At 59.5% G+C, this 57,671-nt stretch carries 54 protein-coding genes, 2 tRNA genes and 1 other RNA gene (2 of these 57 running past the window's edge); 21 read left to right on the top strand and 36 right to left on the bottom strand.

From position 1 onward, the window contains the following. Window positions 1-1,310, top strand: the 3' portion of a protein-coding gene (gene sucB / locus FB472_RS13840; RefSeq protein ID WP_141991375.1) for a 2-oxoglutarate dehydrogenase, E2 component, dihydrolipoamide succinyltransferase. The gene continues 172 nt to the left of window position 1, outside the view; the window shows 1,310 of its 1,482 coding nt (coding positions 173-1,482); its start codon lies beyond the left edge, outside the window; it ends in the stop codon at window positions 1,308-1,310. An 11-nt stretch (window positions 1,311-1,321) separates the two neighbouring features. On the opposite strand, the gene FB472_RS13835 is transcribed toward sucB, so the two are convergent. Continuing rightward, the gene (locus FB472_RS13835) at window positions 1,322-2,734 is read right to left on the bottom strand and encodes a protein kinase (RefSeq protein ID WP_141991374.1); all 1,413 of its coding nucleotides are present in this window, start codon (window positions 2,732-2,734) and stop codon (window positions 1,322-1,324) included. 241 nt (window positions 2,735-2,975) lie between these two features. On the opposite strand from FB472_RS13835, the gene FB472_RS13830 reads away from it, so the two are divergent. Beyond that, a complete protein-coding gene (locus tag FB472_RS13830) occupies window positions 2,976-3,692 on the top strand; it encodes a DUF4191 domain-containing protein (protein WP_141991373.1) in 717 nt (238 codons plus the stop codon). A gap of 102 nt (window positions 3,693-3,794) precedes the next feature. Here the strand turns inward: FB472_RS13830 and FB472_RS13825 are convergent, their stop codons facing one another. Continuing rightward, complete coding sequence (locus tag FB472_RS13825) at window positions 3,795-4,199, bottom strand: RDD family protein (protein ID WP_141991372.1); 405 nt, start codon at window positions 4,197-4,199, stop codon at window positions 3,795-3,797. Window positions 4,200-4,335: 136 nt separating this feature from the next. On the opposite strand from FB472_RS13825, the gene glnA reads away from it, so the two are divergent. Next, entirely contained in the window at window positions 4,336-5,772 is a 1,437-nt protein-coding gene (gene glnA, locus FB472_RS13820) for a type I glutamate--ammonia ligase (RefSeq protein ID WP_141991371.1), read from the top strand. A gap of 117 nt (window positions 5,773-5,889) precedes the next feature. On the opposite strand, the gene FB472_RS13815 is transcribed toward glnA, so the two are convergent. Together FB472_RS13815 and FB472_RS13810 are read right to left on the bottom strand one after the other, a co-directional pair. Next, a complete protein-coding gene (locus FB472_RS13815; protein ID WP_141991370.1) occupies window positions 5,890-8,820 on the bottom strand; it encodes a bifunctional [glutamine synthetase] adenylyltransferase/[glutamine synthetase]-adenylyl-L-tyrosine phosphorylase in 2,931 nt (976 codons plus the stop codon). A 16-nt stretch (window positions 8,821-8,836) separates the two neighbouring features. Beyond that, window positions 8,837-10,174, bottom strand: coding sequence for a glutamine synthetase family protein (locus tag FB472_RS13810; protein ID WP_141991603.1), 1,338 nt, complete (start codon window positions 10,172-10,174; stop codon window positions 8,837-8,839). Window positions 10,175-10,325: 151 nt separating this feature from the next. Here FB472_RS13810 and panB point away from each other — a divergent pair, with 151 nt between their 5' ends. Then, complete coding sequence (gene panB / locus FB472_RS13805) at window positions 10,326-11,162, top strand: 3-methyl-2-oxobutanoate hydroxymethyltransferase (RefSeq protein ID WP_021809739.1); 837 nt, start codon at window positions 10,326-10,328, stop codon at window positions 11,160-11,162. 70 nt (window positions 11,163-11,232) lie between these two features. Next, the gene (gene gdhA, locus FB472_RS13800) at window positions 11,233-12,582 is read left to right on the top strand and encodes an NADP-specific glutamate dehydrogenase (protein WP_141991369.1); all 1,350 of its coding nucleotides are present in this window, start codon (window positions 11,233-11,235) and stop codon (window positions 12,580-12,582) included. Here gdhA and FB472_RS13795 read toward each other — a convergent pair. After that, window positions 12,579-12,758 carry a methionine aminopeptidase gene (locus FB472_RS13795; RefSeq protein WP_141991368.1) on the bottom strand — a complete coding sequence of 60 codons (180 nt, stop codon included), beginning with the start codon at window positions 12,756-12,758 and terminating at the stop codon, window positions 12,579-12,581. The genes gdhA and FB472_RS13795 overlap by 4 nt on opposite strands. Before the next feature lie 48 nt (window positions 12,759-12,806). Here FB472_RS13795 and map point away from each other — a divergent pair, with 48 nt between their 5' ends. Genes map through FB472_RS13780 form a run of 3 tightly spaced genes read left to right on the top strand, consistent with a single transcriptional unit; the run spans window position 12,807 to window position 15,151 of the window. Then, window positions 12,807-13,673, top strand: coding sequence for a type I methionyl aminopeptidase (gene map, locus FB472_RS13790; RefSeq protein WP_141991367.1), 867 nt, complete (start codon window positions 12,807-12,809; stop codon window positions 13,671-13,673). Between the two features lie 19 nt (window positions 13,674-13,692). Beyond that, window positions 13,693-14,439 (top strand): polyphosphate--glucose phosphotransferase, encoded by a 747-nt coding sequence (gene ppgK, locus FB472_RS13785; RefSeq protein ID WP_141991366.1) that lies wholly within the window; start codon window positions 13,693-13,695, stop codon window positions 14,437-14,439. Between the two features lies 1 nt (window position 14,440). Beyond that, window positions 14,441-15,151, top strand: coding sequence for a VIT1/CCC1 transporter family protein (locus tag FB472_RS13780; protein ID WP_141991365.1), 711 nt, complete (start codon window positions 14,441-14,443; stop codon window positions 15,149-15,151). A gap of 29 nt (window positions 15,152-15,180) precedes the next feature. On the opposite strand, the gene rnpB is transcribed toward FB472_RS13780, so the two are convergent. The 8 genes from rnpB to FB472_RS13740 form a co-directional block, all read right to left on the bottom strand. Then, window positions 15,181-15,552: RNase P RNA component class A (rnpB, locus tag FB472_RS13775), an RNA gene on the bottom strand. A 75-nt stretch (window positions 15,553-15,627) separates the two neighbouring features. Beyond that, entirely contained in the window at window positions 15,628-16,368 is a 741-nt protein-coding gene (locus FB472_RS13770) for a zinc ribbon domain-containing protein (protein WP_141991364.1), read from the bottom strand. Between the two features lie 30 nt (window positions 16,369-16,398). Then, the gene (locus tag FB472_RS13765; RefSeq protein ID WP_141991363.1) at window positions 16,399-17,217 is read right to left on the bottom strand and encodes a Nif3-like dinuclear metal center hexameric protein; all 819 of its coding nucleotides are present in this window, start codon (window positions 17,215-17,217) and stop codon (window positions 16,399-16,401) included. Between the two features lie 9 nt (window positions 17,218-17,226). Then, the gene (locus FB472_RS13760; RefSeq protein WP_141991362.1) at window positions 17,227-21,273 is read right to left on the bottom strand and encodes a purine-cytosine permease family protein; all 4,047 of its coding nucleotides are present in this window, start codon (window positions 21,271-21,273) and stop codon (window positions 17,227-17,229) included. Window positions 21,274-21,282: 9 nt separating this feature from the next. After that, window positions 21,283-22,200, bottom strand: coding sequence for a DMT family transporter (locus FB472_RS13755; protein ID WP_170192104.1), 918 nt, complete (start codon window positions 22,198-22,200; stop codon window positions 21,283-21,285). Window positions 22,201-22,299: 99 nt separating this feature from the next. Then, window positions 22,300-22,953, bottom strand: a complete 654-nt coding sequence (locus FB472_RS13750; protein ID WP_141991360.1) for an LON peptidase substrate-binding domain-containing protein — start codon at window positions 22,951-22,953, stop codon at window positions 22,300-22,302. Between the two features lie 44 nt (window positions 22,954-22,997). Next, window positions 22,998-23,073, bottom strand: a tRNA-Val gene (locus FB472_RS13745). Window positions 23,074-23,147: 74 nt separating this feature from the next. Continuing rightward, on the bottom strand, window positions 23,148-23,624 hold the full coding sequence (locus FB472_RS13740; RefSeq protein WP_141991359.1) for a redoxin domain-containing protein: 477 nt from the start codon (window positions 23,622-23,624) through the stop codon (window positions 23,148-23,150). Window positions 23,625-23,802: 178 nt separating this feature from the next. Here FB472_RS13740 and aceE point away from each other — a divergent pair, with 178 nt between their 5' ends. The 6 genes from aceE to FB472_RS13710 all read left to right on the top strand — a co-directional run bounded on the left by aceE (window position 23,803) and on the right by FB472_RS13710 (window position 31,415). Beyond that, a complete protein-coding gene (aceE, locus tag FB472_RS13735) occupies window positions 23,803-26,529 on the top strand; it encodes a pyruvate dehydrogenase (acetyl-transferring), homodimeric type (protein WP_141991358.1) in 2,727 nt (908 codons plus the stop codon). 50 nt (window positions 26,530-26,579) lie between these two features. Next, window positions 26,580-27,728 (top strand): PucR family transcriptional regulator, encoded by a 1,149-nt coding sequence (locus FB472_RS13730; protein ID WP_246078245.1) that lies wholly within the window; start codon window positions 26,580-26,582, stop codon window positions 27,726-27,728. 96 nt (window positions 27,729-27,824) lie between these two features. Continuing rightward, a complete protein-coding gene (locus FB472_RS13725) occupies window positions 27,825-28,745 on the top strand; it encodes an ACP S-malonyltransferase (RefSeq protein ID WP_141991356.1) in 921 nt (306 codons plus the stop codon). Beyond that, complete coding sequence (locus FB472_RS13720) at window positions 28,742-29,746, top strand: beta-ketoacyl-ACP synthase III (protein WP_141991355.1); 1,005 nt, start codon at window positions 28,742-28,744, stop codon at window positions 29,744-29,746. The genes FB472_RS13725 and FB472_RS13720 overlap by 4 nt, the downstream gene beginning before the upstream one ends. 67 nt (window positions 29,747-29,813) lie before the next feature. After that, window positions 29,814-30,062, top strand: a complete 249-nt coding sequence (locus FB472_RS13715; RefSeq protein ID WP_021809756.1) for an acyl carrier protein — start codon at window positions 29,814-29,816, stop codon at window positions 30,060-30,062. A 117-nt stretch (window positions 30,063-30,179) separates the two neighbouring features. Continuing rightward, complete coding sequence (locus FB472_RS13710; RefSeq protein WP_141991354.1) at window positions 30,180-31,415, top strand: beta-ketoacyl-[acyl-carrier-protein] synthase family protein; 1,236 nt, start codon at window positions 30,180-30,182, stop codon at window positions 31,413-31,415. A gap of 138 nt (window positions 31,416-31,553) precedes the next feature. Here the strand turns inward: FB472_RS13710 and FB472_RS13705 are convergent, their stop codons facing one another. The 3 genes from FB472_RS13705 to FB472_RS13700 form a co-directional block, all read right to left on the bottom strand. After that, on the bottom strand, window positions 31,554-32,291 hold the full coding sequence (locus FB472_RS13705) for an SDR family oxidoreductase (protein ID WP_141991353.1): 738 nt from the start codon (window positions 32,289-32,291) through the stop codon (window positions 31,554-31,556). A gap of 239 nt (window positions 32,292-32,530) precedes the next feature. Continuing rightward, window positions 32,531-32,692 carry a hypothetical protein gene (locus FB472_RS14110; protein WP_170192103.1) on the bottom strand — a complete coding sequence of 54 codons (162 nt, stop codon included), beginning with the start codon at window positions 32,690-32,692 and terminating at the stop codon, window positions 32,531-32,533. Next, on the bottom strand, window positions 32,689-33,192 hold the full coding sequence (locus FB472_RS13700; protein WP_141991352.1) for a DUF3145 domain-containing protein: 504 nt from the start codon (window positions 33,190-33,192) through the stop codon (window positions 32,689-32,691). The genes FB472_RS14110 and FB472_RS13700 overlap by 4 nt, the downstream gene beginning before the upstream one ends. A 197-nt stretch (window positions 33,193-33,389) precedes the next feature. Here FB472_RS13700 and FB472_RS13695 point away from each other — a divergent pair, with 197 nt between their 5' ends. After that, window positions 33,390-34,844: a phytoene desaturase family protein gene (locus FB472_RS13695; protein WP_141991351.1), complete on the top strand. Its 1,455-nt coding sequence runs from the start codon at window positions 33,390-33,392 to the stop codon at window positions 34,842-34,844. A gap of 74 nt (window positions 34,845-34,918) precedes the next feature. Here the strand turns inward: FB472_RS13695 and FB472_RS13690 are convergent, their stop codons facing one another. Next, window positions 34,919-35,122 (bottom strand): hypothetical protein, encoded by a 204-nt coding sequence (locus FB472_RS13690; protein WP_141991350.1) that lies wholly within the window; start codon window positions 35,120-35,122, stop codon window positions 34,919-34,921. A 14-nt stretch (window positions 35,123-35,136) separates the two neighbouring features. Next, window positions 35,137-36,066, bottom strand: coding sequence for a glutaminase (locus FB472_RS13685; RefSeq protein WP_141991349.1), 930 nt, complete (start codon window positions 36,064-36,066; stop codon window positions 35,137-35,139). Window positions 36,067-36,186: 120 nt separating this feature from the next. Between FB472_RS13685 and FB472_RS13680 the strand changes: the two genes are divergently transcribed. Both FB472_RS13680 and FB472_RS14105 read left to right on the top strand, forming a co-directional pair. Next, window positions 36,187-36,837, top strand: a complete 651-nt coding sequence (locus FB472_RS13680; protein ID WP_141991348.1) for a PadR family transcriptional regulator — start codon at window positions 36,187-36,189, stop codon at window positions 36,835-36,837. 42 nt (window positions 36,838-36,879) lie between these two features. Further along, on the top strand, window positions 36,880-37,053 hold the full coding sequence (locus FB472_RS14105) for a hypothetical protein (protein ID WP_170192102.1): 174 nt from the start codon (window positions 36,880-36,882) through the stop codon (window positions 37,051-37,053). Here FB472_RS14105 and FB472_RS13675 read toward each other — a convergent pair. From FB472_RS13675 to aceA, 3 genes are all read right to left on the bottom strand, one after another. Beyond that, window positions 37,035-38,711, bottom strand: coding sequence for a bifunctional 3'-5' exonuclease/DNA polymerase (locus FB472_RS13675; RefSeq protein ID WP_141991347.1), 1,677 nt, complete (start codon window positions 38,709-38,711; stop codon window positions 37,035-37,037). The genes FB472_RS14105 and FB472_RS13675 overlap by 19 nt on opposite strands. 52 nt (window positions 38,712-38,763) lie before the next feature. Beyond that, the gene (aceB, locus tag FB472_RS13670; RefSeq protein ID WP_246078244.1) at window positions 38,764-40,383 is read right to left on the bottom strand and encodes a malate synthase A; all 1,620 of its coding nucleotides are present in this window, start codon (window positions 40,381-40,383) and stop codon (window positions 38,764-38,766) included. Window positions 40,384-40,467: 84 nt separating this feature from the next. Then, window positions 40,468-41,769 carry an isocitrate lyase gene (gene aceA, locus FB472_RS13665; RefSeq protein ID WP_141991346.1) on the bottom strand — a complete coding sequence of 434 codons (1,302 nt, stop codon included), beginning with the start codon at window positions 41,767-41,769 and terminating at the stop codon, window positions 40,468-40,470. Window positions 41,770-41,916: 147 nt separating this feature from the next. Here aceA and FB472_RS13660 point away from each other — a divergent pair, with 147 nt between their 5' ends. Continuing rightward, window positions 41,917-43,386 (top strand): helix-turn-helix transcriptional regulator, encoded by a 1,470-nt coding sequence (locus FB472_RS13660; protein ID WP_141991345.1) that lies wholly within the window; start codon window positions 41,917-41,919, stop codon window positions 43,384-43,386. Between the two features lie 112 nt (window positions 43,387-43,498). Here the strand turns inward: FB472_RS13660 and FB472_RS13655 are convergent, their stop codons facing one another. Together FB472_RS13655 and FB472_RS13650 are read right to left on the bottom strand one after the other, a co-directional pair. Beyond that, on the bottom strand, window positions 43,499-44,266 hold the full coding sequence (locus FB472_RS13655; RefSeq protein ID WP_246078243.1) for a DUF1684 domain-containing protein: 768 nt from the start codon (window positions 44,264-44,266) through the stop codon (window positions 43,499-43,501). Window positions 44,267-44,320: 54 nt separating this feature from the next. Further along, the gene (locus tag FB472_RS13650; protein ID WP_141991344.1) at window positions 44,321-45,679 is read right to left on the bottom strand and encodes a CoA transferase; all 1,359 of its coding nucleotides are present in this window, start codon (window positions 45,677-45,679) and stop codon (window positions 44,321-44,323) included. 34 nt (window positions 45,680-45,713) lie between these two features. On the opposite strand from FB472_RS13650, the gene FB472_RS13645 reads away from it, so the two are divergent. Continuing rightward, complete coding sequence (locus FB472_RS13645) at window positions 45,714-45,902, top strand: PLDc N-terminal domain-containing protein (RefSeq protein ID WP_021809771.1); 189 nt, start codon at window positions 45,714-45,716, stop codon at window positions 45,900-45,902. A 28-nt stretch (window positions 45,903-45,930) separates the two neighbouring features. On the opposite strand, the gene FB472_RS13640 is transcribed toward FB472_RS13645, so the two are convergent. The 4 genes from FB472_RS13640 to FB472_RS13625 form a co-directional block, all read right to left on the bottom strand. Further along, window positions 45,931-46,110, bottom strand: a complete 180-nt coding sequence (locus tag FB472_RS13640) for a hypothetical protein (RefSeq protein WP_141991343.1) — start codon at window positions 46,108-46,110, stop codon at window positions 45,931-45,933. Window positions 46,111-46,556: 446 nt separating this feature from the next. Continuing rightward, window positions 46,557-47,651 carry a type I restriction endonuclease gene (locus FB472_RS13635; RefSeq protein ID WP_141991342.1) on the bottom strand — a complete coding sequence of 365 codons (1,095 nt, stop codon included), beginning with the start codon at window positions 47,649-47,651 and terminating at the stop codon, window positions 46,557-46,559. Window positions 47,652-47,814: 163 nt separating this feature from the next. Then, window positions 47,815-47,888, bottom strand: a tRNA-Ile gene (locus tag FB472_RS13630). 118 nt (window positions 47,889-48,006) lie between these two features. Beyond that, window positions 48,007-48,252, bottom strand: coding sequence for a hypothetical protein (locus FB472_RS13625; protein WP_141991341.1), 246 nt, complete (start codon window positions 48,250-48,252; stop codon window positions 48,007-48,009). A 61-nt stretch (window positions 48,253-48,313) separates the two neighbouring features. Here FB472_RS13625 and FB472_RS13620 point away from each other — a divergent pair, with 61 nt between their 5' ends. Beyond that, the gene (locus FB472_RS13620; protein WP_035897143.1) at window positions 48,314-48,856 is read left to right on the top strand and encodes a Dps family protein; all 543 of its coding nucleotides are present in this window, start codon (window positions 48,314-48,316) and stop codon (window positions 48,854-48,856) included. A gap of 49 nt (window positions 48,857-48,905) precedes the next feature. Here the strand turns inward: FB472_RS13620 and FB472_RS13615 are convergent, their stop codons facing one another. Further along, on the bottom strand, window positions 48,906-50,153 hold the full coding sequence (locus FB472_RS13615; protein ID WP_141991340.1) for a glycosyltransferase: 1,248 nt from the start codon (window positions 50,151-50,153) through the stop codon (window positions 48,906-48,908). A gap of 85 nt (window positions 50,154-50,238) precedes the next feature. Beyond that, a complete protein-coding gene (locus FB472_RS13610) occupies window positions 50,239-51,180 on the bottom strand; it encodes a DMT family protein (protein ID WP_141991339.1) in 942 nt (313 codons plus the stop codon). Between the two features lie 40 nt (window positions 51,181-51,220). Between FB472_RS13610 and def the strand changes: the two genes are divergently transcribed. After that, window positions 51,221-51,784 (top strand): peptide deformylase, encoded by a 564-nt coding sequence (gene def / locus FB472_RS13605; RefSeq protein ID WP_141991338.1) that lies wholly within the window; start codon window positions 51,221-51,223, stop codon window positions 51,782-51,784. A 26-nt stretch (window positions 51,785-51,810) separates the two neighbouring features. On the opposite strand, the gene FB472_RS13600 is transcribed toward def, so the two are convergent. The 7 genes from FB472_RS13600 to FB472_RS13570 all read right to left on the bottom strand — a co-directional run. Beyond that, window positions 51,811-52,116, bottom strand: a complete 306-nt coding sequence (locus FB472_RS13600) for an AzlD domain-containing protein (protein ID WP_141991337.1) — start codon at window positions 52,114-52,116, stop codon at window positions 51,811-51,813. Next, a complete protein-coding gene (locus tag FB472_RS13595; RefSeq protein ID WP_246078242.1) occupies window positions 52,113-52,856 on the bottom strand; it encodes an AzlC family ABC transporter permease in 744 nt (247 codons plus the stop codon). Before FB472_RS13595 ends, FB472_RS13600 begins: the two co-directional genes overlap by 4 nt. Next, window positions 52,853-53,518 carry a response regulator transcription factor gene (locus tag FB472_RS13590; RefSeq protein ID WP_141991336.1) on the bottom strand — a complete coding sequence of 222 codons (666 nt, stop codon included), beginning with the start codon at window positions 53,516-53,518 and terminating at the stop codon, window positions 52,853-52,855. Before FB472_RS13590 ends, FB472_RS13595 begins: the two co-directional genes overlap by 4 nt. Next, a complete protein-coding gene (locus FB472_RS13585) occupies window positions 53,515-54,756 on the bottom strand; it encodes a sensor histidine kinase (protein ID WP_215730454.1) in 1,242 nt (413 codons plus the stop codon). Before FB472_RS13585 ends, FB472_RS13590 begins: the two co-directional genes overlap by 4 nt. Window positions 54,757-55,202: 446 nt before the next feature. Continuing rightward, on the bottom strand, window positions 55,203-56,465 hold the full coding sequence (locus FB472_RS13580) for a type II toxin-antitoxin system HipA family toxin (protein WP_141991599.1): 1,263 nt from the start codon (window positions 56,463-56,465) through the stop codon (window positions 55,203-55,205). Then, window positions 56,455-56,793, bottom strand: coding sequence for a helix-turn-helix transcriptional regulator (locus FB472_RS13575; RefSeq protein WP_141991335.1), 339 nt, complete (start codon window positions 56,791-56,793; stop codon window positions 56,455-56,457). Before FB472_RS13575 ends, FB472_RS13580 begins: the two co-directional genes overlap by 11 nt. A gap of 560 nt (window positions 56,794-57,353) precedes the next feature. After that, window positions 57,354-57,671, bottom strand: the 3' end of a protein-coding gene (locus FB472_RS13570) for a BspA family leucine-rich repeat surface protein (RefSeq protein ID WP_170192101.1). It continues 1,944 nt past the right edge of the window; 318 of the gene's 2,262 nt are visible here — the last part of the coding sequence; the start codon falls outside the window, past its right edge — the gene reads right to left on this strand; its stop codon occupies window positions 57,354-57,356.

The following is a 57,671-nucleotide window of genomic DNA, read 5'->3' as shown; positions in this document are numbered from 1 at the left end:
AGATTTTGGTTGCCGAAGATGAGACAGTTGAGGTCGGCACTGCACTGGTAAAGATCGGTGACGGATCGGGTGGTTCGGATGCCGCCCCCGCTGCCGAGCACGAGCCTGCGGCTGCGGAAGCTGCGTCTGAAGCTGCTGCGCCTGAAGCTGCTGCAACTGAAGTTGCTGCGCCCGCGGCTGAAGAAAAAGCTGCACCGGCTGCCGAAAAGATTGACGAGCCATCCACCGAAGCTCCCGCCCCCGAGCCAGCAGGGGCCGAAACTGCACCTGCACCGGCACCTACACCGGCACTTGCGAAGGATGCCCCCGCCGAAGCACCGGAGTCCGCTGCGCCCACCGCACAAGCGGATGAATCAGGTACCAGCGATCCTTCAGATTCTGACCACTCGGATTCGGACGACTCACAAGCTGGCTACCTCACGCCTCTCGTTCGCAAGCTCGCCAATGAGCGCGGTGTCGACCTGAGCACAATCACCGGTACCGGTGTTGGCGGTCGCATTCGCAAGCAGGATGTTCTTGAGGCCAGTGAGAAGTCAGCGCCAGCGGAAGCGTCCGGCGCTGCTGCTGCCGCACCCGCCGCTCGCGAGATCTCAGCGCTCCGAGGAACGACAGTTCCGATGTCGCGCCTGCGCAAGGTGATTGCCGAACGCGCTGTAATTTCGATGCAGTCTTCGGCGCAGCTCACATCTGTAGTAGAGGTCGATGTCACTGCCGTTGCCAACTACCGCAAATCGGTGAAAGACGAGTTCCTCGAGAAGACCGGAACGAAGCTTTCTTTCCTGCCGTTCTTTGCCCTTGCTGCAGCCGAAGCACTTACGTCGATTCCGATTATCAACGCGACAATCGAAGACAACTCGATTGTGTACCCGGCGCAGGAAAATATCAGCATTGCTGTCGACACCGAGCGAGGACTTCTTACGCCCGTGATCCGCGATGCCGCCTCGCTTGACCTTGCAGGTCTCGCGAAGGAGATTGCGGATCTGGCGCAACGAACCCGCGATAACAAGCTCACTCCTGACGAGCTTTCCGGTGGTACGTTCACGCTGACTAACACGGGTTCACGTGGCGCGCTGTTCGATACCCCGATAGTTTTCCTCCCGCAGTCAGCCATTTTGGGCACAGGAATAGTCACGAAGAAACCCGTTGTCATCAGCGATGCGAATGGTGACTCAATCGGAATCCGTTCAATGGTGTACCTGGCCTTGAGTTACGACCACCGCATTGTGGATGGTGCTGACGCGGCTCGATTCCTTGTTGATGTCAAGAATCGTCTCGAAGGTGGCAACTTCGCCGACAAGTTGGGCATCTAGCTCCGCCCCAATCAATCAGGCAGCGTATAGCTCCTCATTCGCCAACCGGCCTCGCCCTTCACCAAAAGAACCGTGGCCGGTTTGTCGTTGGCCGAACTGGTGAGCGAAAAGATGACGGAGTCGCCCAACTCTTGCGTGACCAGCACCTCGTCAAAACGCAACAGGACCTCATTATTGAGCTCACCACCAGAGATGATGTGACCAATCAACTCTGAGTCAGCCATGAACGCGGGGGAATCAGCCTGGGCTACATCACGGAGACAACCCTCTGAAAGGTCACGGAAGCAGCGCTCTCGTGTGAACAACAATTCACCGAGAGCGAGTTGCGGGTCCGCGTTAACCGGTGATGCGGTTGGCACGACGGCACTGTGCGATGTCGAAGACAGCAATTCGGGAGGTTCGATAGCGTCCGGCGGTGCCACCCCAGCAACAAGCAGTGCGGTCACGAGTGCCGCTGTCGCGATACCGGCCAGTAGCCACATTCGTGGCCGAACCGGCGCAACCCATCGGCGCGCCCAGGTTCGAAGGTGCGACAAACGCAATCGCAACGCCACAAGACCTCGAACAAGTTCGTTCTGGAGCCACGAAGGGATACCAAAAACACTGATTCTGTCGCTCGGCGCACCGACCGCTTCTGTCGCGGCACTCCCCAGCAAAGTGGAGACCCGACGAGGCTGCGGATCATCCTGTGAAGCACTCGAATCCGCGCCAACAACGCGAACGGGCTCGGGTGCGCCAAGGGCAAAGAGTCGCTCCTCGAGAGCAGCCGCCCACTGGGGATCGTTGGTTAGGAGGGTCGATGTCATCCACGCGATCCCGTCTTCAAGCTTTTGTTGGCCAGAGGAATCAGACCGCACAACCGAAAGTACGATTGCGCACAGGTGAGTAAGTGAAGCAATATCAGAGCGGACTGCGGAGTTGTGCGACAGCTCTGCCGGGGTGGACTGCGGCACGAAGCGAGCTGCTTGGGAGAGACCGATAAGTACGGGGCTCCCAGATTCACGAAAAAGAACCGAATCGACGCTGACACCACCATGAACAATTCCGGCGCGATGCAGGCGAGCAAGGGTTTCCACCAGCGGCACAAGAATCGTTATTGCCTCCCCCGCCGTGAAGTGGCCCCGTGATTTCAGGAGCTTGCTGAGCGATGTTCCCGGAATCCACTCACACACAGCGACCAGTCTGTTGCCGCTGACACTCGCAAGGTCATACACCGCTGGCAGGTGCGGGCTAGAAATACTCGTCATCGCTTCGCACTCTGCGAGAATGCTCGAGGACGGGACTCCATTGAGGTAGCACTTGAGGACGACAAGCTCAGCAGGGGATTCGGTTGGCAAGGCAGGCTGGGCGAGGACAGTCACCGCGCGAGCTGTCTCTGCAATTGTGCGCACGATCCGATACCCTGCGAGGCTTTGATTAGTCACACGTCAATCCTGCCCATCGCTCTCATCGCGGAGGATGAAAAGGAGCACCTTGTGCACAGGTTGTGGTCCAAGACCGACTGTGGAGAAGTGTTCTCCTCGGGGTGGAACGCGATCGATTGTGGAGCCGTGGAGCTCTGCCGCGATACCCACACGATGACAAAAAAGGCCCTCACTCAGCTCAAGCAGGCTACTCGCAGAGCCAACGACGCAATTACCTTCAGACAGGCCCTATCCTAGAAGCATGGCACGCAGAGAAAAGAAGACAAAGGCTCCAAAAGAACCCGGTCGCATGAAGCAGATGTACCAGGTCTTCCAGATGACGAGACGGTACGACAACCTTGCAACTTGGTTTTTCCTACTCGCGTTTCTCCTCCCCATTCTCATCGCCCTTGCGCTGGCATTCCTGCTGTCCGCCGGTAACGTTCTAGGTTTTGTGCTCTACATCGTTTCCGGTGTCATGGCGGGCCTGCTCGCGTTTCTCATTGTGCTTGGTCGCCGCGCAGAGCGGGCTGCCTACTCCCAGATAGCCGGACAACCCGGTGCCGTCGGTGCCGTCTTAAAGAGCTCGCTGCGCCGTGGGTGGACTGCAAGTGAGATGCCCATAGCAGTCAGCCCTAAAACTCAGGATGCGGTCTATCGCGCGGTCGGCAAAGGAGGGGTCGCATTGATTGGAGAAGGCCCCCGAAGCCGAACCCAGCGGATGCTCGAAGACGAGCGTCGCAAGCTCGTGCGCTTCTTGCCGAATGTTCCCGTGCACTTCATCTATGTGGGGCCAGATGCCGAATCGGTCGCGCTCCACAAATTGGCACCCACTCTCGGCCGACTCAAAAAAGTCCTCCGAAAGCCAGAGATTCTGGCAATTTCTAACCGTCTCACGTCACTCGATAAGAACGGGCTCCCCATTCCCAAGGGAATCGACCCAATGAAGGCACGAGCTCAGCGCTCACAGCGGGCATAGTGCTCACAGCGGGCATAGTGCTCACAGCGGGCATAGTGCTCACAGCTCGGCACTCAGCACTCAGCACTCAGCACTCAGCACTCAGAGCCCACCGCAAATTTCCTACCTACGAACGAGCAGAGTTCCAGCAACTCTGTCGTGCATGCCGCGTTGATCGGCATCCCAGATTACAGCCGGGATTACAATCGCCACCAGTAGGGTGCGCACAATCGGACGCCACAGACCGAGAAGACCCCCGGTAAGCGGGACCACTCGCATCCCCGTGATGAGATGCCCGAAGCTGCCATTCGCGGTGATGAGCAATACGATTTGTGCTGCGACGAACACCCCAAGAGTGGCGAGAGAATCGTAATCGAAAAATGCGACCGAGACGATCACCGCAAACCCCCAGTCGATTGCGAGAGCAACGATACGGCGACCGAGTCGTGCGATAGAACGTGGGCCGTCCGGGGGGAGCCCGATGCGCCTGCCCGGCCAATCGTCGTTGGAGTTTTGTTGCTGGTTCACTTGCTCAGCCTAACGAATCACGGGCACGTAACATGCCCGAAACAATGCGGAGATGCTCGCGAAATCCGAGTTCTGTAGTCTAAGAGGCGGTTGAAATTTCAACCGATCGCCAATGAAGCCCCGGGAGTTCCACTCAATGTCTCATCCGAAGTTCGCCAATTCGTCTGAGGTTCTTGCATTTATCAAGGACACAGACGTGAAGTTTCTCGACATCCGGTTCACCGATCTGCCGGGCATCCAGCAGCACTTCAACATTCCTGCAGCCGCAGTCGATGAAGACTTCTTCAGCGTCGGCCAGCTCTTTGACGGTTCATCAATCCGCGGGTTCCAGTCCATTCACGAATCCGACCTCCAGCTAATCCCCGACGTCAGCACCGCGTACGTTGACCCGTTCCGTGTCGAGCGCACACTGATCATCATTTTCGATATTTACAACCCCCGCAATGGTGAGATCTATGCCCGCGACCCGCGCCAAGTCGCCAAGAAGGCTGAGAAGTACCTCACGTCGACCGGAATCGCCGACACCGCGTTCTTCGCTTCCGAGGCAGAGTTCTACATCTTTGATGACGTGCGCTACGAAGTAAAAGCCAACAAGAGCTTCTACGAAGTTGACTCGAGCGAAGGCGCCTGGAACAGCGCACGCACCGAAGAAGGCGGAAACCTCGCAAACAAAACGCCATTCAAGGGCGGCTACTTCCCCGTCTCCCCCGTCGACCAGCACGCAGACCTTCGCGATGACATCGTCGTAAAGCTCATCGATGTCGGACTCGACGTCGAGCGCAGCCACCACGAGGTTGGTACCGCCGGACAAGGAGAAATCAACTACAAGTTCGACACCCTCGTTCACGCCGGAGACGACATCCTCAAGTTCAAGTACATCGTGAAGAACACGGCGAACGAATGGGGCAAGACCGCGACGTTCATGCCGAAGCCGCTCTTTGGCGATAACGGCTCAGGAATGCACACCCACCAGTCGCTCTGGAACGACGGCACACCGTTGTTCTACGACGAGAAAGGCTACGGAGGGCTCAGCGACACCGCGCGCTGGTACATCGGTGGACTGCTCAAGCACGCGCCAGCCGTGCTCGCTTTCACGAACCCGACCGTCAACTCGTACCGTCGCTTGATCCCCGGGTTCGAAGCACCCGTAAACCTCGTGTACTCGGCAGGAAACCGTTCAGCGTCAATTCGAATTCCGATCACGGGAACGAACCCTAAGGCAAAGCGCATCGAGTTCCGCGCACCCGACGCTTCGGGTAACCCGTACCTCGCGTTCGCGGCGCAGTTGATGGCGGGTCTCGACGGCATCAAGAACAAGATTGAGCCACACGAGCCCGTTGATAAGGACCTTTACGAGCTGCCTCCCGAGGAAGCTCGCCTGATTCCCCAGGTTCCGGCGTCGCTCGAAGAAGCACTTGTCGCTCTTGAGGCTGACCACGAATTCCTCATGGAGGGCAACGTCTTCACGAAGGATCTCATCGAGACCTGGATTGATTACAAGCGCACGAACGAGCTTCTTCCGTTCGCGCAGCGCCCGCACCCGTATGAGTACGAACTGTACTTCGGCGTCTAAGCAGTAGCTAGCGCTGGTTGGGGCTGCATCCTTGAGGGGATGCGGCCCCAACGGCGTTAACGTGACGGTGCGTAATCATCGCCTCACGCACGGCGGCGATAGAGCGACAGACCACTGTTATGAGCGCACCGGATTCACAACCCCGTAGAACCGGCGCTCGAACACCCGTCGCGACCGACGTGTCGCACGCAGGTAATCTTCCTCAAGCTTGCTCGCAGATCGTGGCGGGTATTCCAACATGCGCGAGATTCCTTCAAGCTGTAGTCGGTCAGTCGGCAGCACGTCAGATGTTTTCGAGGTCCACAGCGTAATCGCAGAGCGCGCACGCGAAGCCAAAATCCAGGCCTCACGCAAGCGTGCGGCCTCGGAGGCGGTCACAAGTTTCTCCGCGACCGCAGCGTCAAGAGCATCCAGCGTCGACGTGGTTCTCAACCCGGGCACCCGCGCACCATGCTGAAGTTGCAGCAGCTGAACAAACCACTCGACATCACTGAGCGACCCGCGTCCGAGCTTGAGGTGTCGCGATGGGTCAGCCGCCTGGGGAAGCCGCTCCGACTCAACCCGAGCTTTGATCCGTTTTACCTCGCGCACATCCTGGGGCGAAATCTCTTGCGGGTACCTCACCCGATTAGCCAACGCTTCAAAGTCACTCAGCAGCGCCTGGTCACCTGCTACACCACGGGCACGCAAAAGCGCCTGAGCTTCCCACGTGAGCGACCAACGTTCGTAGTAGGCCTCATAGGAGTCCAAAGAACGCACGATTGCACCATTCTTGCCCTCTGGTCTCAGATCGAGATCGAGATCCAGCGGAAGCTTCACATCTTCCGTGACGCGCTTCAGGCCCTTGGCGATGGCGTCAGCACGCTTGGCCGCATCTTCGCTTTCGGCGTCGATAGCCCGGTAAACGTACATGACGTCGGTATCGGATCCGAAACCTGACTCGGCGCCGCCGTAACGACCCATAGCGATGACACCGAACTCGATCCCATCCGGTTCAGGGCGGAGCACTGCCAGGGCGCCCTCTAGCATCACTGTCGTCACAGCGCTGAGTCCGCGACCCAATTCCTGAAACGACATGACACCGAGGATCGAACCAAGTGCCAAGCGCAACACTTCGCGGCGCCGTGCCGTGCGAAGCGCTACAGCCGCGGCATCCTCATCTCCGCGGTGACGGGAAACTATTGCGCGTGCCTCCTCGCGGAGCACGTCTGCTGACCGTGGGCGTAGTTCCTTCTCTGATTCCAGCCAGGCTGCGGCGTCCGGAATTCGTTCAAAGAGCGCACCAACGTATTTCGACGCGGACAAGACATGGGTGAGTCGCTCGGCGGCACCCGAGGAGTCTCGCAGCATCCGTAGGAACCAGTACGACTCACCCAGCGCTTCGCTGAGGCGTCGAAACGCGAGCAGCCCATAGTCGGGGTCGGCTCCGTCAGCAAACCACTGCAGCATGACAGGCAGGAGCGTCTTTTGGATCGTTGCACGGCGGCTGACTCCGCCGGTGAGCGCTGCAATGTGTGACAGCGCGCCTTTCGGGTCGAGAAACCCGATGGCGGCAAGTCGCGCCGATGCCTGCTCACTCGATAGCGCGAGCCCCTCTTCGGGAAGCGCGGCAACCGCCGACAGCAGTGGGCGATAGAACAATCGCTCGTGCAAGCGCCGAACGGCAATTTTGGTTCGCTGCCACTGCTCGGTGAGATCGTTGGCGCTCGTGGCGACACCGGTGGCTCTAGCAAGCACACGCAGTTCGTCAGAATCGCGCGGCATCAGATGGGTGCGTCTTAGTCGCGACAGCTGGATGCGGTGCTCCAACAAACGCAAGAAACGGTAATCGCGGGCAAACTCTCGCGCCTCAGTGCGGCCAATGTATCCCTGCTCGGCCAACGCAATGAGTGCGTGGAGGCTCGATGTCTGCCGCACTTGATCGTCACTCTGACCGTGCACTAGTTGCAGCAGTTGCACCGTGAATTCGATGTCTCGCAGTCCGCCGGGGCCAAGCTTGAGTTGCACGTCGCGTTCTTCTGGCGGGATATTTTCGGTGACACGCTCGCGCATCCGCTGAACGGACGCGACAAAATTTTCGCGGGAAGCGCTCGACCACACCATCGGCGCAACCGCGGCAACGTATCGGGTACCCAAATCGTGGTCACCCGCGATTGGCCGGGCCTTGAGCAGCGCCTGAAACTCCCAGCTGTCGGCCCAACGTTCGTAATAGGCAATGTGCGATTCAAGAGTGCGCACGAGAGCGCCATCTTTGCCCTCGGGGCGGAGGTTGGCATCGACCTCCCACAGGCCCGGTTCGAGCGTGAGGTCATTGATCCCGTGCATGGTGTGAATAGCGAGACTCGTCGCGATATCGACCGCACGGTCAGCACCAATGCCATCGGGCTCGGTCACGAAGATGACGTCAACGTCAGAAACATAGTTGAGCTCGCGAGCACCCGCCTTGCCCATTCCGATGATAGCCACGCGGGTTGCCGCAATGTCAGCGGCCGGAAACTTGACTGTGCGTCGCGCGATACTCAGAGACGCTTCGAGCGCAGCGCCGGCAAGATCTGCCAGTGCCATTGTCACGCGATCCACTGCGCCGAGGGGATCGTCTTGGGCGAGATCCCAGCCAGTGAGGTTGGCCAGTTCTCGGCGGTAACGGATGCGGAGGGCCACCCACGCGTCTTCACCGTTCTTTCCCTCAACGGCTGCGGCGAGAACCGCGACGTACTCCTGCGGCGTGAGTGGTCTAGGAATAGCCACCAACAGGGCTTCTAATTGATTTGGATGTCGAACAAAGAAATCTCCGAGCCCCGCTGAGGCCCCCAATACCTGCACCAGCCGGACCGCCGCCTCAGCACTTTCGAGAAGGGGCTCAAGCTGGTCACCCGCCGTTTCCGACAGCGAAAGGAGCAGCCGCAATGCTTGATCTGGGTCTGCTGCCTGCGCAAAAAGTTTCGGAACTTCGGGGCGATCGAGAGCGACGAGGCGTTCGCGCGCTTCGCCGAGTTCGACGAAACCCAGTTTGGCAAGTTCGGTCAGTGTGTATGGAGACCTAGACATAAGACGACCGAAACCTCTAAAGGATCTCTAGACTGCTCTCCAGCTCGTAGGGGGTGACCTGGGCGCGGTACGCCTTCCACTCGCGACGCTTATTGAGCAGTACATAGTTGAAAACCTGTTCGCCGAGCGTTTCCGCCACCAGTTCTGAACTCTCCATGATGCTCAGCGCGTGGTTGAGGTTAGAGGGCAACTGTTCATAGCCGAGCGCGCGACGTTCGTGCTCTGAGAGATCGCCAACGGCGTCTTCTGCTTCGAGAGGAAGCTCATAACCCTCTTCGATGCCCTTGAGGCCTGCAGAGAGGAGCAGGGAGTACGCGAGGTAGGGGTTCGCAGCCGAGTCGAGTGCACGATACTCAATGCGCGCGCTCTGGCCTTTGCCCGGCTTATAGAGAGGAACGCGGATGAGCGCCGAACGGTTATTGTGGCCCCACGTGACAAAGCTGGGGGCTTCGTCTCCACCCCAGAGGCGCTTGTAGGAGTTCACGAATTGGTTGGTGACGGCGGTAATTTCGGGGGCATGCTTGAGGATGCCTGCCATGAACTGGCGGCCAATCTTCGAGAGCTGGTAGTGACCGCTGGCATCGTAGAACGCGTTGGAGTCGCCCTCGAAGAGTGACATATGGGTGTGCATTCCTGATCCCGGCTGGCCCGACATTGGCTTCGGCATAAATGTGGCGTACACGCCCTGCTCGATAGCAACCTCTTTGATCACGGTGCGGAACGTCATGATGTTGTCCGCGGTAGTGAGTGCATCGGCGTAGCGCAGATCGATCTCGTTCTGACCAGGCCCGGATTCGTGATGGCTGAATTCTACCGAGATGCCGAGGTCTTCGAGCATCCGAACCGAACGGCGGCGAAAATCGTGTGCAGTGCCGCCGGGAACGTTGTCAAAAAAACCCGCAGAGTCCACCGGCTGGGGGCTACCATTCTTGAGCTTGCTGGACTTGAGCAGGTAAAACTCAATTTCGGGGTGGGTATAGAAGGTAAATCCGCGGTCGGCTGCCTTTGCCAGCGCGCGCTTGAGCACGTTCCGAGGGTCAGACGCTGCTGGTTGTCCATCCGGGGTCGTGATGTCGCAGAACATGCGCGCAGTGGGGTCGATTTCTCCGCGCCACGGCAAAATCTGAAAAGTTGTGGGGTCTGGATGCGCGAGCATGTCCGCTTCGTAGGCGCGGGTAAAGCCTTCAATAGCTGAGCCGTCGAACCCGAGCCCTTCAGCGAAAGCACCCTCAATTTCTGCAGGAGCCACAGCAACACTCTTCAGCGTGCCGACGACGTCGGTAAACCACAATCGCACGAACTTAATTCCACGTTCTTCGATCGTGCGGAGAACAAAGTCGCGCTGCTTGTCCATTGACATTGAGTCCCTCGATCCGTGCCGTGTCGCGGATGTGCGACGTCGATTGTGCCCCTCTTAGGCTACTTGCTCTGACGCCGCAATGCAGCGCAATCGCCGCCACGATCATCCAATCATTCGCTTCGACTGTGTCGTTAGACTGGCCACTATGACTGACCCTGCCGCCGCTGCCACGCAAGCAAACCCCAAACGCGTCCGCACCCGCCATTTTCAGACTGCGAAAGAGACCGGAATCAAGATCGTTGGCCTCACCAGTTATGACCAGTTGACTGCCGGTATTTTTGACGAATCGGGGATCGATTTTCTGCTCGTCGGAGATTCCGCAGGCAACAACGTGTACGGCTACGACACCACATTGCCCGTCACGATCGACGACCTCATTCCCCTTACCCGCGCGGTTGCCGGTGCTGTGACCCGTGCATTCGTCGTAGCCGATCTGCCGTTCGGCTCCTATGAGACCGGCCCCGATGAGGCGCTCCACACCGCTTTTCGCTTCATGAAGGAGACCGGTGCCCACGCGGTGAAATTAGAGGGAGGGGTTCGCAGTGCCGAGCAAATCCGTCGAATCGTGGATGCCGGAATTCCGCTCATGGCACACATTGGTTACACCCCTCAAAGTGAGCACGGTTTGGGCGGCCACGTAATCCAGGGCCGCGGTGAACAACTCGAACAGTTGCTTGCCGATGCTCATGCTGTCGAGGAGGCCGGTGCTTTCGCTGTTGTTCTCGAGATGGTTCCGGCGGATGCCGCAGCCAAGGTCACTGAGGCGCTGCGCATCCCGACCATTGGTGTTGGCGCTGGCCCCCATGTTGACGGCCAACTGCTGGTGTGGACCGATTGGGCCGGATTCACCAAAGGTCGGATTCCCAAATTCGTCAAACAGTATGCCGATCTTCGATCTACCCTCGCTGGTGCCGTGAAAGCGTACCGGGCTGATGTCGAAGACGGTTCCTACCCCACCGAAGCGCACTCTTATCACGAGTAGCTGTGTCGCAAAATAGCGCCAGCACTGCCAACATCACCACCACTGCCACCACCACTGTCGAAAGCGTTGTATGTCTGCACCTCTCTCCCCTGCAATCCGCCGCGTCCACGAAGAAGCACTTGCCCGCAACGCTGGTGAACCCGAATTTCACCAAGCACTCTCCGAGGTGCTGGAATCGATAGTGCCCGTTCTCGAGCGGCATCCGGAGTTCGTGGAGGCTGGCATCCTCGATCGGTTGGTGGAACCGGAACGCCAAATCATGTTTCGCGTTCCTTGGCACGATGACGAAGGAGCCGTGCGAGTGAACCGCGGTTTTCGCGTTCAGTTCAATTCGGCGCTAGGCCCGTACAAGGGTGGGCTCCGCTTTCACCCCAGCGTCAATCTCGGCATCGTAAAGTTCCTTGGATTTGAGCAGATCTTCAAGAATGCGCTCACCGGCCAGGGCATCGGGGGCGCAAAGGGTGGGTCAGATTTCGACCCGCACGGCAAGTCCGATACTGAGGTGATGCGTTTCGCGCAGAGCTTCATGAGTGAGCTTTATCGACATTTGGGTGAACACACCGACGTTCCGGCGGGCGACATTGGCGTCGGAGCTCGGGAGATCGGATTTCTTTTCGGACAGTACCGCCGTCTCACCAACCGACACGAGTCGGGGATGTTCACCGGCAAAGGGATCCAGTGGGGTGGGGCAGAAGTGCGCACGGAAGCCACAGGCTATGGCACCGTGTTCTTTGCCGAGGAGATGCTGGCTGTTCGCGGCGATAGCGTAGACGGAAAGCGGGCTGTTGTTTCCGGTTCCGGAAATGTCGCGATTTATGCTATCGAGAAACTTCAACAACTGGGAGCCACCCCCGTTACCGCATCCGACTCAGGCGGCTATGTCGTCGATGAAGCGGGGATCGACCTCGAGCTGCTCAAACAGCTCAAAGAAGTTGACCGTGCCCGCATCTCGAGCTATGCCGAGCGACGCAGCAGCGCCCGCTATGTGACGGGTGGTTCCGTGTGGGATGTCGCAGCAGAGTTGGCGCTGCCCTGTGCAACGCAGAATGAACTCAATGCTGACGACGCGCGCACCCTATTGAAGAACGGTCTTCAATTGGTCGCAGAGGGTGCAAACATGCCCTGCACCCCAGAAGCCGTGGAGATGTTTCAAGCCGCCGACGTGCTGTTTGCTCCGGGCAAAGCCGCCAACGCTGGCGGAGTGGCAACGTCGGCGCTCGAGATGAGCCAAAATGCCTCCCGCCAGCGCTGGGACTTCGACTCAAGCGAAGACAAACTTCGCGAAATCATGCGCGGAGTGCACACGTCGGCGTTTGACGCCGCAGAGCTGTATGGGCATCCGGGTGACTACGTCGTTGGCGCAAATGCGGCTGGTTTCAAACGCGTTGCCGATGCAATGCTCGCGCAGGGTGTTATCTAGCCGCGATCTGCTTCGCTCGCGTCGTCGTTCGCCCAGGCGCGGGCCCGCTCGGCCGCAATTTGTGGTGCGTGCTCAGCCTGCTCCCGCGTGTCGAATGGGCCGTCGCGGTCGACCCCGAGAGATTGAGGACCTTCTTCGACTTCACCGGTCTTGTGATTAAACCACCATTGCGTCATAGTCTTATCCCTTCGTCGGCCTCAAGGCTACGCCGTTAGACTGGTGAGATGCCTCGGAATACTTCTGGTCACCTCGTTCCTGGAGTGATCCCCCCAGCGTTAGCAGTTCCCCCGTCGATCACCCGGCCGGAGTATGTGGGAAAGGCTGCCCCACGCCCGTTCACCGGGTCTGACGTCTATGACGACGAGGCAGTGGGCCGCATCCGCGAGTCCGGCACGATTGCTGCCGGGGCGATCGAGGCGGTCGGGGCCGCTATCGAACCGGGTGTCACAACAGCGCAGCTCGATCAGATTGCCCATGAGTACATGGTGGCGCGCGGCGCCTACCCGTCAACACTTGGCTATCGAGGGTTTCCCAAGTCATGCTGCACAAGCATCAATGAGGTGATCTGTCACGGGATTCCCGACAACACTGTGCTCGAAGACGGCGACATTATCAATATCGACATCACGGCATACAAAAACGGTATGCATGGCGATCTCAACAAGACGTTCCTTGTGGGGACAGTCTCGGAGGATGCTCGGCTTCTCGTTGAACGCACACAAGAAGCCCTCAACCGCGGTATCAAGGCCGTTGCGCCGGGCCGCCAAGTCAATGTGATTGGCCGCGCTATCGAGTCCTACGCAAAACGTTTTGGGTACGGCGTTGTCAGGGACTTCACGGGGCATGGCGTTGGTTCAGCTTTCCACTCCGGTCTCATCATTCCCCACTACGACGCTGCACCGCAGTTCGATGATGTGATTGAGGTTGGCATGGTTTTCACCATCGAGCCGATGCTCACTCTGGGCACCTACGAATGGGATCTGTGGGCCGATGACTGGACAGTCACCACCCGCGATAGAAGTCTGACAGCGCAATTCGAGCACACGATGGTTGTCACCGAGCGTGGCACAGAGATTCTGACGCTTCCCTAATCTGCGAAAGAGGCACATCATGACCCACGCTTTAGGTATCGACATTGGCGGCACCGGAATCAAAGGTGCCATCGTTGACACTGCCACGGGCGAGCTGGTAGGCGATCGAAAAAAGATTGCTACCCCCGCATCTGGTAAGCCTGATGAAATCGTCGACGTTGTCGTCAACCTCATCGGGCAACTCGGCGGCATCCCGAAGGACATGCCCGTTGGGGTCTGCTTTCCGGCAGTTGTTCGCAACGGCACAACCATGTCGGCGGCAAACATTGCTGACGAGTGGATCGGGCTAGAGGCTGAGAAGCTCTTCGAGAAGGCGCTGGGCTGCGACATCCACTTTGTCAATGATGCGGATGCCGCTGGCGTAGCTGAAGTTCGCTATGGCGCAGCCAAGGGTGTTCGCGGTTTGGTGCTCCTCACCACCCTCGGCACCGGAATCGGAAGCGCCCTGATCTACAACGGAGTTCTCGTGCCCAACTCGGAGCTCGGGCACCTGCTTATCGGCGGTCGTGAAGCCGAGAAGGGTGCGTCGTTCGCGGCGAAAGAGCGCCGGAGATTGAGTTGGTCAGCGTGGGCTAAGCGGCTTCAGCGGTTTTATTCGCATCTGGAACGTCTGTTCTCCCCCGACTTGATCCTTGTGGGTGGCGGCGTTTCTAAAAGTCACGACAAGTTCTTGCCGCTGTTGAACCTCAATGCCCCCATCATTCCCGCGGAGCTCCGCAACAATGCGGGTATCCTTGGGGCTGCCGCTCTCGCCGTAAAGGAATAACATGAGCTTCCATTCCAATGAACCGCACACTGGAGACCTAGCGGGGCGTCTCAATTGGTTGCGTGCGGGGGTATTGGGCGCCAATGACGGCATTGTTTCTGTTGCGGCGATCGTCGTTGGAGTTGCGGGCGCAACGACCGCTATCGCACCTATTCTCACCGCCGGTGTTGCCGGGCTTGTCGGCGGGGCAATCTCGATGGCACTGGGGGAGTATGTTTCCGTTAGTAGCCAGAGTGATAGCCAGCGAGCTCTCATTGAGAAGGAACGTCGCGAACTGGCCGAGATGCCGGACGAGGAACTGGCCGAGCTAACCGCAATCTACGAGTCAAAGGGCATCACTGAAGCCACCGCCCGGCAGGTTGCTGAAGAACTCAGCAAACATGACGCACTTGCCGCTCACCTCGAGGCGGAACTCGGCATTACCGAACACGATGTGGTGAGCCCCTGGCAGGCCGCCGGAGCGTCGGCTCTCGCTTTCACCATTGGTGGGGTGCTGCCCCTGGCCGCGATCCTCCTTGCCCCAGAACCCGTGCGCGTTCTCGCAACATTTGTTGCCGTACTTACTGCACTGATCATCACAGGAACGCTCTCCGCGCGGGTTGGCGGTAACAGCTGGGTTCGCCCAACTCTGCGCATCGTCGTAGGCGGGGCGATCGCCTTAGCCACAACTTTTCTCATCGGAACGCTGCTCGGCACCAGCGGCATCGTATAATTGGCTCATCCGGCAACACGCAAGTCGAGGGAATGGGCCGGCTAGTACGCCGGGTTCTGTTCACACGGGGCCGAAGCCACGTGCTGGACGGTCATCTATCTACGATGTACGTTGCCGCACACCTCTAGCGATCTACCCGAAGACTTGGCGAGCAGCCTTAGCGTCTTCTGTCTGATCTTGCTCCGGACGAGGTTTACCTAGCCGACTGAGTCACCCCAGACGCTGGTGGTCTCTTACACCACCGTTTCACCCTTACCCCAGATCGAAATCTGTGGCGGTCTGCTTTCTGTTGCACTGTTCTCGCGGGTTGCCCCGGGTGGGTGTTACCCACCATCCTGCTCTCTGGAGCCCGGACGTTCCTCGGTATCCTTTACGGATAACGCGACCGTCTTGCCGACCCATTCAGGTGCCAAGCTTAGCGTCAGTGAGGCGAGCAGCGCACCAGAGCGGAAGCGCCGATCGACGGCACTGAGTACCTAGAGACCGGACTCATCCGTGCGCACCAGAATTGCTTCACTGCTGGCGCACATGATCACGGTATCCGGTGCGGCGGCTCGAATCTCTTGCATTTCATTTTCGAGCAACTTGACTCCGGATGACAACGACACGCCACCGCGCAGCAGCGACGCGCCCGTGCCATACCGCGCACGCTGGCGCTCATAGAGGGCAAGAAGGTCTTCAGGAAGAGTGGCCTGAAGCGCCGTGCGTCCGGTTCGCACCGTGCCAAGTTCTGCTTCGATCTCGCGGAGGGCCTCATCGCGACTCGCCTCAACTTCTGAGGCTTGAGTGCTCAGGTTCCCGCTCTGCTCGATGAGGTTGTCTACAACCTTTTGCTGGGTCTCTAGCCGCTCCATCACCGCTAATTCAATGTCTTCGAGATTGCTCAAGCGCGTGCGGAGAGCGGCCAGCTCGTGCTCAAAAGCTGCAGCTTCCTTGGCTGACGATGTTGAATCTAATCGCGCGGTGTCGCGAGCGATGCGCGCATCGACAACCTTCACGTCAGAATCGACACGACTGAGTTCAAGCTCGATATCTTCCTTGATTCCGCGCTCTTCCAGCACTGTCAGCTGAAGTTTTTCGCGGTGCTGTTGCAGTTCTGTAAGGGCCCCATGCTGAGGGAGCTTCTTAGCGCGATGCTCAAGCTGCGAAATCTTCGTGTCAAACGCTTGCAGGTCTAGTAGTGAAGCCTGATCGGCGGGGGTGGCGGTCAAAGCCATAGTGATACTTCTTTCTGTATACCGGTGCGCTTACTGCACAACCGCAAAATCCCAAGGATCGGTGCGCAAATCGCTCACCGTAATCGTTACGTCTGGCAGCAGTGCGCGCAGTTCGTCGGCCGCCGCATCAAGCCACAACCATTCACTCGCCCAGTGGGAAACATCGATGAGCGCCGGACCGCGCCCGAGGCGAGCGTTCTCCCGCGCCTCAGACGCGGGATGGTGGCGCAGATCACTCGTGATGTACACATCAGCGCCAAGAACCGCCGGGTCGGTCAAGTAGGCGTCACCCGCTCCCCCGCACAGCGCCACCGACTGCACAAGCTGGTCATACTCTCCCGCCACACGGATGCCGGTGGCCGTCGCCGGAAGAAGCTCACCAATGAGGCGCGCCAGCCTGCCGAGCGAAATCGCCTCGGGCAGCATTCCTGTACGACCGATCCCGCGTTCGGGCGTCTCGCCAACAACGATGGGGGCCACGTTCGTGAGCCCCAGCTTCGCGGCGAATCGGCCCGAAGTGCCGGTCTCGACGACGTCTGCGTTGGTATGGGCCGCCAAAAGAGCGCATTCTGCGCGCACCAACCTGGTCAAGACCGCACCCTTGTAGCGGTCACTCGCAATTGACGTAACACCGCGCAGTAACAGTGGGTGGTGGGTGATGAGCATGTCGGCGCGGTTATCGATTGCTTCGTCCACGGTCTCAAGCACAGCGTCGACTGCGAGTGAAATTCGGGAGACAGGAGCGTCAGTATCCCCGGCAACCAGACCCACCGCATCCCACGATTCGGCACCCGAAGCTGGCCACAGTTTCTCGCTTGCTGCGATTACATCAGAAACAGTAGTAGACACGCCTTTATTCTAGGCGCGGCGGACAGCGCGGTCAGAGCTGCCAGCCTCTTGACGTCGGATCGCCGGAATACCGGCAACGATCGGGGTGAGTATTCCCAAAACAAGTGCCACGAGTACGCCCAGGTCGGTGGCGGCCAACTCAGAGCTGAGGTTGATACCCAGGGCCGCGAAACCATACCCCTGCCAAGAAAGCCAGCCGATTGTTGCCGTCGTTAGCGCAAACCCGATTGCCGAGATCAGTACGAAGGCGCTGAGGTTGACCCACCGAACATCCGCATAGATTCCGCCACGGGCGGTTAGTGCTGCTCCGTCGAGTCGACGGCTACGGATCATGGTTTCTGCTGCAAAGATTCCGGCCCATGCTGCGGTGGGGACCGCAAGTGTCGTAGCGACATCGCGGAAGAGTTCGTTGATGCCACCATCGACACCGAACGCGAAAAGGATAGCCAACGCGCCCAAGAGCACACCGACAACCACAATCGACCACTGGCGGGGAAGGCGAACTCCCACCGCCTGAAGTGCGAATCCCCCCGAGTACAGGCTCAGCGTGATGCCCGAGAGCAAGCTCAGTGCGGCAGCCAGCAGCAGCAGGATGGGGTACCACCCGGGCAACAGCAGCAACAGGGTGTCGAGAGGCGACGCCAAAAATCCTCGCGCGATTGCGGAATCGGATGCCGCCAGCAGGGCGCCATAGGCGATTAATACGAACGCGGGCACCGTTGCACCGAAGCTCGCCAGCAGTGCCGAGGCCGCTCCGCTCGATGAGGGACGCTGATAGCGAGCGATGTCCGCACCGCTGTACGCCCACACCAGCCCTAAGAAACTGAAGACAAGAACTGCACCCGTGATGGTCAGAAGCCATGAGCCGTCAGGGGTGGTGAGCGCCTGAGCAACATCGATGTACTGCGCGGTGAACGCAATAAGCCCAACCACGAGCACACCGGAAATGATGCTCAGGATGAGTTGGATGCGGGCAAAGAGTGGGTAGCCAGCGAAAGCAATCACAAGCGTTACAAGGAACGCTGTGGCAAGGGCAATGAGCAGAAGCTGACGATCGCCAAGCCCACCGTTGAGATCGGACCCGATGAGGATGATTGCCACCGATGACGCCAACACCCACAACAGCACAGCGCCCCAGAAGAGTCGAGCAACCAGCGCAACGAGTGCGGGGATGATGTTGCCAACGAGCCCGAATGCGGAGCGCGAAATCACCATCGTGGGCTGCCCACTTCGCTTGCCGGCAAGCGTGGTCAAGCCGAGCGGGATGAACGAGAGTGCGACACCAGCGAGAATGGCGACGACTGACTGGCGCAAGCTCATGCCAACAGAAAAGACCACAGCGCCGAGACCGATGCTCACAATTGAGGAGTTTGCTGCAAACCACAGCCAGAACAGGCGTGCCGCATGACCAATCCGATGATCGACAGGGGTGGGTTCGAGGCCGCTCTCTTCGAGACTAAATACCCGTTGCGCGGTGGGCGCCGCATCATGAAGCCCCAGAGGTTGTTGGCTGACGCGCGCAGTCGACGACGGCATCGGTGGGGGTACGGCCGATGCGTCAGCGGCGACGGGTGGGGCTGCGAGCGGTGCCGCTGCGACGGGTGCCGCCGCGCCAGCACCTGCCGCAAACGGGATGGGGTTGCTGTCGGGCGCCAGTTGCGAGGACAGGAGGTCTGGGGAGAAGGTCAGACGATCGCTCGGATCGACTGCGTCATCCGAGTCTGCTTCGAGAATTGCTTCAGTGATCGGAATGGAGCCGGTCTGCACTTCAGAGAATGGGTCGAGGGGTTGGGCCCGATCCTCTTCTTGCTCAAAGATGAACGCCTCAAGGGGATTGACTTCCTCTACTTCGGCTGGCTCCGCTGAGTCGTCACGGTCATCGTTTTTGAGCAGGTCGTCAAAGCCCGGTGGCGCGGTCGGAATGTACCGCGGTGTCTCCGAGGAAGTGAAGCTGAATGGTGCTGCTACCGGTGCGGTATCGGCACTTGCCGTTGTGGGCAGAACGGCGCCCTCTGCTTGCGGATCATCGTCAGTTGGTTCGTAGGAGGTGGTCGCCGAGCCGAGATCGAATGCGAACGGAGAGTCACGATGAGAGTCGCTATCGGAATGGGTGGCGGAATCGCTGGCAGGCGCTGCCGAATCTGAGCTGGTAGACGTTGATGAGTTGGCTTCAGTCGCTTCCGACGTGGGCGCGCTGAGCCCAAAGTCACCCAAGGACATCATCTCGTCAAGGTTTGAGCGAGGTGAAGTTGGACCGGCAGTCGGCTCGACCAAGGGCGGCGGCATGAATGAGATTTCGTCGTAGTCTCCATCTTCATCAGCCGGCAACTCTGGCGAACTCACACTATGGTCGACCGGTAAGTCAGCGCCTGAGGCCCACAGCGGAGTGACATCCACCGTATCGCCGTCGACCTTTACCGGTTCCGGGATCTCATCGTCTGCGCTACCAGCGTCAGAGGTTGCGGCGGCAGAGATCGCAGCTTCAGCCGCGTCTGGTTCAGCCGCGTCCGGTTCAGCCGCGTCCGGTTCATCCGCGTCTGGTCCAGCCGCATCTGGTTCGGGAACGGTGAGGCGCGGCGGTTCTGCGGGGACTGCGTGAGCGGCCACAGGAATTTCATCCGAGAAATCGTCGCTGGGAGCCCACGACTCACTGGGTGGTGGCACATCCCAGGCCGGCAGCTGACCCGCGGGCGGTGGCGGCAGCGGTGCCGGCGAAGCTGCCGGTGCCTCCGCGCGGCCCTCCGGCGAGGCCTGTTGGGTGGGGGTAGGCGCTGTGGCAGCGGTGTCGCCCGGCCCATCATCAACGATCCTAGGATTGCTGCCGTCACCAACGGGGTCCCCGGGCGGAGCCGCCTTAGACCGAAGTGTCGTCTCCCATTCACGGTATTCGCGGGCTTCTTCCTCCCGGAGTCGAAGCTGGGCCTCAAGAACCTCGATCAGACTCAGCGTGCCCGTCGATTGATTTTCAGGATCATCGGCCCAGGTGAGCAGTTCCTCGTCGGCCATCGAACGTCGAACCGGAGGTATAGGAATCTCATCGTCGGCTGAGGACTCTGTCGGAGCAGCCGAGTCTTCACTGAGCGCGGCCGATTCGCTGGGCTCATCGGATTCGTTGGGGGCACTAAATTCACTCGGCGCACTGGATTCGCTGGGCTCATCCAACGATGGCAACGAGGGCGCTGAGTCCGACGGAGACGTGTCTGCAGATTGCTCTGTTTCAGACGGACGCGGCACGGGGGTATCAGTGGCGAACAAGGAGTCAAACGAAAAACCGTTGGTGGTGGCGGGCTCCCGCGCATCGGCGGAATCGTCAGAATCGTCAGAATCGGCAGGCTGGACGGGCTGCTCAGTCTCATCGTCAGAATCATCAGAATCGGCAGAATCGGCAGAATCGGCGGAATCGTCAACATAGGCGTCGGCTACGCGGTCTTCAGCGGCCGGAGGGCGGCGGGAAATACGGGAAGCGAAGAAATCTGGCGTCGTGTAATCTACGGGAATTTGGTAGGGATCATCGATTGCTGACCCGGCAGATTTGGGCGTGAAGCCACTGGCTTCGGTTACATCCTCGTCAGAGTCTGCAGCCGTCTGATCTTCGGGGCCACTGCCAGGCGCATCCATCTGGGGTACGGCTTGATTGGGATCAGGTGCGGGCGCCATAGCCCAGGCGGGTATTCCCAGCTCACGGTCGGCCGAGACATCCGATCGCTGGTATTCGTCATCCGCATCGATGGGCACAAAATCAAAGGTGTCCGACGGCTGCGATGGTGGTGGCAGGTCGGCGAGCGGCCGTGGAAAGTCGGCAGGCGGTGGCGGCAAATCAGCCGGTGGTGGCGGTGCAGAAGCACTCGGCATGTTGAGTGCAGCATCCAGGTCAAAACCCGCGCCGCTCGGTGCTTCGCTTAGATCGGTAGGTACCGTTTCGCCGGTCTCTTCCGCGGAATCTGCAGAACCAGAAGGCGATGATGCCGGTCGAGGAAGTGGAAGCTCGAACTCACGCTCTGAAGACGTTTCATCGTTTGCGCCGTCAGCGTCGTCAGCGTCGTCGTGGAATGCCATGCACAGATACTAAGTCGAGAGCTGTTGATTACGGGGATGACGAGCCGTACTCAACACAGATACCGCAAGAAATATGAGAGCAAGACCCGCCCACGAGAGCGGTGCCAGCAGTTCTCCAACAATAATCACGGCGAGCAGCGTAGCGACCACCGGTTCTAAAAGAGCAATGGTCGTGGCTGTGGAGCTGCTGGTAGCACGCAGTCCAATTCCGAACAAAATATAGGCGATAAACATCGGGCCGATGATCAAATAGCTGGCAGTGCCGATGCTCACCCCTGATTGCACCAGCGGCCCACCAAATATGGCAAGGACGGGCAATAAGCCGAGCGCGCCGACTCCGAAAATTGCACCCATCGTCGCGCCCGAAGTGTGGCCTGCGCGGATGACCCTGGTCGAACAGTAGGTGTAGAGCGCATAGGAGACTCCGGCCAACAATCCGAGCATTACGCCAGCCACTAATGATTCGCCACCGCCACCGTTGCGAGCGTTGCCGCCGCCGATCGTGAGCAGTACAATTCCCGCGAGCGCTAAGGAAGTGGTAATTTTCCAGAGCATGCTCAGTCGTCTGCGCTCGATAACTCGCTCGAGCAGAGCAGCGAAGACCGGCCCAGTGCCTAAGGAAACAACGTTGCCCACAGCGATGCCAGCGAGATCCATCGAACTGTAGAACGCGAGTGGGTACACGAATACCCCCACTGCTCCCAGCAGTAGCCACGGTCTCAGGGCGCGTTCCCGGAGGGCCGCTCGCGACTGATGAAACCTGGCGAAGAACAGCAGGATACCGCCGCCAACCATCGTCACCGCCCCGATAGCGAGTGGGCTGACGTTCTCGGGAAAAAAGCTTGCCGCGGTTCCTGTGGTGCCCCACAAGGCGGCGGCCCCAACGATCGCAAAGGGTGCGACCCTGCTGCTTGGGCTTGTCGACACCCCGCCAGCATATCGCTGTCCCCACTGCGTATTTGCGCAAGTGTGGGTTACAGCCAAGGGGCGTAGAAGCCGCGCAAGAGCGTCTAAGGCTGAGCGCGACTATAGAGGTTCAGGGTCGTCGCCAGCATCATCCATGTCGTCAGTCGCCCACGGCGATGAGAGAGAAAGCTCGACACCGAGCGTGTGCTCGATGAGTCTCTCTAGGAGCTCGCTCATCGTCGTCGAACTCAGCAATGACACTTGATCGAGGGGCCCAAGCGGGGCAATGGCGGCGAGCTGCCAGACGCGAGCGACCGCCTCCTTCGAGAGTTCGGTATCCGGTGACCAGTTCAGTTCGGAAAATTCGCTGGCCCGGGCGAGAGTGCGCCGTACGAGCTTCTCTGCCTGCTCCCAAAGAGACAGCAGCGCATCATCCCACTCAAGGTCAGGCAGCTCGTGCACCGTTGCCTGCGGAAAAGGATCTTCGTCGAGCCACTCAGAGATTGCCACTCGACGTTCACCCACGGCTACCACCCCGACGAAACCTTCGGCCGCCTCAAGCTGCGTGATGGTCGCGACGGTTCCGATGGAGAAGCGCATTTCACCACCGCCCACTTCTTGGCCGCGCTCGATCAACACCACACCGAACTCGGAGGGCTCATCCTGCAGCACCTGCGAGAGCATCACAATGTAGCGCTCCTCGAAGATACGAAGGCTCAGCGGCATATGAGGAAACAGCACAGAACCCAGCGGGAACATCGGCATCGAGGTCATTTGCCAAGACTAACTATGGTGCCCCGAAGAGCGCTGTGAGGCGGTGGTGGGCCCTACCGGGATCGAACCGATGACATCCACGGTGTAAACGTGGCGCTCTACCAGCTGAGCTAAAGGCCCGCAGCGTCGCAAAGCGAAGCAGCGCTCGATAATGGTACAGGTTTTTCTGCCCGCCGCTCACACCGTTGCCTGACTCACGACCACTCGGCAACTTCCATCACCGAAATAGCGTCCTCATACGCGGCAAACTCTCGAACGCCGTCGAGAGGAGCCTCAATGATGCACCGGATCACACTCGAACGATCGATCAGGAAACTTGTGCGCGAGGCGAACCCTCTGTCTTCGCGCAGCACGCCGAAGCTCTGCGCCACCGCACCGTGTGGCCAAAAATCCGAGAGAAAAGAGAACTCGTATCCACCGGTATCCGCCCATGCTCGCAGAGTCGCCGTCGAGTCGACCGAAACTACGATGACGGTGAGTCCGGCATCCACGAAACGCTTTCTCTCTCGCTGCAATGCCTCAACCTCACTCGTGCACGTCACCGAAAAGGCGAGAGGAAGAAAGACAAGCATCACCGGTTCCTTCTCTAGCAGCGCACCCAATTGCACCCGCTGCCCATGCTGATTTTTTAGCTCAAAGTGGGGTGCTCGATCCCCAACCGCAATAGTCATCTCAGTAGACCTTTCCTGTGGGGACGCATGCCCGTGGTTTCGCGCGCAATGAGTCTCGGTTCGAATCTTGCCGCATCCGACAACTAGAATCGATGGGCGTAGTCGATCCCATCACATCCGCAACCCGGTCGTGAGTCGACTCGCGCCATTCTGTTCTCTACACGAAAGAGGTCAAACGGTGACGGTAAACGACCAGGACCCATACTCGGTAACCAACACCGATCAAGACCCCGAAGAAACAGCCGAGTGGAACGAATCGCTCGACTCCCTCGTAGCAGCTCTTGGCCCCCAGCGCGGCCGCGAGATTATGCTCAGCCTGCTGAAGCGTTCGAAGGATTTGCACCTCGGTGTACCAATGGTTCCCACCACGGACTACATCAACACGATCGCCAAAGAAGACGAACCCGACTTCCCTGGCGACGAAAAACTTGAACGTCGCTACCGCGCATGGATCCGCTGGAACGCGGCGATCACCGTTCACCGCGCACAACGCCCCGGGATTGGTGTCGGCGGTCACATCTCCACCTACGCATCATCCGCCGCCCTCTACGAGGTAGGACACAACCACTTCTTCCGTGGCGCAGACCACGAAACCGGTGGAGACCAAATCTTCTACCAGGGGCACGCCTCCCCCGGAATGTATGCACGCGCGTATCTCGAAGGTCGATTGAGCGAAGATCAGCTCAAGGGATTCCGCCAAGAAAAGTCTCAGGCGCCCCATGGCCTCTCCAGCTACCCTCACCCGCGTCTGATGCCCGAATTCTGGCAATTCCCCACCGTATCGATGGGCCTCGGTCCTATCAACGCGATTTATCAGGCACAAAACAATATGTACCTGAGCAACCGTGGCATCCGCGATGTCTCAGAAAAGCAAGTTTGGGCTTTTCTCGGCGATGGTGAGATGGATGAGGTCGAAAGCCGCGGTGCCCTCCAGTGGGCAGCCAATGAGAAGCTCGACAACCTCAACTTTATTGTCAATTGCAACCTTCAGCGCCTTGATGGCCCGGTTCGTGGCAACGGCAAGATCATTCAAGAACTCGAAAGCTTCTTCCGTGGCGCCGGCTGGAACGTCATCAAAGTTGTGTGGGGCCGTGAGTGGGATGACCTACTTGCCAACGATCACGAGGGCGCTCTCCGCGACCTCATGAACCGCACCCCCGACGGCGACTACCAAACCTATAAGGCAGAATCGGGCGCCTACGTTCGCGAAAACTTCTTTGGCCGCGACCCTCGCACCCTCCAAATGGTTGACCACCTTTCAGACGATCAAGTCTGGAACCTCAAGCGCGGTGGCCACGATTACCGCAAGGTTTACGCCGCATTTAAGGCCGCCAGCGAGCACAAGGGTCAGCCAACGGTCATCCTCGCCAAAACGGTTAAAGGTTACGGCCTTGGCCCCAGCTTCGAGGGACGCAACGCGACCCACCAGATGAAGAAGCTCACCCTCGACAACCTGAAAAAGTTCCGCGACGAAATGCACATCCCGATCACGGATGCCGCCCTCGACGCAGATCCGTATCAGCCACCGTTCTACCACCCCGGTGAAGACGACGAAGCTATTCAGTACATGCAGGAGCGTCGCCGCGAGCTGGGCGGCTATGTGCCCGAACGTCGCACCAAGTACACCCAGTTCGAGCTTCCGGAAGCTAAAACGTACGACATCGTCAAGAGGGGTTCTGGCAAACAAGAGATTGCCACCACGATGGCGTTCGCCCGCCTTCTCAAAGACCTGCTTCGCGACAAGTCCATCGGCAACCGCATCGTCCCCATCATTCCGGATGAGGCACGCACCTTTGGAATGGACGCCTACTTCCCGAGTGCGAAAATTTACAACCCCGCCGGGCAGCATTACACCTCGGTAGACCGCGAACAATTGCTGGCCTACAAAGAGAGCGAGCAGGGGCAGATCCTTCACGTCGGCATCAACGAAGCGGGTGCCTTTGCGGCATTCACTGCGGCCGGTACCTCCTATGCAACCAACAGCGAGCCGCTCATTCCGGTCTACGTGTTCTATTCCATGTTCGGATTCCAGCGCACCGGTGACGCGATGTGGGCCGCCGGCGACCAGATGGCGCGCGGCTTCGTCATGGGCGCAACGGCGGGGCGCACCACGTTGACGGGTGAAGGGCTGCAGCACGCCGACGGACACTCGTTGCTGCTGGCATCCACGAATCCGGCTGTTATTAGCTATGACGCGGCCTACGGTTACGAGCTCGGCCACATTGTGCGAGCGGGTATCGAACGGATGTACGGCGGTAAGCACGAAGATCCCAACGTCATGTACTACCTGACCCTGTACAACGAGCCTCTAGTACAGCCCGCTGAACCGGAGAACTTTGATGTTGATGGTGCCCTGAGGGGTATCTACCATTTGTCTGGGCCGACCATTACTGGCCCGAAGGCGCAGCTGATGGCCTCTGGTGTTGCGGTTCCGTGGGCCCTCGAAGCTCAGCAGTTGCTGGCATCCGATTGGGGTGTCGCTGCCGACGTTTGGTCGGTTACCTCGTGGACGGAGTTGCGACGCGACGGTCTCGCGGCCGACGAACACAACTTCCTGAACCCCAACGATGAAGCTCACGTTCCCTACGTGACGACGAAACTTGCGAATGCCAAGGGGCCGTTTGTGGCGGTGACCGACTTCATGCATGCGGTCCCCGATCAAATTCGCGCTTTCGTTCCCGGCGACTTCGCGACCCTCGGAGCTGACGACTTCGGTTTCTCTGACACGCGAGCCGCGGCACGTCGCTTCTTCAAGATCGACAGCCACTCGCTGGTCGTTCGAACCCTTGAGTCGCTCGTGAAGCGCGGCGAAATGGACCCGGCTGTTCCGGCTCAAGCAATTGAGAAGTACAGCCTTCATGACGTCAATGAGGGCACGACCGGCTCTGCCGGCGGCGAAAGCTAGGCGAAACCATTCCCCCGGTACAGAAAACCAAGGCACAGACGCTCGCCTGGTTGCGTGTCATTTCGGGCGAACTTGCCACAGCGACCCTGAAGCAGCTTGAGGACACGCTGCCCTGGTATGGCGAAATGCCGCCGGGGCGGCGTTCCGCTGTCGGGCTGGTGGCGCAGGCGGGTATTACCAGCTTCATCAGCTGGTTTGAAGATCCCACGACAACACCGTGGATTGCAGCGGACGTGTTCGGGGCTGCTCCGCGGGAGCTGCTGCGGTCTGTCTCACTTCAGCAGACCCTACAACTGATCCGCATCACGGTAGAAGTGGTGGAAGCACGCGTCAAGGCCGACGACGATGTCTTGCGGGAAGCAATTCTGTTGTACTCGCGCGAAATTGCTTTCGCCTCGGCCGATGTGTACGCGCGGGCTGCCGAAGCACGCGGACTGTGGGATGCCCGTCTTGAGGCTCTCGTCGTCGACTCCATTCTCAGTGGCGAGTACGATAACGAACTGCCCAGTCGCATAGCCGCGCTGGGGTGGAACGGTCATGGCGAGGTCTGCGTCTTGGTGGGCACTGCGCCGCGCATGCTCGATGTTGACCAACTGCGCCGTACAGCCCGGCATCTCGACGCCGATGTGCTGATTGGCGTGCAGGGCAGCCGTCTTGTTTTGGTGATTGGTCGCGCGGCACCCCGCTCAGAAAAAGCGGAGGGCACCGAGCCCCTGCCATTCATCACCATCGCTGAACAGCTTGAGCCAGGATTCGGCAGCGGGCAACTGGTTTTAGGTCCCGAAGTTGCCAGTCTCGTGGAGGCATCAAAGAGTGCAAAAGCAGCTCTCGCTGGGTTCGCTGTTGCGCGGTCGTGGCGGAATGCCCCGCGACCGACGCTGGCCAATGACTTGTTGCCCGAGCGCGCGTTCGCGGGTGATCCGCTGGCCCGCTCAACGCTCATCAACAAGATCTATAAGCCCTTGCAGGCGCACTCAACCGACTTGCTCACCACCCTGTGGTGCTATCTCGACAACGGCCGCTCCCTTGAGGCCACCGCTCGCGAGCTTTTCGTGCACCCCAACACGGTGCGATACCGCCTCAAACGTGTCAGCGAAGTAATCGGCTGGGATGCGACCGGTGCTCGCGAGGCGTTGATCTTGCAGGCAGCACTCATTGTGGGGTCGATTTCAGATCCCGAATCGGGGCGTTCGAAGTAGCATCATCCAATTTTTTGGCGGATACTCACAACGATCCCGCGGCGGTTTAGTGGGGTCATCCAAGCGGTTTCGAGAAAAGATTGGCAGACTAGCTAAGTGATTGTTGTAGTAGCGCCTGGTCAGGGCTCCCAGACCCCCGGCTTTCTTGCACCGTGGCTCGACGACCCCTCGCTGCGTGATCGGCTCGCTGCGATCTCTGAGGTTGCGGGGATTGACCTTGTCGCCCACGGCACAACGTCAGACGCGGACACGATCCGCGACACAGCGGTCGCTCAGCCACTCATCGTGGCGGCTGGGCTTCTCACTCTCACCGCACTGCTGGCCGATGGACGCCGCGGACATATCGGTGCCGTCGCTGGACACTCCGTCGGTGAGATTACCGCAGCGGCGGCGGCAAGCATCCTTTCGGAGGATGACGCAATTCGCTTCGTGGTCGAGCGGGGCACATCCATGGCTGCAGCGGCCGATCTTGAGGCTACGGGGATGTCTGCCGTGATCGGCGGCGACGAAACAGCGCTGCTTGAGCGACTCGCTGAGCTCGGATTGCAGCCCGCAAACTTTAATGGTGGCGGCCAGATTGTTGTGGCCGGCGCACTCGATGCTCTCGCCAAGCTGGCCAAAGATCCCCTCAAGGGAACCCGCATTGTGCCCCTTCAGGTTGCTGGTGCGTTCCACACCCGGTACATGCAGCCTGCTGTAGCTCACCTCGAGTCGGTTGCCGCGGCGCTTCAGAAAAACGATCCGACACTGCCGATTTACACGAACCGCGATGGCTCGCTCATCGCCAGTGGAGAACACTATGTCGACCTCATGGTTGGTCAGGTTTCGTCACCGGTGCGCTGGGATCTCACCATGGGATCGTTAGCGGACGCCGGTGTCACCGGAATTATTGAGCTTGCCCCAGCAGGAGCTTTAGTTGGTCTCGCAAAGCGTGGACTCCGAGGCATCCCAGCCGTTGCGGTCAAGACACCCGATGACTTACCCGCAGCATTTGACCTGATGGAGGCCAACGCATGACCGCTCCCACCCTCACCCAGTCGACCGGGTCGCAGTTCACCAAGATCTACAGCTATGGGGCCGCACGCGGTGACCTCATTATTGACAACAATCAACTCGTTGCGGCGATCGACTCGAGCGATGAGTGGATTCAGCAGCGCACCGGCATGATCACTCGTCATCGGGCTTCGCCCGGCATCCTTGCGGTCGATCTGGCTACCGATGCCGCGCGTGAGGCAATCGAGAAATCGGGTGTCGACCCTGCTGAGATTGGCGTCGTGATTGTCGCGACCATCAGCAACGTGCAGCAGTCTCCCTCTATTGCCGCGGTGGTAGCGGATCGGGTCGGCGCAAACCCGGCGGCGGCCTACGACATGAATGCTGCGTGCGCGGGCTTCAGCTATGCCGTCACTCAGGCGGATGCACTTGTTCGCGCGGGTGCAGCCACCTTTGCCTTGGTCATCGGCGCTGAAAAGCTTTCGGATGTGGTCGACCCGACAGATCGTTCAATATCGTTCCTGCTCGGCGACGGTGCAGGCGCGGTCGTGATCGGGCCGAGTGACACCCCCGGCATTTCTGCTCCCGTGTGGGGGTCGGATGGCTCGCGCGCCGCTGCCGTCGGCATGAACTCCACGCTCCTTGACTATCGGGCCGGCGATGCTGCTTGGCCGACACTCCGACAAGAGGGTCAAGCTGTTTTCCGCTGGGCTGTCTGGGACATGGCCAAGGTCGCAAAAGAAGCTCTGGATGTTGCTGGCGTCACCGCCGAAGATCTTGCCGCCTTCATCCCCCATCAAGCCAACATGCGCATCATTGACGAGTTTGCGAAGCAGTTGAAGCTTCCCGAATCGGTCGTAATTGCTCGCGATATCGCTGACACCGGTAACACATCGGCGGCATCGATTCCTTTGGCTACTCATCGTTTACTGAAAGAACATCCCGAGCTCAGCGGTGGTTTAGCGTTGCAGATCGGCTTTGGCGCCGGACTTGTTTTCGGCGCGCAGGTAATCGTTCTGCCCTAGTAACACCGTGAACCGCGACCACTGGCCTACACTGGCAACGGTCAATTTACATCCCAAGGAGAAAAAAATGGCACTGTCCACCGAAGAAGTCATGGCCGGACTGGCTGAGCTCATCAACGACGAGACGGGCATTGCGACCGACACTGTCGAGATGGACAAGTCGTTCACCGATGACCTCGACATCGACTCGATTTCGATGATGACGATTGTTGTTAACGCTGAAGAGAAGTTCGACGTGAAGATCCCCGACGAAGAGGTAAAGAATCTCAAGACCGTCGGCGATGCTGTGAGCTTCATCACGAGCGCTCAGGGCTAGTTCGAGCTATCCGCGGGCGGCCAATCGTCGCAACTCTAGACGATTGGCCTCCGCGCTGCCCCGTGCACGAGCGGCTCTGTGTTTGCCGCCTGAGCCGTAGATTCGAAGGAATGTGACATGACCAAAAAGATCGTAGTAACTGGGATTGGTGCCACAACGCCGCTGGGTGGGACCGCGACAGAGTCGTGGAAGGCTCTCCTTGCCGGTGAATCTGGCGCTAAGACTCTTGAACACGATTGGGTTGCCGAGCATTCTCTTCCCGTGACCTTCGCGGCACAGGCGAAGGTTCGCCCAGAAGAGGTTCTCGAACGCATTGAATACAAGCGACTCGACCCTTCAAGCCAGTTTGCACTCATCTCGGCTCGCGAAGCCTGGGCAGATGCTGGTGCACCCGATGTTGATCCTGTTCGAATCGGTGTCGATTACTCCACCGGAATCGGTGGGCTGTGGACACTTCTTGACGCGTGGGACACCCTGCGCGAAAAAGGCCCGCGGCGAGTTTTGCCGATGACGATTCCGATGCTGATGCCCAATGCTGCTGGTGCTGCGATCAGTATGGCGATCCCCTCCCGTGCTTTCGCTCGTACCGATGTTTCTGCCTGCGCGTCGAGCACCGAGGCGATTGCCAATGCTTACGCCCACCTTCAAGCCGGACTTGCCGATGTCGTGATCGCCGGTGGTACTGAAGCCGTCGTGCATCCGCTGCCGATCGCCGCGTTCGCCTCAATGCAGGCGTTATCGAAGCGTAATGACGACCCTGCGGCCGCGTCGCGCCCCTATGATATCTCTCGTGACGGTTTCGTTCTCGGCGAGGGTGCGGCAACACTCGTGCTCGAAACGGAAGAGCACGCACTTGCGCGTGGCGCCAAAATCTACGCAGAGCTGGCTGGTGGAGCCGTCACGAGTGACTCGTTCCACATCACGGCACCCGACCCGGAGGGGACCGCTGCCGCTCGCGCTGTTCGTGATGCTCTGGAGGTCGCAGGAGCAACGACCGACCAGGTGACCCACATCAACGCCCATGCCACGAGCACGCCTGTCGGCGACATCGCCGAATACAAGGCTCTCCTTCGCATTTTTGGTGATCACCTGCCCAACATTCCCGTCTCTGCAACTAAGGCGGCTACAGGCCACCTCTTGGGCGGCACAGGGGCACTTGAGGCAATCTTCACGGTGCTGGCGCTCCACCACCGCACCGCTCCACCCACGATTAACCTCACCGAACAAGACCCAGCCATACCTTTGGATGTCGTCACGTCGCCTCGTGATCTTGGCTCTGGCCCTCAGCTGGCAATTAGCAACTCTTTCGGCTTCGGCGGACACAACGCTGTCGCCGCATTCCGCTCGGTTTAACCACAGCATCCTCCGAAGGTTGCGCGTATTCAGCAATTGGCTGCCGCAGCTTTAACAAAACATTGGCCGCCACGATCAATGATCGGGCGGGCAATGCTTCGCCGCGTGCGTGTAGCGCACACGTTAGAGAGTCACCGGCTAGCCAACTGCGCCTTCGCCTGCCAAGGTCCCTCCATCAATGATGAATTCTGAACCCGTAGAGAAGCTTGCGTCGTCACTGGCAAGGAACAGCACCATTTTGGTGACTTCTTCCGGCTCACCTATCCGATTGATTGGCGTTCCTGGACTGTCAAGGCCCAGTCCGTCGGTCATTGGGGTGCGGATGCCACCGGGGTGCACTGAGTTCACCCGGACACCCTGTGAGCCCAGCTCCATCGCGACCGACTTAGTGATCCCGCGGAGACCAAACTTCGAGGCGGTGTAGCCGTGTAGGGCGGCATAGCCCTGCATACCTGCGGTAGATGAGATATTCACGATCGACGAAGTCTCGTTCTTAACGAGCTCCGGAGCCGCGGCCTTGATACCGAGGAATGCACCAGTGAGGTTGATGCCGATAATAAGCGACCAGTCTTTTTCGGTGTAGCTGTCGAGCGTGCCAAAGTTGACGATTCCCGCGTTATTGATGAGCACGTTGAGGCCACCGAACGTGTCGACGGCGAGCTTCACTGCGCTATTCCAGTCATCCTCTTTCGTGACATCAAGGTGAGTGTAGACGGCGTTGTCACCGAGTTCGTCGGCAAGAGCCTGACCTTCGGTGTCAAGAACGTCAGAAATAACGACCTTGCCACCCTCGGCAACGATTCCGCGGCAGTGTGTTTCTCCCATACCGCGGGCTCCGCCACTGATAAGAACTACTTTTCCGTCAAATCTAGACATTGTGTTCCTTCCGATTCTGAGACAGTTTTGGCGGGAAGGAAAAGTCCGAAAAACCGAACGCTTCCCGCCACAACTCCACGCTACGCCGGGAGTTCCCTGAATGCGACCGGCAAAAGAGGCTCGGAGGCAACTAGCAGCGCAGAGCGCTCTCGGGCAGGAGCGCCGAGCAGGGACTTTGAGCTCGAAACAGTGTCAGTAACCGTCGAGAGGTCACCATCCGTCGAAAGATCCGTAGCCGTCTAGAGGATCGAACGGCATCCGTCGTGTTGAGTGCACTCGCCATCGAAGTTCGAGCCCAGGGGGTCAAGGACAACATCGATCCAGTCCTCCCACTCGAGGAGCGGAATGTGGGTATCGACTGTGGAGCGCGGAATGCAGGTATCGGCTGAAATCACGGTCATCCCACCTTGTGTAGCCACACAACGGCCGAGTCTTGGCCGGCATGACGGAACGACTCAAGTTCGTCGTCCCACGCCTGGCCTAGAGCTAATCGCAGTTCGCGGTGGAGTTCGAATGCGTCAGATCCCGCAAGCTCCATGGCATAGCGAACACGATCCTCGGGGATCACCATATTGCCGACCGTGTCAGTCTGCGCAAAAAAGATTCCGAGGTCGGGGGTGTGCATCCAACGACCTCCATCGCTGCCCGCACTCGGGTCTTCTGTTACTTCGAATCGGAGATGCTCCCACCCGCGGAGCGATGAGGCGAGCTGTGCACCGGAACCCTGCGGGCCCTCCCAATAGAATTCAGCCCGCTGAGAACCTTTGAGGACCGGTTGATCGTCCCACGAGAAGTTCACGGCACGTTCGAGGGCGCGACCAGCTGCCCACTCGATGTGTGGGCAGAGCGCGCGAGGCGCAGAGTGCACATAGAGCACTCCGCGAGCGTTGGGTGCAGTCACGATATCTCCGTTCCGTTTGGGTGCGACTTCCCCATCGACCCATGAACGGTGCCTGTGACAACACTGAAGTTATTAAATTGTGCGACTGAGCGCCTGAGGTCATTATCGCTGAAGAGTCTGCGAAAATACAAGCACACGATCATATTTGTGCACTCGTGTCGAAAAGCGTGCACTGCGGTCAAACAGGAAGGCTCGACGTGTCGGATACGGATGTTGTCATCGTTGGGTCTGGACCAAACGCGCTTGCGGCCGGAGTCACGATGGCACGGGCCGGGTTGTCTGTGCAGGTCATCGAACGCAATGACACGATCGGAGGGGGCGCGCGCACTGCAGAGCTCACCCTTGCTGGTTTCCGGCATGACATCTGCTCGGCCGTTCATCCGATGGCACTTGCGTCTGCTTTCTTTCAAGAGTTTCAGCTCACCAGCAGACTCGAGTTCATCGTCCCGGAAATCTCCTATGCGCACCCACTCGATAACGGCGAGGCGGGAATCGCTTACCGAGACCTCAACCGCACGGCCGACGCACTTGGACGCGATGGTGCGGCCTGGCGCCGCCTGATGAAACCTCTCGTCGACCGCATCGATGCTGTTACCGACTTCACAAGCAACCAACTACTTCGAATTCCGCGCGATCCGATCGCCGCAGCCGCCTTCGGGGTGCGCGTTCTCGAACAGGGTTCCCCAGCCTGGAACCTACGTTTTCGGGAACGTAGTGCCCCCGCAATGCTCGCAGGGCTTAACGCGCACTCGGTCGGAGAGATGCCGCGCCTTTCGACGGCCGGCGCAGGGCTAATACTGGGGGCACAGGCGCATGCGCGCGGGTGGGCGATTCCGGTCGGAGGCAGCCAAGGCATCATTGAGGCGATGGCCGACGACCTGCGCGCCCATGGCGGCACGATCACCACCGGCACCGAAGTGCACTCGCTTGGCCAGTTGCCGTCGTCGAAAGCGGTGTTGCTGGATGTCTCAGCCCGCGCCCTCGATCGCATCGCCGGCGATCACCTCCCGACACGCTACCGCAGGGCGTTGCGTCGTTTTCGATACGGAAACGCAGCTGCGAAGATCGACTTCGCGCTCTCCGGCCCCGTTCCGTGGACCAATCCTGATGTGCGCAGCGCAGGTACCATCCATCTCGGTGGGTCACGCGAAGAGATCGCCCATTCCGAAGCGCAGGTTGCGAACAGAATCCACCCCGAGTCACCGTATGTGCTTGTGTCGCAACCGACGACCGTCGACCCGAGCCGGGCGCCCCACGGTCAGCACGTGCTGTGGGCCTACGCACACGTTCCCAACGGCTCAACCGTGGACATGACCGAGGCGATAGTTGCGCAGATCGAGCGCTTCGCGCCGGGCTTCCGCGACCTGATCCTCGATTCCCATCACATGACCGCGACAGACCTTGAGCAATACAACCCGAACTACATTGGGGGCGACTTTTCTGCAGGCGCTGTGACTATCGCACAACTCATCAAGCGCCCTGTTATCTCGACAGATCCTTGGCGCACTCCCACGAAGGGAATTTATCTTGCGTCGTCGTCGACTCCTCCTGGCCCAGCAGTACACGGTTTGTGCGGCTTTTATGCCGCGCGCTCAGCGCTGCGCCATGAGTTCGGCATAAGAGACACCCCTGACCTCGCGATCGGCGCCTGACCTCGCTCTACCCATGCCGAAGTAGAAACCCCACGCGAGGCACAACTGAGCTTCGACGCCGACGCTGATGTGTGCTACCGCGTCTTTCTAAAGGTCTCGCTGAATTCAAGCTCACCGTTGTCCTTCCATTGAATCGTGCTCTGCGCGGTGCCGAGAACTATTTCAGCACCGGAGAGGGGTCGGTGCGCGAAACAGAGCGGGAGCATAAGGAATTCGCGGTCATTGATCGATTCGGGAACTGGTTGTGCCGCTGACTGCGACGCTCGAGAGTCACTCACACAGACGAGTATTGTCAGAAGATCGACCAACCAGTGCGAGTCGTGAATTCGTCGAGAGCCGCAACTCCAACTAACGAGTTTCCCGATGCGTTGAGGCCGGGAGCCCACACACAAATGGAGCAGTGGCCTGGAACGATCGCCAAAATTCCGCCACCGACGCCACTCTTGCCTGGCAGTCCAACGCGGTAGGCGAACTCTCCCGCCGCATCATAAAAACCCGAGGTGAGCATCACAGAGTTCACGCGTTTTACCTCACTCAGGCTGAGTAATTGTGTTCCGTCGTGGCGGATACCACCGCGAGCCAGGAACGAAACCGCTACCGCAACATCCCGACAATTCATCGAGATCGCACACTGCTCGAAATACTGCTCAAGTACTTCATCAACCGGGTTCTGCAGGTTGCCAAAGCTCGACAGTAGGTGCGCAATCGCAGCATTTCGATCAGAATGCTCAGCCTCAGAACGCGCAACGAGAGAATCTAAGCCAATTGCTGGGTTGCCCGATTCCTGCCGGACAAAGTCGAGAATCGGGTTTTGCTCGACCGGGAAGTCTGACATTTGCCGCTTGGTGGTGAGCAGCTGATCAGTGACCACTAGGGCACCCGCATTCACGAAGGGATTGCGGGGGATCCCCCGTGAATATTCGAGCTGGGTGAGCGAGTTAAATGCAGCACCGGACGGTTCGCGCCCGACCCGCCGCCAAATGTCCTCACCATGGTCGGCAAGTACCAGCACCAGAGACAGCACCTTGGACATACTCTGAACAGAGAACGGAACCAAACTGTCGCCGACCTGAAACTCTCTGCCGTCGTTCATCACCACAGCCATCCCAAACTGATCCGGATTCACTGCGGCAAGTCGGGGGATGTACTCAGCAACCGCGCCCGAACCGATGAGCGGCCGCACCGCCCGGTAAGTGTCTTCAAGAATTTGTTCTACGTCCATGACCCTCTCCCTGGTTGTGTGATGCGGCGGCGTGCCCTGGAGTGACAAGACCACTGGGCGCCGAGCATACCCACTATGCATATACTCGGTCGAGAGGCACCGCTACTGGGAAGGTTTGACATGTCGATCCGCCATAGTTTGCTTGCGATCTTGGCGCAGGGCCCCTGCTACGGCTATCAACTTCGCGCGGAATTTGATCGACGCACAGGTTCCACGTGGCCGCTCAACGTAGGACAGGTTTATAACACCCTTGATCGGCTCGTGCGGGACAAGCTTGTTGAGAAGACTGTGCGCAGTCACGACGGTAGGATTGAGGTTGACCCCAGCACAGGTCAGCACACCTACTACACGGTGACGGATGCCGGTCAGCGGGAGTGTGAGCAGTGGCTCTTCTCCCCCGTGAAAAGCTATTCCGTTAGTCGTGACAAGTTAGCGCTCAAGGTTGCCCTCGCTGTAACCCTGCCCGGGGTCGACGCACACGGTGTGATCGAGCAGCAAAGGAACGCAACGCGCGACGCGCTCGATGCCCTCACAGCGGGCGCATCGTTGCGCACGGGTGCCACAACTGCTGGACACTTTGCGCAAGAGTTAGTCGCTGACTCGATGCAGGCTCACGCAGAAGCTGAGTTGCGCTGGCTCGACCACGTCGAGAAGGCTCTGCACCGGGCCTCAGCTGACGGGCGAGCATCCGCGTTCCCCCACAACACCGTCAAACCCAAGCGTGGGCGACCAGCATCCGATTCTCACAAACAGGAAGCGCTCGTGCGATGACCGACATTCCTGACTACATCACCATCAATCTTGCCAACTGGGATGCACGGCAGCCACCTGCACTGCACCATTGGCATCGACACGATTTCGCTTGAACGACTGGGTGCCGGGCATCGAAGTGTGCCGTGGGAGGCACTACCCGGGCGTATCAGTGCGGGCGACGACGGCGGGTATCGTTTGGCGCGCGCTGCCCACAACTATTTGGCTGCGTCGTAGCGGTCCACCACCACGACTGTGAGCGGGAACGTCACCGGAAGCTCCCCGAATAACAGTCGGCCAGCCTCCGCAGCGGCCTCTGCGATCAGCACAGCGACCGCGTCGGCTGCGTGAGCCGGGGCGTGAACGACCACCTCGTCATGCACAAAGAACACAAGATGAGCCGAATCGGTGAACCACCCGACGTCCGCAAGTGCATCAAGCCGAATGCGGATGCTACCCATCCAACACAGCGCCCACTCCGCCGCCGTGCCCTGAACAATGAAGTTGCGGGTGAACCTGCCCCAGGATCGGCCGCGTTCCCTCGCCGCGGAGCGCTGCGCTGACGTCAAGGATTCGTCGTACGTTCCCGAGTCGGCACCTCGCGGCGAGCTTCGACCGAGCTGAGTGGAGACGACTTCTCCGCGCTCACCCGCACGTGCCGCATCCTCCACCAGCTGAATTGCCCGCGGGTAGGCACGGGCAAGCTTCGGCATGAGCCGACCGCTTTCACCCGTCGTTGCCCCATACATGGCCCCAAGCATTGCGAGCTTGGCCTGCGCACGCGTTTCGACTGCTCCGCTGGCTACGATCCCCTCATACAGATCACCGGATGCCCCGGCCTCGACCATTCCTCGGTCGGCAGACATAGCGGCGAGGATGCGCGGCTCCAACTGTGACGCGTCGGCAACAACCAGCTTCCAGCCGGGATCGGGAATCACGGCGCCCCGAATCAGATGAGGGAGCTGCAGTGCGCCTCCCCCGCTGGTTGCCCAGCGCCCCGTGACGACGCCTCCCGGCACGTAGTCGGGTCGAAATCGGCCATCCCGCACCCACGAATCGAGCCAATTCCAGCCATTCGCCGTGAGCAGTCTCGACAACTTCTTGTATTCGAGAATCGGCTCAATGGCCGGATGTCGGAGCTGCTTCAGCTCCCAAGCACGAGTTGATTTCGTCTGGATCCCGGCGACGCTGAGAGCACGCAGTAGCTCACCGGGCGAGTCCAGATTGAGGTGCGGAGAATCGAGCAGAACCCGGATTCGCTGGGCGAGACTTTCGAGCTTGTTTGGTCGATCGCCGTCGATGCTCGGGCGCACGCCCAGCATTTCGGTCAGAATCTGGTCGTGTGCGCTGGCACTCCAGGGCAGACCAGCGAACCGCATCTCGGCCGCGATAAGCGCACCAACCGATTCCGCGGCCAGCAACCGTTGAAGGCGAGAAGAATCTGTGGAGTCGGCCAACGCAACCCGCTGACGGTCAAACTCGGCGAGTGCATCCAGCGGATCCGTCGAACTGCTGCGCGCGGGCTGATCGAAGTCGAACAGGGCGGAATGGGCGGTGGCAGCCCTAGTCTCGGTAGGTGCGAGAACGGTCGATCCGAGAGCATCCCATGGCCCCTCCTCAGCTTGAGCCAACTCAGTAGCGGCACTGAACGCAGAGTTTCGCAGAATGGTGTGGCACAGCCGCAAATCGAAGCACCGCTGCACCCGAACGTGTGATCGCAGCAGCTCCGGATACCACTGGGCGGTGTCATGCCAGACCCAACGTGGATGCTCGTGCTCATTCTTGGTGACGTAGCGTGGCAGATCATCCACTGTTTGTTGCGCACTCTGGACCCCCTCCGAGCCCACACGCGTTGCCGTCACTTGGGCACCTGCGCGGGAGAGGATAATAAACACAGCCCTAGTCTGCCCTGACCCGCCGACGCTGATGCACTTCACCGCAGTGTCGTCAGGCCGCGTTCTCCTGCTGCTGTTCAACCAGGTAGCTGCTGTAGGCGCTGAGCGTGAGGAATGTGGGGAACTCGTCCTCGAGTGTTACTTCGCGGAAAACCGCCGCAGCATCGTCGAAACGGTCGCCGGCAGTGCGCTCAACCTCGGCCAAGATCTCTTTCAACTGTGTCTCGATGCGGCGGTGAGTGATGGCCGTGCCCTCGGCGGTAACCACGCGCTGGTGCATCCACTGCCAGAGTTGGCTGCGACTGATCTCGGCGGTTGCCGCATCTTCCATGAGGTTGTCGATCGCGGCGGCTCCCACCCCGCGCAGCCAGCTCTCGACGTAGCGCAGAGTGATGGAGATGTTCGAACGCACTCCGGCATCGGTCACCGACCCGTCGATGCGCAGATCGAGCAGGTCTTCCGCAGTCACGTTCACATCCTCCCGCAATCGGTCGACCTGGTTCGGGCGCTCCCCCAGCACAGCATCGAACTCCGCCCGAGCGGTGGCGATGAGATCCGGATGCGCGACCCAAGTGCCATCAAAGCCGTCAGTGGCTTCGCGGCGCTTGTCACCTGTTACAGCATCCAACGCGCGAGCGGTCACTTCAGGGTCGCGGCGGTTAGGGATAAATGCGCTCATGCCGCCAATGGCATGAGCTCCCCGCTTGTGGCAGGTCGACACCAGCAACTCGGTGTACGCACGCATGAACGGCACCGTCATGGTGATTGCAGCACGGTCAGGAAGCACAAAGTTGGCTCCACGACCACGGAAGTTTTTGATGATGGAGAAAATGTAGTCCCAACGACCGGCATTGAGCCCCGCGCAGTGTTCCCGCAGTTCGTACAGGATCTCGTCCATCTCAAACGCGGCCGGAATCGTCTCGATCAGCACTGTTGCGCGAATGGTGCCATGCGGAATGTTGAGGGCGTTCTCAGCGAAGGTGAACGCGTCGTCCCACAACCGCGCCTCGAGATGGTTCTCGATTTTGGCGATGTAGAAGTACGGCCCGCTGCCACGCTCGATGAGTTCGTGCGCGTTATGGAATATGTAGAGCCCAAAATCTACAAGCGAACCGGATGCCGGCGTGCGCAGCCCGGCACGGTCGGTGTATCGCAGGTGCTTTTCGACCAGGTGCCAGCCACGAGGACGCATCACGATCGTTGGCGTCTCATCACCCAGCGCGTAGGTTTTGCCCTCGTCAGTAGTGAAATCAATCTGACGCCGGATCGCGTCATGAAGGTTCACCTGCCCACCGACAACGTTCAGCCAAGTCGGGCTTGTCGCGTCTTCCTGGTCAGCGAGCCACACCTTGGCACCCGAGTTCATGGCGTTGATCGTCATCTTGCGGTCGGTCGGCCCGGTAATCTCGACGCGACGATCATCCAATCCCGGACCCGCACCGGCAACGCGCCAGCTCGAGTCTTCGCGAATCGCCGCCGTCTCAGGCAAGAAACGCAGGTTGCGTCCGTTCGTAATGTGCTTACGCGACTCCATGCGAGCCGCGAGACGATCATGGCGCCGACCAGCGAACTGATCATGCAGCCGAGTCAGAAAGTGCAGTGCTTCAGGGGTGAGGATCTCGTTAAACCGTTCCTGCGATTCAGCGAGCTGTTCCATTCTGTGCGTGGTCATGGGATGTCCTTAGAAAGTGTTTGCGCGGTTGGTTCAGCGGCGGTGTTGGCCTAATGGCTGTGTTGGTCTAATGGCTGTGTTGGCTTAATGAAATTGGGCGGATTCGGTGCTTCCGACCAGGGCGAGGGTTTCGCTCGCGGGGTTCAGTGCGGTCGCGATGCGATCGAAGTACCCGGTTCCGACCTCGCGCTGGTGGCGCGTGGCCGTGTAGCCGTCTTTTTCTGACGCGAACTCTGCCTCTTGCAGTTCCACGTAGGCGCTCATGTGCCGTTCGTTGTAGTCCTTGGCGAGGGTGTACATCGAATGGTTGAGGGCGTGGAACCCGGCGAGGGTGATGAACTGGAAGGCATACCCCATCGACGCCAACTCCCGTTGGAAGGTGGCGATCTGGGCATCATCAAGGTGACGCTTCCAGTTGAACGACGGCGAGCAGTTGTAGGCAAGCTTCTTGCCGGGGAATTCCTTGTGGATGCTCTCCGCAAAGGTTCGCGCCAACTCAAGGTCCGGCTTTGCGCTCTCAACCCACAGCAGATCTGCGTAGGGCGCGTACGCGTGACCGCGACTGAGAACTGTCTCGATGCCCGGGGTAGTGCGATAGAAACCGTCACTTGTTCGCTCGCCGGTGAGGAATTGCTTGTCTCGGTCATCCACATCGTTTGTGATGAGGTCGGCAGCGAGAGAGTCGGTGCGAGCGATGATGATGCTTGAGACCCCAGCAACGTCGGCAGCAAGTCGTGCCGCGTTGAGCGTGCGCACGTGCTGGGCCGTAGGAATTAGCACCTTGCCGCCCATGTGGCCGCACTTCTTTTCTGAGGCGAGCTGGTCTTCCCAGTGAACTCCGGCAGCTCCGGCCTCGATCATCGATGACATAAGTTCGTAAGCGTTGAGCGGCCCACCAAAACCGGCCTCAGCATCCGCCACGATCGGCGCCATCCAGTCGGTAGCAGGGGCACCGAACTCGGCGGTCTCGATCTGATCGGCCCGCAGAAGCGCGTTGTTGATGCGACGCACCACCGCGGGAACACTGTTTGCGGGGTAGAGGCTCTGGTCGGGGTAGGTCTGCCCCGAGAGGTTTGCATCGGCGGCGACCTGCCACCCGCTCAGGTAGATCGCTTCGAGGCCAGCACGGACCTGCTGCACCGCTTGGTTTCCGGTGAGGGCGCCGAGGGCGGCAACCCAGTTGCTGTCATCACGCTGGATGAGGTTCCACAGGTTTTCGGCTCCGCGACGTGCGAGGGTGCGATCTTCGCGAACGCTTCCGCGGAGGGCGATGACGTCTTCGGCGCTGAAGTCGCGGTCGATGCCGTTCCAGCGGGCATCCGTCTTCCACTCGGTTTCGAGTTCGGCTGCGGTCTGGATCTGGTCGCCTGGGCGGTTGTTCGTCATGGTGTGCTCCTCGGTCTGTTCGTCATTGCGTGGGTACTGTGTTTCTTCGACTCTGCAGCCTTTGCACTGGTTCTTCACCCGGTTTTGAGGCAGAATTATTACCATTCTTCTGTTTTTCCGCAGAAGGTCGTCAAGGAGGTCATCACAATGAGCCCACGCACGCTCACGCAGGCAGACGATGAGGACATGCTCGATTCCCTCACCGTTGGCCGCCGCATCCGCCAACTGCGCACCGACCGCAGACTCACGCTCGATGACCTGGGGTCTGCGCTGGGCCGCGCCGCCTCCCAAGTCTCGGTGATCGAGAACGGAAAGCGTGAGTTGAAGCTCAGCGAGCTGCAGAAGCTCGCGCGCATCTTTGATGTGAGCGTTGACGACCTACTGAATGCCGAGCCTCCGTCGCGCCGAGCAGCGCTGGAGATCGCCCTTGAGCGTGCGCAGCGTGGCCCGCTCTATTCCTCGCTCGCCCTGCCCGAGCTGCCCGTGCGTAAGACGCTCAGCGACGAGGCCATCGAAACCGTGCTCGGCCTGCACGATGAGTTGCAACGGCTGCACCGAGAGCGTGCGGCAACCCCTGAAGAAGCACGACGGGCGAACACAGAACTGCGTCGCATGATGCGCAAACGCAACAACTACTTCGCCGAACTCGAAACCACTGCCCGTGACCTATTGGATGCTGTGGGACACGCCGGTGGTCCACTCTCCCAGCGGGTGGCCTCCGACCTTGCTTCGCATCTCGGGTTTTCGCTGCACTACGTGCCCGATCTGCCTGGCTCCACCCGCAGCGTGACGGATCTGCGCAATGGCCGCATTTACCTTCCGGTAGCGCAGGCTGAGAGCACCGACCCGCGCTCGACGTTGCTGCAGGCTCTTGCGGGACATGTTTTGGGCATCCGCGAGCCAGCAGACTATGCCGAGTTTTTGCACCAGCGGGTGGAGACCAACTATTTGGCGGCGGCGCTGATGGTCCCTGAGAGGACTGCTGTCGAGTTCTTGACCGCCGCCAAGGCACAGCGCGAGCTCTCAGTCGAAGACCTGCGGGATGCGTTTGCTGTGCCCTACGAAACCGCGGCGCACCGTTTCACGAATCTCGCCACTGAACACTTGGGGGTTCCGGTGCACTTTCTTAAGGTGCATGAGGGCGGCACAATCTCTAAAGCCTACGAGAATGACAATGCGGCTTTCCCGACGGACGCTCTCGGCGCCATTGAGGGTCAAACGGTGTGCCGCAAGTGGAGTGCACGCCAGGTGTTTGATGTTGAGGACCGATTCAGCCCGTACCACCAGTACACGGACAAACCGGGGGGGACGTACTGGTGCACCTCGCGCATCCAATCGAATCATCGGGGCGATTTCTCTGTAAGTCTGGGCACCCCGTTTGCCTCAGCGAAGTGGTTCCGCGGGCGCGACACCACCAACCGGGCAACCTCAACGTGCCCCGATGACGGATGCTGCCGCAGCGCCCCCAACGATCTCACTGAGCGCTGGGCGAAGCATTCAATCCCAAGCGCGCGGCTCAACAGCTCTCTGCTAGCGGCGATGCCCACGGGAATGTATCCCGGGGTCGATTCCACCGAGGTGTTCGAATTTCTGGAGACACACTCGCCCAACGGCTAATCAACGTTCACGGCCACCGACCTGGTGACTCGCAGTGTGTGCCTCCGCTGCCGTTACTCGTGAAGCAGCGAGCCGTCCTTCTTCAACACGTTCTTCTCCCCGGCGTCGATCGCTACTGAGAAACGGTTCTGCTTGGGGGCATGGGGCAGTTGAAGTTGTAGCTGAAAGCGCAGGGCGGCAGAATGGCGAGGTTGAAGTCGAGAATGATGGTGCCGTCGGGGTTGGGCGCAATAAACAGGAACCGGCCAACACTGTAGGTGTCGACACCGTTGCTGGCATCCGCGAAAACGAGTTGCAGCGCTCGGCCCGACTTAAAGGCCGCCAAGTTGTAGTCGACACCATCCTTCGTGAACGCAATGTCACCCGGAATCGGCTGTTCGCGCTCTTGGCCGTTGTCTTTGATGTGCTCGAAGCCGAGGGTGGTGCCCTCCGGGTTAGACGTAAAGGTGGCCGTGATCACCCAGTCAGGGTTGTAGGCATACGCGTCGATGGTGCCAAACTCGTGAATAGCGGGCGAGTTGGAGTCCCACACGCGCAGAGCATGGTTGCCCTCGGGGCCCTGAATCACAAAGCCGGTCACCGTGTCACCGAAAACGATCGCGCTCGGGTTCTCTTGGCTCTTACTGCGAACAACCGCAGAGCCTTCGACGAGCACGTCATCCACCACAATATTGTCATCGGTCGTTGCCGTAACAGTCAGCCCATCGTCGTGGGGCGCCCACGTTCCCGGCACACCCCAGATGGTCTGCTCCGAATCAACCCACTGAGTGTTTGTGAGCGCCAAGTTTCCATTCTGCTGCACGGCTGCCTGATCTCGACGTTCGCGAAACTTAGCCAGTCTAGCTTCGGGGGTGAGCGTGGGGGCAGCAGTGTCAGTCATAAGTCCATCCTTGTTGAAGTCGATCATGCCAACCACCGCCGACACGGGATTATTTCAGGAAAGCCACTTTGCTTCGCTCGAACCCCACTCAACCGCGGTCGCCGAAAAACCACCCGGCCCACCATCGTAGTGAGGTGCCGCCACCGCACTCGTCACACCGTCACGCGTCGTAACAGTGGGCGCGAAGGCCGCGGATGCCGCCGGTGCGTGCCGCGGTCGACGCTGCTGCAATAGCTCGGTCGCCAGCCGCGCGAGCGATACCTCAACCAGCCACGAGTGGCCAGCGTCAATTCGTCGCCGCACCGCAGTCGTGATCCCTGCAGCAAGCAAATACCCGGCCGCATGATCCAACGCTTGAGCCGGCAGCGCACCCGGCGTGCCCGAACCATCACCCTCCACCATCGCGATACCCGTCGCGGCCTGCACGATACTGTCGAAGCCACGACGTTCGGCCAACGGTCCGACTGTTCCCCACGCGCTGAGGCGGCCCACGATGATTCCCGGGCGTCGTTCGGCGAGAGCCGCGGGCGAAAGCCCGAACCTGTCTAAAGAACCGGGGCGGTAGGCGGTGAGTACGACATCCGCGGTCTCGAGAAGTGTCTCGAAGGTGGCTCGGTCGGCAGCGTCGTCGAGGTCGAGCAGGGCGGAACGTTTGCCTGCGCCGGTGTCGAGGTGCTGCCAGGAAATTTCTGGATGCCGTGGGCTGTCGATGCGCACAACGTCGGCTCCCCAGAGGGCGAGCGTTCGCCCCGCGACCGGGCCTGCGATAACGCGGGTGAGGTCGAGTACCTGCACGCCGGCCAGTGGGGCGTCGACGGTGGTTTCGGCGAGTTGTGACGGCGGGGTGTCGCCGAGCGCAGTCAGTTCAATCACCGGTAACTCTGCCAGCAGGGCGGCTTGTGGATGCTCGGCCCACTCGTCGGGCGTGCGGACTACGGTCGCCACTCCCCCGGTGGCGAGAATCTTGCTCTCGACTTCAGCTGCGGCCAGGGGGTGGAGGGCCAGCATGAACTCGTCGGCGCTGGTGTCGCTGGCGAGGCCCAGTGCGTTCAGCAGAGCATTCCGGTGGTGTGGGTAGTTGGCGTGGGTGCGCACCCAAGCATCACTGCAGGGCCAAAAGCCGGAGAGCTCTGCCCAGGCGGAGATGGGCTCACCGTTCAGTCGAAAGTGTTTGTCACTGGTTACGGCGGTTGCGACCTTGGTGGGGGCGAGTTCGACGGAGGGTACTGCGCATCCGACCCGGCGGGCCGCGAGTAGTGAAGCGGAAAACGAGGCGGCAGCGATGGCATCGTGAACGAAACGGCCGGTGGGTAACACGCCGCTGAGCGGGACTGCGGTGCCGTGGTCGCGCACTAGGGCGAGAGCTGCGGCATCTTCACCAAGCGACTGCCATGCGGCATCCAGCAGAGTCATATCTTGATAGTGCCACGCGGATAGGATTTAGACCATGGATCCTATTAGCTTCAGCTTTGGCATTGTCGGCCTGATCATCTTCATCATCACGCTTGTGTCGATCGTCAAAAGCAACAATCATGGTGTGCTCGGCAAGTTCGTCTGGATTTTGGTGGCGTTCTTCTTGTCGATCCTGGGTTCGATCCTGTGGCTGGTCTTCGGTCGCGGCAAGGTGCGCAGGTAGCATCTCACGCACCCTGCCGCCACGGTCGTTACTTCGTTGCGCCCTTGCGTGGCTTCAGAAACCCGGCCTCTTCAGTCTTTTCGCGCTTCTGTGTGCGCTTGTCTTTAATCGACATTTTGGCTTCTTTTTTGTCGCTTCCGCCTCGCGGTGATTTACCGGCCATGACAAACCAACTTTCTTTTGGGGATGTCGCGCGTGGCTTGACCATACGCCACCCCAAGAGCAATAGCACTTCATCTGTGACCAGTATTTTTTGTTGGATGCCGAACTGAGCATCGATCGGTCGATGTAGTCAGTTTCACCACGCTGTTCTTGACGAAGAGGAACTATGAGCCACGCAATGCCTGCATCCTGACACCGGCTACCCAAGCGTCTTCTTTTACGTCGGACTCATCGTCGTCGTGATGCTCGTCTTCGGCTCGCTCGTCTTCTTGATCTCGCGCCAGCGGTCGGTGCTGCGGGTTCCATAGAGCTTATTGCCCAATCGGTCAAAAAATTTATATCTCTCCCGGCCTGACAAACGCAAGCTGGCTGGCCGCCATCCACTTAGGCCGTGGCGCTCAGCCGCTAATCTATCCTCATGCGCGATCCGGGTAAGCAAAATTCCTTGGACCTTTGCCAACGCAGGAATATCCCCAAATGCCGCACCCGGAGTTACTCGTAACTCCTCACTGTCTCTCGAATGTGGGCCGCGTGCTGGTAAATGTCGTCAAGCGAATCAATTGTGTGGCGAGTTTCGTTCTTCTCGGAGTCTAAGAGCCCTAGGTACTTCACGGACTTGCCGTTGAAGTGCAAGCGTGCGATCGGTTTCCGATTGTTGTCATCAAGAAGTATTGCGAGGTACGACTTGGAGTCACGGTGCACCACTCGCTGTGGCTTGACCTCGCTGCAAGCGATCGCTTTGACGATCTGGTACCCCTCCAGTTCTTCCAAAGTCGTTTCAATCTCCGTATCCCGATCTAGATCGTCCTGAGCTACAGCGCGGCTTGTGACGGCGTCCTCCTGCAACGCTGGGTCGGCTGTCGAAAAGTTACTACCACCCAGCGCGGACTTCAATCGTTCGTTGACCTGTTCGTTCAAGAATTGTTTGGCGGCTTTAGTCACAAGCGGCGTGAACTGATCGCGCACTTTTTGAGTTATCGGACCCTCATACACACGGGCAGTGAAAAAGCGGATCCACTCGTCTTCCGGGTCCCGGAACTGCGCTGCAATCGTTCGCTTGATCTGCCCCACATACTTCAATTCACCGGCAGCATTGATGATCGAATCGAGATCGAACACATCCTTGGTGAGCTTGCGAAGTTCGGGGCTAAGCGTCTCATCAATGTCCAGCAGGTCAAGTACAAGGAATGGCTTCGCATCCATACGATTTGGGGCGTCAAGATCGGTGTAGAACTCATAGATAACGCCATTCGTAAGTATTGCAATGCGAGCGTTGGTGACAGCAAAGTACCGGTAGAGCTGCGAGGCGTTCTCGATCTTGAGAGACTCAGTCGATTTCTTGCACTCGATGAGTATTTGCACTTCACCATCACGCATGATGGCGTAGTCAATTTTCTCGCCCTTCTTTATTCCGACGTCCGCAGTGAACTCGGGCACAACCTCGAGAGGGTTGAAAACGTCGTAGCCGAGGATCGTGGATATGAAAGGCATTACGAACGCATTCTTCGTGCCTTCTTCAGTCGTGATTGCATCGCGCTGGTTCTTAACTTTCAGCGCCATTGCTGACAGAAGTTCCGAGAATTCCATGTTGCCTCCATTGAGTATTCCTAGCTCAACAGTATCGGGCGCCAACGGAACTCGGAGGAACCGCCACGACCCGAAGCATCCCCCGCGATTCGGCTCCAGGCCTAGCTTGCCTCGGGAACGAACTCAGGCGGGTGGGAGCAGATGTGAGGTGAAAATTAATTTGTAGGGCGGACGGGACTTGAACCCGTGACCGAACGATTATGAGTCGTTTGCTCTAACCAGCTGAGCTACCGCCCCGTGCCCGCACGAGTGCGAACGCGTATCTACGTTACCGGCAAAACGGATGCACAGCGTGTCACGTGAGCGTTCGATCTGACCGCGTCGGCGGTCGCCTCAAGCGCGAGAGGGTGGGGAGCTAGCGCGGACCGCTCTCCGCAGCGCTAACGGTGGCGACATAGATCGAGATCCCAACAGCAACGAGCACGCTCAACGCCAATGCGACGAATCCCGACACGACCGCAATGAAGTAGGTGGAGGGGTCAGGCATTGAGCCCATCTGTGGCTCCATGTAGTACCAAATCGTGGCTCCAGTGTTGATCCCGAGCACAACGAGCACTGCGGGCAGAAGCCACACAGCGACTAACAGAAGCTTCTTTCCCATGCACGGCAGCCTCTCACATAACGTTGAGCCAGCGTTCATGCAGCCCTCGTACAGTTGTCGTATGACTGATTCACAGAAAGCGCAGACCACGAGTCCAGCCAAGTCTGGGGCTCGCAAAACACGTCAACAGAACGCCGAGCATGGCTTCACTGCCTCCAAGGGGCTTTCCGACAAGATGCAACTAGTGCTTGTTGATTTGCTCGAACTGCAGTTGCAGGGCAAGCAGGCCCACTGGAATGTTGTCGGCAAGAACTTTCGCGACACCCACCTCGTACTCGACGAAATCATTGACGCCGCACGTGGCTTCAGTGACACCATCGCCGAACGGATGCGCGCCCTCCACGCCACCCCCGACGGCCGCAGCGACACCGTCGCAGCGACAACGACGCTCCCCGAATTTCCGGCCGGAGAGATCAGCACAACGGACACCATCGACCTGCTGACAGCACGCCTCGAAGGAACGGTCGCCACCATCCGCGAGGTTCACGACCCCATCGATGAAGAAGATCCCACCAGCGCCGATCTCCTCCACGCCATCATCGAGACCCTTGAGCAGTACGCCTGGATGGTTTCAGCAGAAAACCGCACGCCGGCGAAAAAATAGTGCACCGCACACCCACGAGCCACAGTTGTGACTCACCCCGAAGGCGTCTCTAAAAAGAGGCGCCTTCAGTGTTTTTGCCCAAAGCGGCAGGATCAGTGACCTCGTCGCCGCGGTACAAACTCTCGAACGTGTCGAGCGTGCGTTGGATGTCGTGGGCCGCCACAATAGCGAGGCTCTCCTTCTTGAACGCAAGCACCTCATCCGCAGACATCGTCAGCACACGGGTAAGTTTCTCGGCCAAATCCTCAACATTGCCAGGCTCGAACAAGAAACCATTTTCGCCGTCGTGCACCAGATGAGGCAAAGCCATCGCATTGGCCGCCACAACCGGCAGACCTGACGCCATAGCCTCCATCGTAGAAATGCTCTGCAACTCGGCAACCGAGGGCATTGCGAACACAGAACCGCGCTGAAGAGCATCCCGCAACTGGTCCTGGTCAACAAAACCAGTGAGCGTCACCCGATCATCAAGACCCAAACTGGTCACCAATGCGCGGAGCTTGCCCTCAAGCTCCCCCCCGCCCACAATCTCCAACTTGGCATCGAGTGCTGGATCCAGAATTGCCACCGCACGAATGAGCCGGTCGATCTGCTTCTCATCAGACAGCCGCCCCAAAAAAACGATCAGGTTTTCTGGCTTAGGTTCAAGATTGCCGTTATAGCCATCCGCATTGATGCCACAGGAAACCGAGATCACATCGCGCACCAGAGTGTTCTCTTCGAGGTAGTCCGCAGCACGACGCGTAGGAGTCGTGACTCGCCCAGCACGCCCAAATGAACGACCAGCCGCCGCCCACCCCATGCGAACCGCTTTCTTGCGCAGGAACCGAGGGATGATAAAAGCGTGATCGAGCAAATTCTCGGGCATGAAATGGTTGGTACCCACCAGTCGAATACCGCGCTTGCTGCCCTCAAGAGTCATTCCGCGCCCAATCACAATGTGCGACTGAAAATGAATGACATCGGGCTTAACCCGGTCGAGAATGATTCTCGAATTGTGCATGACGCGCCACGGCAACATAAACCGCAGCCATGGGTGACCGGGCCACTTCCACGAATACACGCGGTGCAGCGTCATCTTCTGCCCCTCGTGCTCCTCCACCATCTGACCGAGCTTCTCGTTGGAATACGAGGGCGCAACAATGTGCACATCATGGCCACGCTCAGCTAAGCCCGCAGCCAAACGCGCAATGAACGTCGCGGCACCATTGATCTGGGGCCAAAATGTATCGGCACCGATCAGGATGCGAAGTCGCGGTTTGCCCTCCTGGGGCGAGCGTCTCACAGCGGAAGTCACAGTCGAAGAGTTCCTCACATTTTTTCGTCGCGGGCCAACCGGTTCTTCACCCGGACAGGTCGACGGCAACTAATAATCTACCGCACTACACCCTGAGCTGGGGGTGATGCTTAGAAAGCGAAAACACACCGAAGATCGCGATCGCACCGGTGATGAGAAAACCAACCACGGCCCAGAGCGGTGCATTCGACGCCTCACCCAGAACAATGATTCCCACCGACACCGCAACGAGGGGATCCACCACCGTGAGACCCGCAACCACCAAATCGGGTGGACCCGAGGCATAGGCCGTTTGCACAAAGTATGAACCAAGCAAGGATGCCGCAATAAGGCCGACAATACAGAGCACTGTGAGCAGATCTGTGCTTTCGATCCCCGACCCCAGAATCACGATCGTCTTAATGCGATCAATGACCACCTTCGCGAGAGTCGCCACAAAACCGAACAGCATTCCGGCGCCCACAATGTAAAACACGGGCGACGCTCTCTTGCGAAAAATCGCAAACAGCCCCACCCACAACGCCAAAACAACCACCAAAATAATCAGCACCGTCGACAACTCTCGTTGCGTGATCGCCGTGGACTGTGCAAAAACGGCCGCCAGCGCGACAAAAGCCCCGACACCACCCACGCACATGACGATGGCGCGAATCGAAATGGCGTCAAGCTTGACCTTGGCAATCCGAGAATTCATAATTGCCGTCATCACCAGAGCCACTGCCCCCAGCGGTTGAACAACCATGATGGGCGCGATTGCCAAACTGGAGAGCTGAAACACAATAGCAAGCCCCAGAAACGCGGTACCCAGCACCCATGAGGGCCTCGCCAGCAGCGCTTTGAGCTGTGTCACGTTGAGACCAGAACTCGCCGCCTCGCCGTGGTAATGCTCCATGCGGGCCACACCACGATGCTGAAACTGCGCCCCCAACGACAAAAGAATTGCGCCAATGAGTGCCAGAGGGATGCCGACCGCCTGAGTTGGAGTAAGACTGATCTGATCGGTGAGGTCAAGAATGTCCGGCGGCACCCGTCAAATGTACTAGGTTCACCCGGGATATTCTGAGCACATGGCCGTTCTTCCCATCATTATCACCGGTGACCCGGTGCTCCACACCCCGGCAACGCCGGTGACTACCTTCGATAGCAGCCTACGCACGCTGGTTGGCGACATGTTCGAGACCATGGAAGAGGCTCCCGGGGTCGGACTTGCCGCACCCCAAGTGGGTGTTTCGCAGCGCGTATTCGTCTACGACTGGATTGGCGACGACGACACGCACTGGCGCGGAGTTGCCATCAATCCGGAGCTCTGGCAGAGCCCCACCCCCCTAAGCGAGCTAAGCGAAGCGGATGAAGAGGGGTGCCTGTCCATTCCCGGCGAACGATTCGAGTTAGTGCGGGCCGATCGCGTCATACTGCGCGCCGTAGATCTCGACCAGAACCCATTCGAGATTGAAGCATCGGGCTGGCTCGCCCGTATTTTCCAACACGAATACGACCATCTCGATGGCGTACTTTATGCGGATCGGCTCCGCGAACCCGAGGCCAAGGCCGCCGCGAAAGCGATCCGTAAACAGGGCTGGGGTCACCCAGGCAAGTCGTGGCTATCGACCGAAGAACACCTCGATGCCTAGTAGCACGATGCCCAGCAGCACGGCGTCTAGCTGAACGCACGAATTGCTGCAGCAACCAGAGCTGCGGCAATAATGACAAGGATGAACGGCACCCGCAGTGCGAATAGAACCGCGGCGAGGGCGATTGCCGGCAGCCGAGCATCCACTTCGAAGCCTCGGGTCGAACCAAAAGTCTGCACGACAACCAGCGCCGACAGTAGCGCAACGGTAAGCAGGTTAGCGAGCCGCGCCGCCGTCGGTTTCTCCGCCCACGCCGCAGGCACTGCGAAGCCAGCAAGCTTGAGAGCGAGCACAGCGATCGAGGCGAGCAGCACAATATGCCAGATAGTCATCGTTCCCCCATCGGATCGGGCTCGGCTTCGGCGAGATCACTTTCGCGGGTACCGAAGAGGTTGACGAGCCCCACCACCACCGCGACCAGAGCAGCGGCAAGAACGGGCAACCCCGCAGGAAGGATAGGCATCAGAGCGGCCGCCACAACGGCGGCACCAACAGCGACGACGATGGGCTGAAGCTGCTTCAGACGCGGCCACAGCAAACCAAGGAACGCGGCGGCCGCGGCGGCATCGAGACCGTACTGCCTCACATCCCCCAGCTGGTCACCGATCAGTGCACCGACTAGCGTCGTCAGATTCCACCCGACGTAGATGACGATGCCGGTCCACCAGAAGCCCGCGCGTTGGCCAGCAAGAGTGGGCTGTGCTGTGGAGACCGCCGTGGTCTCGTCGATCGTCCAATGCCCGGCCAGTAACCGTTTCACCAGGCCCGGACCAATCATGGGGGCCACCCTCAGCGCATACAGCGAATTGCGGGTTCCGAGCAAGACAGCACTGGCGATGGCGGCACCACCGGCCGACGCGCCACCCGTAGCAAGAACACCGACAAGTGCGAACTGGGAACCACCAGAGAACATCAGCAGGCTCAACACACAGGCCTGCCAAACATCTAAACCGGCAGCAACCGCGAGTGCACCAAACGAGATCCCGTACGCTGCAACAGCCAAACCGACCGCGAAACTTGATCGAATTGCGGCAGCGACCTCGGGCGATCTGGCGGGTTGTCTCGTGCTCACACCGCCCGCCCGGAAGCAACGAGCCCAGTCTCGTAGGCGATCACCACGAGCTGAACTCGATCGCGTGCCATGAGTTTGGCCATAATGCGCGAGACGTGGGTTTTGGCGGTGAGCGGACTCAGGAAAAGTTTCTGGCCAATCTCAGCGTTCGTGAGCCCCAAACCAACGAGGGCAAGAACTTCGCGCTCGCGAACAGTGATGGCCGTGAGAATGCTGTCATCGAAGGCTGCCGCAGAGCCTGCCGCAAATCGGGCGAGCAGCCGTTTCGTCACCCCGGGGCTGAGCAGCGCATCCCCCGCCGCCACCACACGCACGGCCCGGATCAACTCAACGGGCTCCGTGTCTTTCACCAAAAAGCCGCTCGCTCCCGCCCTGATTGCGCGAGCCACATACTCATCGACTTCGAATGTCGTCACCACAACGATGCGGGTCGCGGCAAGTTCCGGAAAAGTAGCAATCTGCTCGGTCGCCCACAGACCATCGCCGTCAGGCATCCGGATATCCATCAGCACCACATCCGGGCGCTCACGTCGCACCACAGCAACGACGTCGGTGCCGGTCGCCGCCTCGCCCACAACCTCAATGTCGTCTTCGGCGTTTAGCAAACTGCGGAACCCTGCACGAATCAGTTGCTGATCGTCCGCAACAACCACCCGAATCATGCGGATGCCGCGCGGCGCGGAATACGGGCCGTCACGAGTGCGCCCCCCACCGTCGATTCGCCGAGTCGCAAGGATCCCCCCAAGAGGTCAACTCGTTCACGCATGCCCAGCAAGCCTCGCCCCTCACTATGTGCGGCGGTGTCTATTCCCACGCCGTTGTCGGCAATCGTAACGAGGTAGTCGGCCTCGCCGTAACTGACGCTGACGTCTACCTGCGTTGCTTTCGCATGTCGAACAATGTTGGTCAGCGATTCTTGCACGATGCGATACAGCGCAAGCTGCACGGCTGCCGGGGTTTCGGGTGTCACCTCGCACAACAGTTGCACGGTGAGCCCCCGGGAGCGCACCGACTCCACGAGACTGCTCAACCGTGAAAGGTCGGGTTCGGGCACTGGCGGCACAGAATTGTCACTGTCTGCGCCGTTGCCATCGCCGGGGGTTTCTGTGCGCAGCATCCCCAACAGTGACCGCACCTCATCAAGCGCGTCTTTGCTTGAACTTTTGATGCTCGCCAGGGCCGCTTCCGCCTGCTCGGGCTGCTTGTGCATGAGGTGGAGACCAACCCCCGCTTGCACATTGATTTGGCTGAGTGAGTGCGCCAAAACGTCGTGAAGTTCGCGAGCAATGCGAACGCGTTCGGCCCGCAGTTCAGCATCCCGACGGTCAGCAAACGCCTGCTGAAACTGGACAAACTGTTCACCACGACGGCGATACGATTCCGCAAACCCCAGCACCAGCAGCAGCCCAAGGGTTGTGACGACAATGCGCGGCGGTTCAAGCGCAATACCAGCTAGGAGAGCAGCAAGCAGGGTCGCCTCCCACACCACGATCAGCGAAATCCAGGTCCAGGTGCGTGCACCGTGTGACACCGCAATCACAATGGCAAAGGCGAGGGCCACATACGGCGAAGAAATCACGGAGTATCCGAGCAAGAATTCCGCGGCACCCAGCACAGAGAGTGCGGCGACGATCGGCCCCGGATACTGGCGAGCCCAGATCAACAGAACGGGGCCAACAATGGCAAGCAGAACAAGAACGATCCCGGACAAACCGAAGTCGTTAACGCGCACAACGTTGATCACCGTCACCGGCACCTGAACGCCCAAAGAAACAAGCACCGGCACCCACACCCGCAGTAGCGCGGAACGTCGAGAGCGCGGAAACCCGAAGCCTCCCCCCTTCACCATGGCGTCAGCGATTGCGCTGGCTGAGCGAGATGATCGACCGGATGGGGGCATGCTTCGATGCTAGTTGCCGACCGTGGATGCCACATCGGCTTGGCGGCGCACACAGCGCTACTCCCCACGGAGTACGGATGTCGGATTGGCGTCGGTCACGTCCCGCCTTTAAATAGGGTCGAGGCTCGTGAGAACGCCACGTTGTCCAAATTTAGGGCCTCGCGGGGCAACGAGCACTGGCCTGTTGCCTCATGTCAATACCTCCGGGAAGGTTGATCGTTGCCTCAAGTGGAAACCTCCGGCAGGGTTAGGCGTTCCAGGCCCGGTTCACGGGTGGTTTGACGGTGGCGGGTTTCTTTGCCAGAGCGAGGGTTTCGAGCTGGCCGGTGAGAGCGAGGATCTGCCTGGATAGGGGTGCAGGTTTGATGTGGTGTGGTCGCGGTGTCGTAGCGGAGGTATCGGCGAATGTGTGCCGCGATGTTGCCACCGGCAGGCTCACACTAGTCCTAGTCCCATTCCCATTCGATTGATGGATTAAGAATTGACCGAGTCCAGAGTTGTTGCCGCACTAGGGAGCTGAGTTCTGTGACGTCCGCAGCATCATCCCATTCGTCATTCACCACTTGCTTCACGTGGTCAACAATGTCTATGGCCTCTGCGGGACCGAGCCCATATTCGCCTGCCGCGGCGATGCAGGTGGAAAATCGAGATCGCCTGTCACCCGATCGAGAAATGGTCATTGCCTGGTTTACATCGTTGCCAGAACGGATCTGGGGTGCAATGTCATAGGCCGGGGTCATTTCCAGATGATTGCCGTCCCAGAACGCTGCATGGTTGCGTGCGTGATCGTCAGTGTTGCCCACCGCAATGTTGAACACTATCCGGCGGAACAGTTCCCTGCGTGCTGCACCACCGCCCTTGAAATTTCGGCGCATCAGGTCGGCAAACACGACATAGGAGCTGGAACGCGGGGCAATCATTTCGTTCAACCCCAACATCGTTAAAGCAGAAACCATGATCTTGCGTCCGCCTCCGACCGTTCGGTCGAAACGGTCGACCAGCAGTGTGTAACGACCGGCCGCCTGCGTCACTCGGGTAGCGGCGACGTTCAGTCCTACCCGTCGACCAAGTTCCATCGCCACAGCCTCCGCCTGAATTGCGGGATACACGTCATTCGTCATCGAGAACTTCGCAATGACTTCGAGGCCACGAACCTCATCAAACAGGATCGCTTTGGGGCGCGCCCCACCAATGGATGCGCCTCGCACAAGAGCTTCACCCAAATCTGCTGCCAGAGGTTCGCCAGCTTGGATGCGTTCGGAAGCCTGCGCCAAGTCCTCGGTGGTGGCCTGGTGGTCGGGTGACCGCGGAATGTATTCGTCAGAACTGGACTGAAAGTCGAGGCCGCCAATGCGGTTGGAGCCTGATTGGAGAAAGTAACTAAGCGGGCTGAGTTCGCCAGTATCGGTCATGGAGTCAAGATGTCCGAGATGACGTGCGAGGATGACCCGCCGACCCCATGAATCCGGTCCACCATCGGCGAGGCACCCAGCAATGTCCAACCCCACCAGCGGCTGCTGACGGCCACTTTTGAGCGGCAATTCTGGTCGATACAGTGCGATCGCATCCGATCGTCCCAGATAGCTCTTCCCGTAGGTGAAAGGGAAGCTTCGACCTTGACCTTCAATGCGTCCGGCTACGACAGGCTGCGCGGCACCTGGCAACCACACCCAGACGAAAGCTTCGCGCGGTGATGTGTCAGAAGTCATCATTCACCGCTTCCGATGCTGATTCCCGCACACGCTGCGGCAGCAACGCAAGGCGGTCTGCCGCCCGGCGTCGCACATCACGAAGCTCATCGTCTGACGCGCCGTACAACGGTATGCCGACAAGCACCGCAACCTCAAACACGATACCGATGGACACGGAAGGCAAGCCGCGCTCGACGTTGCGAAGCGTGCGCGGTGAGATTCCCGCACGATCGGCGAGGTCTGCCGCCGTCCAACGCCGGTCACGGCGGCCGGCGGCAATCTGCAACCCCAGGATTGTGAGCGCGTCAATGACCGGAGCGGACGTCGGATGGTCACGTTGAGACAAAAGTAATCCTTTCCGGACTTAGAATACCGTTTATCGTCATAATCAGCAATGTAATGCCACCAAGGCGCGACGTGCCTCGCTATTGCCATCCTCATCAGAGTCTCGTCGTTGAGCGCACAGCACACAGCGCACAGCGATTCGGGGATCCGGGAATTTATTCTGACTAGCGGGTGCTCGCAGGTGCTCGCGGCCCGCTCCGCTTCGCCACGGATCTTTTCATATAGACCCATCGCCAAGAGCACGTCGACTAGCTGCTCAAGCTCCTGCATTTGCCGGAGCGCCTAGACTGGGCTGCTGCGGATATTTCGGACAGTGGGCCCTCTTAAAATGGGGGTTACTGGCCGCCCCCTCAGCGGCCGCGTCGGCGGCGAGTTCGCTGTGCAACGACCTCAACCCGAGCGCCGCACGCTCACGCCCCCGAAGCGCAGCTGAGTCGAGCATCGTTGCCCGCGGCGCTACCGAAGGTCAGGAAACCGCCCTGCCAGGTTGTCGCCGTGTGGGGTTGTCGCCGTGTGGGGTTGTCGCCGTGTGGTCGTGTGGGTTTGGTCCCGGTGCGCCGGTCAACTCTGCCTGCGGCGTCGCGTCGTTTGCACGCTGAGCACGGCGATAGCACCCGCGATGAGAAGTGCCAACGCGACGGTACTGAGACCCTGGGCCTCGAATCCGGTATTCGCTAGTCCGCCCGACCCTCCCCCTGCACTGGTCGGTACGACGACCGTGTTACTCGATGCTGATGTGGCGCTTGCCCCCCCGGCGTTGAATGCGATCACCGTGAAGGAATAACTGACTCCCTCAGTGAGTCCGGTGCACGACGCGGTCATTCCCACAATGGCACACACCGCACCGGCAGGACTGCTCGTCACCGTGTACCCGGCCGG

It is taken from the genome of Rhodoglobus vestalii (genome assembly GCF_006788895.1).
GTDB classification, from domain to species: Bacteria; Actinomycetota; Actinomycetes; order Actinomycetales; family Microbacteriaceae; genus Rhodoglobus; species Rhodoglobus vestalii.
This window is presented reverse-complemented; position numbering and strand designations above follow the sequence as displayed.

Coding starts and splice junctions, on each gene's coding strand:
- FB472_RS13830 (WP_141991373.1), top strand. CDS start 2,976: ATGGCACGCAGAGAAAAGAAGACAAAGGCTCCAAAAGAACCCGGTCGC.
- glnA (WP_141991371.1), top strand. CDS start 4,336: ATGTCTCATCCGAAGTTCGCCAATTCGTCTGAGGTTCTTGCATTTATC.
- FB472_RS13815 (WP_141991370.1), bottom strand. CDS start 8,820: ATGTCTAGGTCTCCATACACACTGACCGAACTTGCCAAACTGGGTTTC.
- FB472_RS13810 (WP_141991603.1), bottom strand. CDS start 10,174: ATGGACAAGCAGCGCGACTTTGTTCTCCGCACGATCGAAGAACGTGGA.
- panB (WP_021809739.1), top strand. CDS start 10,326: ATGACTGACCCTGCCGCCGCTGCCACGCAAGCAAACCCCAAACGCGTC.
- gdhA (WP_141991369.1), top strand. CDS start 11,233: ATGTCTGCACCTCTCTCCCCTGCAATCCGCCGCGTCCACGAAGAAGCA.
- FB472_RS13795 (WP_141991368.1), bottom strand. CDS start 12,758: ATGACGCAATGGTGGTTTAATCACAAGACCGGTGAAGTCGAAGAAGGT.
- map (WP_141991367.1), top strand. CDS start 12,807: ATGCCTCGGAATACTTCTGGTCACCTCGTTCCTGGAGTGATCCCCCCA.
- ppgK (WP_141991366.1), top strand. CDS start 13,693: ATGACCCACGCTTTAGGTATCGACATTGGCGGCACCGGAATCAAAGGT.
- FB472_RS13780 (WP_141991365.1), top strand. CDS start 14,441: ATGAGCTTCCATTCCAATGAACCGCACACTGGAGACCTAGCGGGGCGT.
- FB472_RS13770 (WP_141991364.1), bottom strand. CDS start 16,368: ATGGCTTTGACCGCCACCCCCGCCGATCAGGCTTCACTACTAGACCTG.
- FB472_RS13760 (WP_141991362.1), bottom strand. CDS start 21,273: ATGGCATTCCACGACGACGCTGACGACGCTGACGGCGCAAACGATGAA.
- FB472_RS13750 (WP_141991360.1), bottom strand. CDS start 22,953: ATGACCTCGATGCCGATGTTCCCGCTGGGTTCTGTGCTGTTTCCTCAT.
- FB472_RS13740 (WP_141991359.1), bottom strand. CDS start 23,624: ATGACTATTGCGGTTGGGGATCGAGCACCCCACTTTGAGCTAAAAAAT.
- FB472_RS13720 (WP_141991355.1), top strand. CDS start 28,742: ATGACCGCTCCCACCCTCACCCAGTCGACCGGGTCGCAGTTCACCAAG.
- FB472_RS13715 (WP_021809756.1), top strand. CDS start 29,814: ATGGCACTGTCCACCGAAGAAGTCATGGCCGGACTGGCTGAGCTCATC.
- FB472_RS13710 (WP_141991354.1), top strand. CDS start 30,180: ATGACCAAAAAGATCGTAGTAACTGGGATTGGTGCCACAACGCCGCTG.
- FB472_RS13705 (WP_141991353.1), bottom strand. CDS start 32,291: ATGTCTAGATTTGACGGAAAAGTAGTTCTTATCAGTGGCGGAGCCCGC.
- FB472_RS14110 (WP_170192103.1), bottom strand. CDS start 32,692: ATGACCGTGATTTCAGCCGATACCTGCATTCCGCGCTCCACAGTCGAT.
- FB472_RS13685 (WP_141991349.1), bottom strand. CDS start 36,066: ATGGACGTAGAACAAATTCTTGAAGACACTTACCGGGCGGTGCGGCCG.
- FB472_RS13680 (WP_141991348.1), top strand. CDS start 36,187: ATGTCGATCCGCCATAGTTTGCTTGCGATCTTGGCGCAGGGCCCCTGC.
- FB472_RS14105 (WP_170192102.1), top strand. CDS start 36,880: ATGCACGGCAGCCACCTGCACTGCACCATTGGCATCGACACGATTTCG.
- aceB (WP_246078244.1), bottom strand. CDS start 40,383: ATGACCACGCACAGAATGGAACAGCTCGCTGAATCGCAGGAACGGTTT.
- aceA (WP_141991346.1), bottom strand. CDS start 41,769: ATGACGAACAACCGCCCAGGCGACCAGATCCAGACCGCAGCCGAACTC.
- FB472_RS13660 (WP_141991345.1), top strand. CDS start 41,917: ATGAGCCCACGCACGCTCACGCAGGCAGACGATGAGGACATGCTCGAT.
- FB472_RS13655 (WP_246078243.1), bottom strand. CDS start 44,266: ATGACTGACACTGCTGCCCCCACGCTCACCCCCGAAGCTAGACTGGCT.
- FB472_RS13650 (WP_141991344.1), bottom strand. CDS start 45,679: ATGACTCTGCTGGATGCCGCATGGCAGTCGCTTGGTGAAGATGCCGCA.
- FB472_RS13645 (WP_021809771.1), top strand. CDS start 45,714: ATGGATCCTATTAGCTTCAGCTTTGGCATTGTCGGCCTGATCATCTTC.
- FB472_RS13640 (WP_141991343.1), bottom strand. CDS start 46,110: ATGGTCAAGCCACGCGCGACATCCCCAAAAGAAAGTTGGTTTGTCATG.
- FB472_RS13635 (WP_141991342.1), bottom strand. CDS start 47,651: ATGGAATTCTCGGAACTTCTGTCAGCAATGGCGCTGAAAGTTAAGAAC.
- FB472_RS13625 (WP_141991341.1), bottom strand. CDS start 48,252: ATGGGAAAGAAGCTTCTGTTAGTCGCTGTGTGGCTTCTGCCCGCAGTG.
- FB472_RS13620 (WP_035897143.1), top strand. CDS start 48,314: ATGACTGATTCACAGAAAGCGCAGACCACGAGTCCAGCCAAGTCTGGG.
- def (WP_141991338.1), top strand. CDS start 51,221: ATGGCCGTTCTTCCCATCATTATCACCGGTGACCCGGTGCTCCACACC.
- FB472_RS13600 (WP_141991337.1), bottom strand. CDS start 52,116: ATGACTATCTGGCATATTGTGCTGCTCGCCTCGATCGCTGTGCTCGCT.
- FB472_RS13590 (WP_141991336.1), bottom strand. CDS start 53,518: ATGATTCGGGTGGTTGTTGCGGACGATCAGCAACTGATTCGTGCAGGG.
- FB472_RS13585 (WP_215730454.1), bottom strand. CDS start 54,756: ATGCCCCCATCCGGTCGATCATCTCGCTCAGCCAGCGCAATCGCTGAC.
- FB472_RS13580 (WP_141991599.1), bottom strand. CDS start 56,465: ATGACTTCTGACACATCACCGCGCGAAGCTTTCGTCTGGGTGTGGTTG.